The sequence below is a fragment of the Vibrio parahaemolyticus genome (assembly GCF_900460535.1).
Taxonomy (GTDB): domain Bacteria; phylum Pseudomonadota; class Gammaproteobacteria; order Enterobacterales; family Vibrionaceae; genus Vibrio; species Vibrio parahaemolyticus.
On sequence record NZ_UHIL01000002.1, the window covers coordinates 749,730 to 805,538 of the forward strand.

The window sequence follows — 55,809 nt, forward strand, 5'->3', positions numbered from 1 at the left end:
TGATCGTTTTCAGTCAACTAAGTCGCGATTACTCCCTTGGCAGCCAGACCGTACGCGCGTTGCAAGAAGTCTCTGGTGAGGTGTTTGCCGGTGAAATGGTGGCGCTGTGTGGGCCTTCCGGCTCAGGAAAAAGTACCTTACTCAATGTGCTTGGCATGTTGGATTCACAATATCAAGGTCAGGTAACGTTTGCTGGTCAACCTTACCCGAGCTGACAAATGCAGGCTGCGAAAATGCGCCGCGAGAAGCTGGGTTTTATATTCCAAAAATTCAACTTGGTGCCAGTGATGACGGCTTTGGAGAACGTCGCTTATCCGTTGCATCTCAACGGTTTTTCAAAAACAGAACAAACTGAACTTGCCTCACAGATGCTGGAACATGTGGGGCTGGGAGAATTTATCCATCACATGCCCGATAACTTGTCTGGTGGTCAGCAGCAACGGGTAGCGATTGCTCGCGCTTTGGTTCACAAACCTGCATTAGTGATTGCCGACGAGCCAACAGCAAGCCTCGATAGCCAAACCGCAAACAAAGTCATCGATATTATGAAAGGGCTCGGGCACGAGTTTGGTACCACCTTCATTGTCGCCACTCACGACCCTCGTATGGCATCACGCTGCGATCGCACCATCGAGCTGGTGGACGGCAAAATCATCCAAACGCACGCCAGTGTGGAGGAGGTCTCATGGGCAAGTTGATTCCCGTTTCGGTTCGCCTTGCTTGGCTGAACCTACAACGTAATCGCCGACGCAGTTTGTTGTCGATGCTGATCATCGCCATTGCAGTTTTTGCGCTGACCAGCGCAGGTGGTTTCGGCCTTTATACCTACGACAGCTTGAAAGAATCCACAGCGCGAGACACGGGGCATCTGACATTAACCACGCCGGGTTATTTCGCTAAAGAAGAAGAGATGCCATTGAGCAATGGTTTGAGCCATGCCGATGCGATCACCAAACAGTTGATTGGTTTGAGTGAGGTGCGAGGCGTACAGCCACGAGTGGAATTCAGCGGTTTGATCTCTAACGGCAGCAAGTCCTCGATTTTTATTGGTATCGGCGTTAACGAACGCGAGTTCGATATGAAAGGGCCGTTTTTGGACGTGCGTGATGGGCAGACGCTTTCCAACATTCATGCCTCTCGCTACGACGCTTCTGAGCCAGAAGTGATGCTTGGAGTGGATCTTGCCAATAATCTGAGCGTCAACGTGGGAGATTGGATTACCTTACTTGCTACTACGACAGATGGCGCTTTGAACGCTTACGACTTTAAAGTTCGCGGTATCTACTCAACTGGCGTTCCTGAGCTGGATAAACGCCAACTTTACGTACACATCAACAGTGCTCAGTCTCTGCTGGGGTCGGACAAAGTCAGTGCGCTGTCAGTATTTCTGTTCGACACCAGCTTAACCAACAAGGTTGAACAGCAAGTCGCGATGATTCTAAACAAACAACAACCGAGCTTTGGCGATCAAGAGGTTGAAATCACGCCTTGGCAAGAGCGTGCGTTCTTCTATCTAAAAGTGAAAGATTTGTACGACCGTATTTTCGGCATTATGGGCGCCGTGATGGCTCTGGTTGTGTTTGTCGCGTTGTTCAACACCATGACTATGTCTGTGACTGAGCGTACTCGTGAAATCGGCACCTTGTCCGCATTGGGCAGTTATCCCCGAGAAATCATCGCCGGATTTTTACGCGAAGCGGGTTTACTCGCGTTGATTGGCAGTTTAATCGGCGCCTTGTTTACCGCGCTGGAGACCATTTTTTTGATGATGGTGGACGTACAAATGCCGCCACCGCCAGGACGCACAGAAGGCTACCCATTGACGATTTACTTTTCTTGGGAGCTGGTGGCTGCTGCAGGGTTATCAGTATTGCTGATTTGTTTGGTCGCGGCGTTTTTCTCGGCGCGTAAAGGCGTAAACAAGCCAATTACGGAGGCACTGATCTATGTTTAATTTCAAACCATTACTAACCATCACACTATTGGCTGTCAGCAGCGTTGCGAGTGCTGCTGAACAAGCGCTGGATGCACAACAAGTTGCGCAATTGATTGAGAAAGCCAACAGCTACCGCTTGCAAGATAATTCTTCTAAAGTGGTGTCGCTGGTGCGTTTGTATCAAGACCAAGAGTTGGATAAAACGCGTCTCTACCATGTGTACACGCGGCCAAACCGTGAATCGCTGGTGGTGTTCAAATCGGCGGTCGAAGCGGGGCAGAAGATGCTGATGATGGGCGATAACTACTGGCTGCAAATGCCAAAGAGCCGCCGCCCAATTCGTATTACGCCAATGCAAAAGCTGCTTGGTGAAGCCTCAATTGGTGATATTTCAACGTTGACGTGGAGCCAGGATTACCAAGGCGAGTGGAAAGCGACGGAAACCCTCACGATAAATGGACAGAGCATCGCGGCTTATCGCCTTGCCCTAACGGCCAAAACCAAGGGGGCGAGTTATCAGAAGATCGATTTGTGGTTGTCTGAGCAAGACGCGTTCCCGATCAAAGCGGATCTTTATTTGCGTTCAGGCAAGCTTGCTAAGCAAGCGCAATACGGACGAGCGACCAACCTCGGCAAAGATTACGTCAGTGAGATGACCCTGCTCGACAGTATTCAACCGAGCAAAAAGACGGTGATTGAGTATCAAGAAATCGTACCGTGGCAGTTGGATAACAAATTCTACAACCCGAGTTATTTGCCGAAAGCCAATACATCGGAGCTGTAATTTAAGGTTATTAACGCCATCAAGGATGTTTTATGAAAGTGCGATTCTTTAACGCCATCATCAATGTAGACAGCGCAGCGATTAGCTTCAGTGTTTTCATTGCCGCTTCATTATGGATGGTTGCACCTGTTGCGGCCAATGATGAGCTGAGTTTTGAATGGGATTGGGCGGTAAGTTACGAAACCGCCAAGCTGCGAGATAGCGCGTTTATGGAGGCGCAAGGAAGCGCGCGTGACTCGCTCAACGCTTTACTTGATGTGCAAGTGAATTATCAAAACATCAGTGGCTTATTCACCTTGTACAGCCAAGGTTTGTATCTCAATCAGCAAGGTGAGCATGAATGGTGGGGCGAGGCGGATAATCAACTTCTTATCCGAGAACTGGCGTGGCAGGGCGAATGGCAAGTTGGTGATACCACTTTGGATGTCAGCGCAGGCAAGTTGCGCGTTGATTGGGGCGTAGGTTATGGCTGTCGACCCTTAGATCTGTTCAAACCATATCGACAAAATCCGGTCGGCTTGGTGGCAGAGGAGGGAGCGGGTGTGTTTTCACTTTCGTATTACGACATGTCAGGTGTATGGACGGTGATTGCAACAGACTCAAGTTGGGGACAACAGGATCAAAGCGCGCTTGATCAAGCCGCGGAGCAGCGTGGGTTTGGGATTCGCCGTTATGCGTTGGTGGGCGATACGGAGTACCAACTCATAGGCTATTACGATGATGTGCGTCGGGGCTTGTTGGGTGCGAGTGCCATTGCCGTGTTGGATGAATCTTTAGCCATGCACAGCTCGTTGCTGTGGCAAAAGCAGAGCGTTGGCTATCAGTTTAAAAATGAAGTGCAGCCGAGCGGTCGTTATCAACCCGTGACGGTGGAAGAACAAGGCAGCGCTTTCCAAGCGTTGGTGGGATTAAATTGGGCGAACCAAGCCGGACACAATGTGATCGCCGAATATTGGTATGACAGCCGAGCATGGTCGAAAAGCCAATGGGAGCAAGCAATCGCACGTGGAGAATGGCTCTCCCAATCGTCGGATACGACTCTACTTGCTACTAGCTACGCCCAAGGGTTTCAACACGCCAATATTGTTCAGCACAATCTCATGTTGCATTGGCGCTGGGATCTTGAAGCGTGGACAGCGTGGCGCGGAAGAGCGGATTTGGAGTGGCTTAGCGATGTCACTCCAACGTTGGACGTCATGTACTCGCCGCAAGATGGCGGTGTGATTGTGACGCAATGGCTGAATTACCAATGGATTGACACTGGCGATCAAAGTGTAGAAGTGGAAGTTGCCGCACGCTTTTTAACCGGAGAGGACCATTCTGCTTACGCACAAATCAACGATAAGCATATGATTGTATTTAACATCAAAGGGAAATTTTAAATGTGTTCAGCTAAGTCAATGGTAGCAAGTGGATGGCAGCGCAGTGTGGTTGTCACCACGTTGTTTTGTTTGTTTATCTCGGGAATGACGCTCTCAGTTTGGGGCGGTCCGTACTACGTGCATGTGCTGGTGAGCTTTGGTTTTGGCTACTCTGCGCTGTTCTTCTCGTGGTTGATCGACAAGTTGTTTCCGACCATCCCACGCATGCTAGAAATTGCGCTATCACTGACTGCGTGTTTGTTGTTTGGTGTAATTAATGCGCAGTTTTGGCTCGGTGAATACTTCGGTATTTCGGGCATGTTGCCAGTTTTACTGATGGGCCTGCTGTTTAGCGGTATGTGTTATTTTTATTTTCATTCACGCGAAAAAGAAGCCATTGCACAGCGTGAGCTAGAGAGCATCAAACGTGAAAACGCCGAACAAGAACGAGCCCTTTTACTCAGCCAGCTCAAGCAGATGCAAAGCCAAATTGAGCCGCATTTTCTGTTTAATACGCTTGCCAATATCAGCGCGTTGATGTCGCAAGACGTCGATAAAGCCAAACAAATGTTGGATCAACTCACTGCGTTATTGCGTGCAACGCTAAAAAGCTCGCGTGAGGAGCACACCACGGTTGAGAATGAAATCGCCTTGATTGACGCTTATCTGGGTATTCAAAAAATTCGTTTAGGCGAGCGCTTAAGTTACACAATCGAGGTGCAAGAAGGGTTAGGAAATACAGAGTTGCCTCCGATGATGCTGCAACCTTTGGTAGAGAACGCCATTATTCACGGCATCGAGCCAAAACGTGAAGGTGGTGAAGTCCAATTGCTGATAAAGCAAGAGAAACAGCTGTTGCAAATTGAAGTGAAAGACACTGGCGTGGGGTTGAGTCACGTCAGCAATCACTCTGGTTCGGGGATTGGGCTGAGTAACCTTAAACAGCGCATGGATGCCTTATTTGCTGGCAAAGGTCAGGTGTCGATCAGTGAATCTTCCGAAGGTGGTGTAAGTGTGCGTTTGAGTTGGCCAATGATAAGTAAGGAACAGTGAAATGAATACAGGGTTTACTGCCATTATCGCCGATGATGAGCCGTTATTGCGGCATCATCTCGACAAAAGCCTCGCGGAAGTGTGGCCAGAGTTGGACATCGTTGCCAAGGTAGCTGATGGCGAACAAGCCTTGCTCGCCATTGAGCAAAGCCAACCTGATATTGCCTTTCTCGATATTCGTATGCCCGTGTTAGATGGCATGAGTTTGGCGCAAAAACTCAATCGTTTGGCCAACCCGCCTTTGATCGTGTTTGTTACTGCTTATGATGACTATGCCATTAAAGCGTTTGAGCAAAATGCGGCAGATTACCTGCTCAAACCCATTTCCGATGCTCGTTTGCAAACGACCTGTGAACGAGTCAAAGCTCGACTCAGCCAACGAGGAAGCGACAACAGCCATGTTCAGATGAATAGTTTGTTGGAACAACTGCAACAGTTGTCTGCGCCTCAAACACCGCAATACTTACAGTGGATTAAAGCCACGCAAGGTGACGATATTCATCTCATCGCGACGTCTGATGTGCTGTATTTCAAAGCGGAAGAAAAATACGTTTCGGTGTATGCGCAGCAAGGGAAGGGGGAAGTGCAAGAATATTTGATCCGCACATCGCTCAAAGAGTTGATTGGGCAGCTCAACCCAGAGCAGTTTTGGCAAGTGCATCGCTCAAGCGTGGTGCAAGTGTCTAAAATCAGTAAAGTAAACAAAGACTTTGCAGGAAGAATGTTTGTTTATGTTGGTGAAACTAAGTTGCCAGTGAGCCGCGCTTCTCAAAGTTTGTTTAAAGGCATGTAACTTTTCCCTAATCCGTTGCTGCTCACTCTTTACACTGTAAACTCGCCCCACATCATCTAAATTATCAAGGAAGATAAATGAGTTATCGTGTGACTTTATTGAATGCGACGGGAGCGTTGTCTTCTGTTGCTGATTATTTGTATGAACAGCTGAATAGCCTGAGTCTACAACTCGCCGATCATTTTGAGCTGAACAATATTGATGTCACCATCAGTCCATTTGGTCATGGTGATGCGCCGCAAAGTGGCATTGGTGGTTACTGCTTAAGCCCCTATCGAGTCGAAGTCTTGTTAGACACTCAGCGCACGGATATAAAAACCGTCATTGAAAACGAACTGGCTGCAGTGCTCGCGCATGAATTGCATCATCTGTTTCGGATGCGAGCGGGAGAAAATGGGCTCACTCTTGGAGAGGTGTTGATCATGGAAGGCTTGGCTTGCCATTTTGAACGTCAGGTCAACGGCGGCATCATTCCGAGTTTGTTTGAGTTGATAAAAGACCGCGACTGGCGGCCGTTTTACACAGAGATGAAAGATAAGTTAACGAGCTTAGATTACAACTTTGATGCTTACTTTTTGGGAAGCGATGAAAGCCGCTGGCCGAAGTACATGGGGTATTGGGTGGGGTATAACCTAGTCGCGGAATACCTAGCTAATTTTCATGGTTCTGAACTCGCTTTGGTCGGTGCCAAAGCCGAGATTTTCTATCAATAATTCTATCTAATCCAAGAATTCCTACTAATCATCAACACAAAAAAAGCGCCTAAGTCAGAAGAGATTAGGCGCTTTTTCTTATCTTGGAGCGGACAGAGGCGACTATTCGCTGATCGTCACTTTTTCAATAATGATAGGTTCGCATGGCACATCATCGTGACCCTGCTTTGATGTCGTTTTCACTTTCGCGATGCGATTAACCACATCCATGCCCGCTGTCACTTTTCCAAATACCGCGTAGCCCCAACCCAAGTTGGTGGTGGCGGTGTGATCTAAGAAATCATTGTCTTCCAAGTTAATGAAGAACTGCGCAGTTGCTGAGTGCGGCGCGTCGGTACGTGCCATCGCAATTGTGCCGACGGTATTTTTTAGGCCACGGTTCGCTTCGTTTGCGATTGGTGCGCGGGTTGGTTTTTCTGTCATGTCCTCAGTGTGACCGCCACCTTGAATCATAAAACCGTCGATAACGCGGTGGAAAATCGTGCCGTTGTAGAAGCCCTCTTCACAATATTTTTTGAAGTTTTTTGAGCTTACTGGCGCTCGTTCCAAGTTCAGTTCAATGTCGATGTCACCGAAATTGGTGGTCATAATAATCATGTCGATTTGCCCTTGTGGGTGCTAAGTTGGCGGCATTATAGCGAAGTCGTTTCTAGGCCGTAACAAAAACAGCGACGTCATGGCGTCGCTGTTTTTATTTGTCGGTTAGCCTGTTAGATTAAACCGTGAAACGACCAACCAAGTCGTAGAGCTCGTTGGCTTTGTGATTGAGGTTTTGGCTTCCCGAGCGGTTTTGGTTGGCAAGGCTTGCCGATTGACTACTTTGCTGCGAAATGACCTCAACACGTTGAGAGATTTCTTGTCCCACTTGGCTCTGTTCTTCGGTTGCAGTGGCGATCAGCGTGTTCATGTCCATAATGTTGGCAATCGCTGCTTGAATGTCTTGCAACGCAACCGAGGCAGCGCGCGCCTCTTCTACCGTTGCTTCACCGCGCGCTTGGCTTGATTCCATCGCACGTACAGCGGCATCTGAGCCAGATTTTAGTTGCTCAATCATTTTATGGATATCGCCCGTACTGTCTTGAGTGCGGCTTGCCAGCTTGCGGACTTCATCTGCTACTACCGCGAATCCACGTCCTTGATCGCCAGCTCGCGCAGCTTCAATCGCGGCGTTTAGCGCAAGCAAATTAGTTTGCTCGGCAATATCTTGAATCACTTCTAAAGACGATGAGATGTTTTGAACGTCGCTTTCTAAACGGGCAATCACAGTGCTCGCCTCTGAAACTTCGCTTGCCAGCTCTTCGACAGAATTCGCAGCGGAATCGACGATGTGTTTCGCTTGTTGAGCGTTTTCATCGGCGTGTCGCGCTGATTCTGCTGCTTGGTTAGCGTTGTTCGAAATCTCATGCGCGGTGGCTGTCATTTCCGTCATCGCTGCGGCAACTTGCTCGGTTTCTTCACGTTGACCGCCAGCGAGTTCGTCGACTTGAGAGGCGCGTTGCGACATGTTGTTGGTTTCTGCGACGACTTCTTCACCAACTTGAGTCACGCTCTTGATGATGCCCTGTAGGCTTTCAACAAAGATATTGAAGTTGTGCGCTAACTGTTTGAACTCAGGTACGTTGGACTCGTGCATGCGCGCCGTAAGGTCGGCATCGCCTTGCGCGAAGGATTGGATCGAGGCATCAAACTGTTCGATTGGTCGCATGATGCTACGATTCACAAACACGGCGAAGATAGCAACTACGGCAGCGATAGAAACGCAGAACAGCGCGATGGCCACTAGAGTCGTGTTGAGCGCGTCATGGGCTGAAGCTTCCATTTCTGCAATGACGGCATCAATGTCATCGGTGTAGAAGCCGGTACCGATCATTAAATCCCACTCAGGAATGAACATTGAGTAGCTCAATTTCGGTAGCGCCTCTGTTTGTCCTAGTTTCGGGAAGTAATAGGTAGTGAATTCACCCGTTTTGGCGTTTTTCAGCAAATCTTGAATCAGGTAATTACCTTTCTTGTCTTGCAGGTTATAGAAGTTTTCACCGATGCCTTTGTCGTTCTTGCCGACCACAACACGGACGCCTTTGGAGTTGTAACCGAAGATGTAGCCCGTCTCACCAAATTCCAGCTCTCGTAAAACGGGAAGAGCTTCTTCTAATGTCGCATTTTTCTTGAGTAGCGGTTCAATCGCCGAGCGAGCCATCTGAACATAGTTTTTCAGCTCGGCTTTTTTCATCGCCATCATGGTGGTGTGGGTCTGATCAATTTGCTGTTGGTTATAAGCGTTAGTTTGCAGGTAGGTGAACCACATCATACCTAGTGCAATGGTGAGTACTGGAATGATGGAAAGAATATACAGTCGCTTTCTTATGGTTAGATTCATAGAGACTTCCTTACTTCTCGGCGCAGCGTTACGAAAAGGCAAAATTCAATCGATTTGCCGGATAAATATATGGCTATTTATTTTTGTAGTGATTGCAGATTAACCGACTTAGTAGGAGAGAAGTACTGGAAATGTACGATTTATCGCGAGCGTATTAACATTTTCAAGCGTGATCACAATTACCGAGAGCAGCGGCTAGAATTACAACGAGAAGTGCCCGTTAACCAATATGAGATGCGATACCTATTTTGGGCGAAGCGCAGATAAAGCCAGTCCGCAACAGGTCTGATGAGTCGCCAGCGCAGTGGTGCATACAACCAACCTCGTCCAACAAGCTGCCAAGCTCGGTAGGTCACATCCAGCCCGAGGAGTAAATTTCCGTGGTTGTCCAAGGCATGCAGAATGGTGTTGGCACGATCAGGGGCGATTTGCGGATAGGCCGAAAAAGCGTCGCTGTAAATATCAACGGTGTTTATCTCTTGCTCATGATCGTGTTGGCGTAATGCCTTCATCTCTTTGGCGCACAGTGGGCAAGTGCCGTCGTAGAAAATAGTCAGTTTAGTCATATCAATTCGTCATTGCATTGGGGCTGCTTGATGGTTTCTCGCTGCTTTTACGTGGCGATGCTTCTTTGGGTTCATTGTGCTGCAGGTAGTGCTGCCAGTTAGTGCGAATATTTTCGTAATTGTATTGGCAGAAGTCTTTGCGATCTCGAAGGTAGTCTTTTTCAACTTCGTCGAGTAACGATTTGTACTGTTCAGGATCGCTGCCATACACCAAGCACAAAGTGGAGAAGTAACGCTGCAGGTCAAAACTGTGTTCGTCAATGTACTCGCCAAAATCGTAATAGTCGGGTCTGTCATCGGACTCAAACGCAAACATGTCGGCGGCACTGATGGCCATATCGGCGCCATCGTCTAAATAGTCGATCAGTAAAATAGTGGCGAAATTGTCAACGGCATCTTCTTCTTTCCCCAACACAGGGATGCTTTGATCCTCGATGTACGCATGCCCAGCTTCATGCAGCAAAGTGTGTAATAAGGTATCTAATGCACCAGTCTTTGGCGATTTTCCGTAGCGATCTTCATATTGGTTGTTGGAGAAGTAATTGAGCGACTCCAAGTAAAACGTATAAGGAATATGGATTGTGTGCGTGTCGGGATCGTACATAGGGCCATCTTCGCCGCCATAAATCAGAGTGAGCGGTTTACGAAAAGGGAAGTAGGCTTGAGAAAGTCGAACAAAAATCGGGTTCACATCGCTGCTTTGAATGGATTGCTCGGCAAGTTTGTCATGGGTTGTTTCTGCGGGTATGTACTCGATACGAATATTGTTCGCCGCGTTGGCAGAAGCGGCGCAGAGTAATAGCGCAGGGAGAAGCGATTGAATTTTCATGTTGAGCTCTTGTTATTTGAATGACTTGCATAAAAATTATACATGTTTTTGGCGAATGAATAATCGGGATTGGCGTTTGTCACTCTGCGCCAATTCATTTTATAGTTCGCCTAAAGGAGATCACTATGCCTAATCCACTGTTGTTACAACCCCAAATCCAATAGGCGTTGTTGACTGAGAACGCAGCAACAGCGCCACGAGAAATCGTTCCGTGGCAAAATTTTACTCTCTATTGAAGATGCAAATGCCATGACTAAACATTGGTCTAAAGTTCAGTATCTGCACCAAGTGGTGCAAAACGCCAACATCCATATTAAAGGTACTCACAGTTATTACAGCGATTGCTGGGATAATGGTTTTGAGCAATCCGTCGTTCGTTATCTGCTGGGGGATGAAATCAGCAAGCAGTGGCAACCCCGTTGGGAAGTCGACCAACTCTATATTGGTGATTATGTTTGTATCGCCGCCGAAGCGGTGATTTTAATGGGTGGCAATCACAATCATCGAACCGATTGGTTCTGCTTGTATCCGTTTCTTGATGATGTCGAACGTTCCTATCAAAGCAGGGGCGACACGATTATCGGAGATGCTGTTTGGATTGGAATGCGCGCGATGATCATGCCAGGCGTTACGATTGGAGAGGGCGCGGTGATTGCTGCAAACAGTGTCGTAACGAAAAACGTGCCGCCGTACACCGTGGTAGCGGGCGCTCCTGCTAAGCCGATCAAAACTCGTTTTGACCCAGAGACGATTGATAAGTTATTGGCTCTTAAGATGTATTCTTGGGATGAGGCTAAGTTTAACGCGCTTCGCTCTTTTATCTGTGGAAATGATATTGAGCAGTTAATCATTGCGGAAAGTAACTATAAAGGTGGCGAATGTCACTGAAATGAGGAAAATTATCAGCGATATGTTATAATCTCGCTCCGTTGTGACGAAAACTATTGTTGCAGCTTGTGCGTTTCCTTGGCATCGATTCGTTTAAATCACCATGAGTCAGAGTTGAAAAACTACGATAGGAACAAGCAAACTCAATTGTTTGAACGCGATCTCGGCGTTTTGACGGTTACAGCGGGAAGGAACTTTGTTCGATAGTAATCGACGCATTCTGTTTAAGTAAGGGAGCCCATTGCGCGGTTCAGAAAGTGTCACTAGAACTTACTCATAACATTATACCCGGCGCATTGACCACGCGTTTTTGGTTGAGGCAAAGGGCATTTGAAGGAGCTGTAAAGGCTCCTTTCACATTTAAGGGCGGCAAACAGCAAACCATTGGCACAATGCTTAACAAGCGCCCTTAAACTAGCCTAAGGCGCATGACACCATCTAATGAGTATTTTCGGAAATAAAGCGAGAAAATTTGCTATTGAATGAAGGTTAAACTAACACTCAATCATTACGGAGGATGAAGAGAACAATAATAAGAGGCGATATGAATCATTTAATATCTGTAGGTGCACTGGAATCCTTCTTGGTTGCGATCAGTGTGCTTTTCTTGGGGCATTTTATTAATGCTAAGTTACCGATTTTAAAGAAGTTCAATATACCTGAGCCGATTGTAGGTGGCCTTATCGTAGCCTGCATCATTACTGCTCTTCATTTTAACGGTGTCGACTTGGAGTTTGATCTACCGTTACAAAACACCTTTATGCTGATGTTCTTTGCCACGGTTGGTTTAGCGGCAAACTACACTCAGTTGATGAAAGGAGGCGCGAAGGTTTTTATCTTCTTAGCGGTCGCGTCTTTCTATATCATCATTCAAAACGGTGTCGGCGTGTCACTTGCGGCGGCATTGGGTTTAGACCCATTAATGGGGTTAATCGCGGGTTCGATTACTCTGTCTGGTGGTCACGGCACGGGGGCGGCGTGGTCACAAACTTTCCAAGACGTGTACGGATTAAATAACGTTCTGGAAATCGCGATGGCATCGGCCACTTTTGGTTTGATCATCGGCGGTATCATTGGTAGCCCAGTGGCTCAACGCCTAGTGGAAAAACATGGTATCGAATCTGAGTACGGTCGTGGTGGTAGAGATGCCAAAACCCACGAGAAGTTCCCAGAGCTGGTGACGTACAACGAGTACGAAGAAGACAAAGTAACGGCGAAAAAGGTCGTGGAAAAACTCTTCTTCTTACTGATTTGTGTGACGGGTGCGAAGTACGTTGAACAGTGGGTGAGTACCTACGAAATTTCTTGGTTGATGATTCCTGATTTCGTTTACGCGCTGTTCATTGGTGTGATTATTACGAACTTCTTAGAGGTGACTAAGATTCGTAAGCTGGACGCTGAAACCGTCGATATGCTCGGTACGGTGTCGCTGTCTCTGTTCTTGGCGATGGCTCTCATGAGCTTGAAGCTATGGAACATCTTTGATTTGGCGATCCCATTCTTAGTGATTCTGGCGATTCAGTCGGTGATTTTGGCCATCTTCACCTATTACGTGACCTTTAAGGTAATGGGCAGCAACTACGATGCGGCGGTTATCTCGGGTGGTCACTGTGGTTTTGGTTTGGGTGCGACGCCAACAGCGGTGATGAACATGGGTTCTATTGTTAACCGTTTTGGTCCTTCGCCTCAGGCATTTATGGTGGTACCAATTGTTGGCGCGTTCTTTATCGACATCGTCAACTTAATCATCTTGCAAGGTTACATTTCTTTCCTTGGCTAGACGATTGGATAGATGAGCCCCTAAGGGTAAAAATAAAAACGGTCACAACGCAGGTTGTGACCGTTTTTTTATGTCTCGGTTTTTGTTCGAGACGTTGTTTATTGAATGGTACGGCTGAACTTCAAACTTGCCGTCCACGCCAGTATCCCAATAAAGGCGTAGATGCCGACGTTGGCCCAACCCGCTTCAGGAATCGCACTGAATGGGTTAGAGGCGATGATCGCATGCAGAGGCAAATAGAGCACAGCTGAGAAGAACTGATCCAACCCGTAGTAACCAAACATCGCAATTGGCATCCAACGTAGCGCATAAATCGCGATGAAGAGAATCACCAACGGCGAGTTTACCTTCTGAGAAATTGCCATCGCGCAAAGTGCTAGTGGCAGCATCAACACGCCTGCGAGCGCCATTCTTGCTAAGAACTCCACCCAGTGCAGCAGCACGTAGCCAAGCGAAGTTTGACGATAGAGCAAAGCCAGTTGTTGGTCGGTCGAAATATTGAGTAACCACAGCATAAAATCAGCCGCCAAAACGAGGCCAGAACACACCAGCGGGATCACCAACAAACCAAACGTCAGCTTCACGAGGTGCGTTTTTAGATCGCTAACTGGCATACTGCGCCAAAACATAATGCTGCCTTCGGCACGCTCTTTACGCAGCGTTCTAGGGAAGTACTGGATGGCAAGTAACATAGACAGCAAACCAGCGCCACCAGTGATCAGCATGTTGACGTCATCCCCAAGTTCTTTGTGAATATCACTCACATCGCCACCGAGGCTCATTTCGAAAAACATGTTGTGTTGCAACGTGGTGTTACTCATCAAACTAATAAAAAGCAACGCTCCACACGCCAACATAAACAAAGGTAAGCGCAATACTAGTGGGTTTTCTAACCACTCTTTACGCAACATTGCGACGACAGAGCGCATCATGCTGCCTCCTTTTGTAACGCTAAAAACAGATCCGCCAGTTTTACACCATGCACATCGCCAAGCCCTGCCGCTTGATCAGCGTATTGTGAAGACAATAGCCATTTCGTTGTGCCCAATCCTTTTTGAGAAGAGAGTGGGTGCATCGCTTCAATTTGCGCACGGTGTTCGTCATTGGCATCGAGAATAAAGTAGTCTTCACTGATGCTGTCCATTGAGGTTTGCAGCACCGGGCGACCGTGTTTAAGAATCAACACATCGGTTAACAGATGCTCGATCTCGGAAACTTCATGGCTGGTGATGATCAGAACGCGTTCACCATCGTGAAACCATTCCAGTAAATGACGGTAGAAGGTGTCGCGGTAAACCAAATCCAAACCAAGAGTTGGTTCATCCAAAATCAGGATTTGTGTATTGGTTGCGATAACAATGGCAAGGTGCAATTGCACTTTCATCCCTTTCGAAAGGGCTCTGATTTTCGCACGAGGTTTGATGTCGGTTTGACGAAGCAGCGCATCCGCTTTGCTGCGATTGAAACCCGGGTGAACCCCTTCGGTATAACTCAGAAGCTGAGAGACCGTCATCCAATCTGGCAAAACATTTACATCCGAGATGTACGACAAATTCTGCATGATCTTGTCGCGCTGCATCATGGGCTCGAAGCCATTGATGCGAATTGTCCCGTCGTAGTCGTGGGCGCCGAGTAGGGCGTTAATAAGCGTCGATTTACCCGCGCCATTGTGGCCGAGTAAACCAAGCACTTGACCAGCATGTAAGTCAAAACTCACATCATGAAGCGCCTCTCCTTGTTGACGGTACTGCTTGGAGACGTTTTTTACACTGACTAATGCGCTCATTGGTCACCTTTCATATGGGGGTTGAGTTGCTGGACAAGTTCATCAACTGACATGTCCAGACGTTGTAATGTATCGGCTATTTGAGGAATTTGCTGTTCAAGAAAGCGAGCCTTTTCCGCAGAGCGCAATTGTTGAATTGCCCCTTGTGCGACAAACATGCCTTGGCCACGTTTTTTCTCCACTAGTCCTTCATCAACAAGTAACTGATAGCCTTTCATGACGGTAAGGTGGTTAATTTTCATATCGGCAGAGATGCTGCGGACGGAGGGTAAAGCCTCGCCTTCTTTCCAGACGCCCTGCAATATTTGTTGGGTGATCTGATCAGCCAACTGGCGAAAAATCGGTTGGCGATCATGCCAATGCGTCATGATAAACATCCTATGGCTGAATTGGTGTTATATATATGTATAACACTGAGTTTGAGAAATAGAAAGAATTAATCTTTTTGCCATCACACAACAGCGTGTTTATGGCGTCCGTTTTCGACACGTTGCACCGAATATTTGCACGCAATCGGATGCGTTTTTTCTATTTCAAATTGATATAAAAACAACTACTTCTCATAAGTTGAGAATCCGCAATTAGAGGTACTTCAGAGCGTGAGAAACTTACGACAAAACTTGTGTTTATCACTGAGTGAGAATTTATTGAATATTAAAATTAAAACATTCTTATCTAGTGAGAATTATAGTGGAATTCACCCTAGAAAAATAAGGACTCAATAGGCAACCTGATTGGATTCGTTACCTATCTCTCGTTGAAGCATTACTCAGCGGATGAGAAAAAGGAAAAAAGAGGTTTTATGAATCATGTTATTTCAATCGGCCCACAGGAGTCGTTTCTCGTCGCTATTTGTGTGTTGTTCCTAGGGCAATTTATCAACACCAAACTTCCAATTTTAAAAAAATTCAATATCCCAGAACCGATTGTTGGTGGGTTAGTTATCGCCTGTGTGATTACCGCAATGCACTTTAATGGCGTTGATTTATCCTTCGATTTACCACTGCAAAACACCTTTATGTTGATGTTTTTTGCCACCGTTGGATTAGCGGCAAACTACACCCAGCTGATCAAAGGTGGTGCGAAGGTGTTTATCTTTCTCGCGGTGGCATCAGCGTACATTCTTATTCAAAACGCCGTTGGTGTGTCTTTGGCGACCGCATTGGGCTTAGATCCGCTAATGGGGTTAATTGCGGGTTCTATTACGCTTTCTGGTGGTCATGGAACAGGCGCAGCTTGGTCGCAGACTTTCCAAGATATGTACGGGCTACATAACGTACTTGAGGTTGCGATGGCATCTGCGACGTTTGGCTTGGTGATTGGCGGCATCATCGGCAGCCCAGTGGCACAGCGTTTGATAGACAAAAACAACCTAGAATCGGAATACGGCCGTACAAATCAAAGTCACCAACGTTTTCCTGAACTCGTGACTTATAACGAGCACGAAGAAGACCGAGTTACTGCAAAGAAAGTGGTCGAAAGCTTGTCGATTATTTTGTTGTGTGTGACAGGGGCGGGTTATCTAGAAAACTGGGTGAGCAGCTTTGGCATCAAATGGTTGATGATTCCAGACTTTGTCTACGCGTTGTTTATTGGTGTGGTGATCACCAACATCATGGAAGTGACGAAAGTTCGCAAAGTCGACTTAGAAACCGTGGATATTCTCGGTACGGTTTCATTGTCGCTGTTCCTAGCAATGGCGCTAATGAGCCTAAAACTGTGGAACATTTTTGACCTAGCCATTCCGTTCTTGATCATCCTTGCCGTGCAGTCGGCAATTCTCGCGGTGTTCGCTTACTACGTGACATTCCGCGTCATGGGCAGCAACTACGACGCGGCGGTAATTTCTAGTGGACACTGCGGTTTTGGTTTGGGGGCGACCCCAACGGCCGTGATGAACATGGGGTCTATCGTGAACCGTTTCGGCCCGTCACCACAGGCATTTATGGTGGTGCCGATTGTCGGTGCATTCTTCATCGACATCGTTAACTTAGTGATTTTGCAAGGCTGCATCGCCTTTATCAAATAATCGGCGAAAGGCGTAACCACGCCAATTTTAAGATCATTTAAAGCCAAAGCCAGTCGGAAAAGACTGGCTTTTTTGTTTCTTGGTATGAATCTTTCTCATTCTTGCTTCAAGCAATGAAATCAATGCGTTAATATCATTCACCGGATGTTATTTTCCCAGCAGCAGGAGGCTCCACACATGTCAGAAAAAATATCGACATCAGCATTAGCGAAAATGCGCAATATTGACGCCAAGCTGCTGTTTTCAGATCTCAAACGCGCCGGTTACATCACTCGCCAAGAGGACAAATGGATCCTGACGGAAGAGGGCGCTAAGTTCGGCGGTGAATATGTTGACCACCCCAAGTTTGGGCAGTTTATTGTCTGGCCTACGAACTTGCATATTGAGCTGAATCCTACCTCTGGGAAAACGCTGAGTGCCACACTACTTGGCGATAAACTTCGCCTTAATGCCAAGCGAATCAACCAATTGTTGAGTGAGCTAGGCTGGATAAGTAAATCAGAAGACGGATGGCAAGTCACCGAAGCGGGCATTCGAGCAGGTGGTCAACAGCGTGCAGACAAAGAATCACAAAACACCTTTGTGGTTTGGCACGATGTCGTTTTGCGCAACAAGCGCTTGAAGCAATCTGTAGTGGAGTTTTTGGGGCAAGATGCGGAGTCGCACTCCACCGACAAATCCTACTCCAGTTTTCGTCAAAAATTCGAAGCCAAACACCGGACTTTGGATGGGCACTATGTTCGTTCAAAAGGGGAGTTATTAATTGATAACTGGTTGTATTTGGCTGGTATTGTCCATGCTTACGAGCGACAACTCCCGATAGAACAAGAAGTGATGAGCGATTTTTATCTCCCTGCTGGCAAGCTGTACCTTCAGTTTTGGGGAAGTGATAGCGGAGAGACGCCAGAAAAAGAGCGAGAAGTCATTCGCGCGGTGTATCAGCAACACAACTTCAATTTGATCGAAGTAGAGCCAAGTGAACTAGACAAGCTGGATGAAGTTCTGCCAAAGCGTCTGCGCCAATTTGGCATCCAAGCGTACTGAGGTACTTCTCAAATGAATGAAGATGCTTGCGATGTGATGGTATTTGTCATGCCCAGAAACGAAAAAACCCGTGATGATTCACGGGTTTTGTATTTTTAGCGGTTATCTTGGCTTATCGCACGAAGGACTAGAAACCTTTGATGTTTTCCGCTTCTAGCTCAGAGAAGTACTTAACTGTCTTCACTTTAAGCTCTTGTTGTGAAGGCTCGTCACATACGATCACTGCTTTAGGGTGCAGCTGAAGAGCAGAAACTGTCCATAGGTGGTTTACACAACCTTCAACAGCCGCTTCTAGTGCAAGTGCTTTGTTGTGACCAGTCACTAGGATCATCACTTCTTCTGCGTCTAGTAGTGTGCCTACACCGATAGTCAGTGCGTATTTAGGAACTTGGTTGATGTCGCCATCAAAGAAGCGAGAGTTCGCGATACGAGTATCTTCAGTTAGTGTCTTGATGCGAGTGCGAGAAGACAGAGAAGACGCTGGCTCGTTGAATGCGATGTGACCGTCGTTACCTACGCCGCCCATGAATAGGTTGATTTTGCCGTAAGACTTGATTTTGTCTTCGTAGCGTTTGCATTCTGCTTCGTGGTTGTCAGTGTTGCCGTTCAACAGGTTGATATTTTCTTCTTGAATATCAATGTGGTTGAAGAAGTTGTTGTACATGAATGAACGGTATGATTCTGGGTGATCCGCAGGGATACCGATGTATTCATCCATGTTGAAAGTGACAACGTGTTTGAAACTTACTTCACCAGCTTGGTAAAGCTCGATCAGTGCTTTGTAAGTTGCTAGAGGAGTGCCACCAGTTGGTAGACCCAGAACGAATGGACGCTCAGCAGTAGGTTTGAAATCGTTGATACGCTTAGCGATGTGCGCAGCTGCCCACTTACCTACTTGTGCTGCTCGAGTTAACGGGATAAGTCTCATTTTGTGCCCCTAGTTATTGGAATTTAAGATGTACTGAAACATTAATTCGCATTATAAAATAAGTAATGGCGAACTGCTATTGTTTTAGGTCAAAAATTTGCTTTTTCTTTAACCAATGTTGCCTTTTGCAACCAGTTTTACGTTTGCTTTACGCTAAATTGTTAACTTGTGAGCGTTTTTTGGTCACTTGAGTTCATTGATAGATGCGTAAAATTTATGGCTTGAATTAAGTTATAAAGTAAACATCAAGCGTCGATGTTCTGGGTTTATTGGATGGTAAGTGGCGGAAAAAATTCAAATATTTTGATCTCACTCAACCTCGTACATGGCAGGTAAATCATTCCTTAACCATAATTACAGCGTGTGAACAGGTAGGGATATCACTATGAAAAACGAATTGGATCCAAGCAAAGTGCTACAAGCGTACGAAAACGTCATGAACAACGGTTCGCCAACGGAGTTCGGTAAGATCTATGAAGGTGTGGAGGCGTTCTCGGATTACGATGGTTACAACGTCTTTTTAAGAGGCAACGGCGTGGAGCTGAAAGTGGGTTTCCACAACACGTATCACCTAGAGTACGAGCAGGAGCACTTAAAAGAAACGTTTTTGAAAAAGATTGCGATGCTGGCGAAATAGGTCGACATTTCCCATGCACCAAAATCGCAGATATTAAAAAAGCCCTCGGGAGAACGCGCCCTTGGGCTTTAGGAGAAGAAATGGGTCAGAAGCGTTCACTCACACCGAATGATGAACGTTTGTTGAACATCTGACGTTTGGTTATTTCTTATTAATCGTCTTCAGCCAAACTCTCTTCTGCATAGTCGTCAGCCGCATCTGGTTTGTTGCGACCGTTTAGCGTATGGAAGCGCTTACGACCACGAGCCAATTGGGTGTATTTTAACCAAGTGCGCTCGATTTTAGTTTTCGCTTTGCCTGGGTTTTCTAGCACCTTGACGAAGTGTTTCTCTTCGCTATTCTCAGGTGTTAACTCGCCTGACTCTAAGCCAAGCATAGTATCCCCATAAATTGTTAGGATTTCCTCTTCCGAAAGAGTAAAATCGCCAGACTTTGCAAAGCCGCGTGGGAATTTTACGTTGTCGTAAAAACGTTTTTTGCCATGACGGAATTCAGTGTCAGACATGTCAACAGCCTCTGTAACCGTTATTGATGAATGTAGTGAACTACGGCGAAAATTAGGCGCAAAGCTAACAAAAGAAAAACAAAACTTTTTTGTCGTCAAGATTTTAATTAATTGTTAATCTGGTTTGATATTAACCAGGAGTTGGTTTATGGATGTTAAGGTCTTTAGAACATTTTTAGAGCTGGCAAAGGTTCGTCACTTCGGACGCGCAGCTGAGAACCTGTATATTACGCAAGCAGCGGTCAGTGCCCGCATCAAACAATTGGAAAGTTACTTCGATACTCAATTGTTTATTCGTGATCGAAATAACATAAAGCTGACCTCAGCAGGGGAACGCTTAATCAGTTATGCCGAAGTTATGGTCACCACATTGCAGCAAGCAAAACTGGAATTATCACTTGAAGATGGAAAAGCATTACAGCTCACCATGGGCGGTACGCCGAACATTTGGGATGCGTATTTGCAAAACTGTTTGAGTATTGTGACGGATTCTTTCGGCGGTTACGGCTTTATGGCCGAGGTGATGGGCCGTGAAATGCTAAGCCGTAGCTTATTAGAGCGCACGTTAGATATGGCATTTGCGTTTGACCAAATCAAAGCTGATGAGCTTAATTGTAAAAAAGTCGCGGATGTTGTCCTTGTGTTGGTTTCTACCGAGCAAGATTCATTAGATACGGTGTTTGAGCACAAATATGTGTATGTGGATTGGGGAACACGCTTCGCTTCTGAGCACTCTGAGCGTCACCCTAAAATTCCGGCTCCGTACCTGCGCACATCGACTGCGCGTATTGCTTTGGACTTCATTTTAGAGAAAGGCGGCGCGGCGTATCTGCCGGTGTCTCTCGTAGAGCCGTTTATTGCGAATGGGCAGCTCTACAAGGTGTCTGGAGTGGAAGATTGGTACCGACCTATCTACTTAAGCTATCGCAAAGCCAGCACGTCTGTAGAAGCAATTAAACAGGTCGAAGAGATTGTGAAAGAAATCGATCCTCTCACGGCTTACAGCTTGCAACAGATTGGGTCTGCATCATCGGACGCAAACCATTAACGCTTGGCGTCAATGAAAACGGAAAAATGAAAAGCCCCCTTGGCGTTTGCCTTGGGGGCTTTCTTTTTAAGCGAGATTTATCACAGGATAGCGATAGTTCGATATCTATGAACCGATAGTTACGGCAAGTCAAAGATTAGCGCAGTAACTGATTGATTGGTTAGGTTACGAAATGTCACCTTGCTCTGTGCTTCGATTTTAGCGCCATCACCGCCCGTTAGCAGGGTGTTGTCGATATGCAGCTCTCCCGATACCTGATGAACGTAAACATTTCTTCCAGAGTGGATGTCGAAGGCGAGTTCGCGATTCGGCTCCAAAATCAATTGATACAAATACGCATCTTGTTTGATGTGCAGTGTGCCACTCTCTCCCGTTGGGGTTGCAATGGTGGTTAACCCTGCATTACGTCCAAAATCTTTTTGCTGGTAGCCCGGTTTATTCCCAAAGGTGTTAGGTTGAATCCAAATTTGCAAAAAGCGTACAGGGTCTGTTTCTGATGCGTTATATTCGCTGTGGTAAATGCCTTTACCTGCCGACATCAGCTGAAACTCCCCCGCAGGTAACGTTTGTACATTGCCTTCACTGTCTTTGTGCGCAATGACACCTTCTAGCACATAACTGATGATCTCCATGTCGCGGTGACCATGAGTATCAAAGCCTGCGTTGGGTTGAACTAGGTCATCGTTGATGACTCGCAGTTCAGAAAAGCCCATGTGTTTTGGATCGTAATAGCTACCAAAAGAAAACGTATGTTTGCTGTCTAGCCAGCCAAAGTTTGCTCGACCTCGGTCTTCGGCGTGTCTTACGGTGATCATCAGTGCCTCCAGTGTCCGTGGTTAGGAGAATTTTTTGTTTAGGAAGTTATCTAACGCCGCTTTACCTGCGCCAGAAAAGGCCAGTGAAACACTTGCTGCTAGCAGAGCTAGGCCAAATTCGTAGCCGTTGTTTGCCATAAATAAGCCGTTTTCGAAGTGCACTGAGAAAATCGCCACAACCATAGTGAATGAGAGTGCGACTGCCGCAGGGCGTGTCAGCAAACCAAGTAGAATAAACAAGCCGCCGAAAAATTCTGCGCTACCAGCAAGAAATGCCATCAATACGCCAGGGCCAAGTCCAATTGATGCCATCCATTGTCCTGTGCCTTCCAAGCCGTAGCCGCCAAACCAACCAAACAGTTTCTGAGCGCCGTGCGCCATAAAGATGATGCCGATAGGGATACGTAGTGCCAGTGCGCTGTAACCTGATTGTGATGTCGTGATTTTGTGTAAAAGTGTTTTCATGATGCTGTCCTCGATATGTATTTTTCAGTGGGAGTGTGTCTGCTCCTGAGCTGTTGAGAACAGTTTAGGCGTGGTTGATGAGGTTATTAATTGGCTTTATTTGACCTTCTCGTTCAATAAATTCGAATTAGTATATTTTAACGTTTTTTTCTCAGATGCTTATCTGTAATTTATTGGGAGTAAGATTGGCTAATTTAGCGATTTTAACGACAACTAAGTCGTAAATTTCGATGGATTTGGTATGTGAGAGAAAAGATATTGTTGATCAAAACGCAAAAAAAAGAGCACAGGGGGCTGTGCTCATTGCTTTCACGATTACAAGGGAGAAAGGTGTGTCCAAAGTAGAAGATCAAAGGTTCATCAAACTTTCTAACGACTCCTCGACATTGTTGTAGTGATAGGTCCGAATATTCACGCCATCTGTGGCATTGATTTGAATTTCTGAAATTTCGTTACCTGAGTCACGTTCGATGATCCCAATGGAGTGATCAACGGATTTACTGGTAATAACCTTTTGGTTTCTTAGTACAATTACGCAAGTATGTAAGTCCATGCCAATTCCCTTTAGCCGACGTTGTTGTGATGTTCTGGATTTAACTTTAGTGTACAAATTCGCTAATGCCAATAAATCTCAATATTGAGTTCCGAAAATGGCTAATCTTCATTTGTTCTGCGTTCTACAATGAAGTTATATCGAGTTGTTTTCACAGAATGCACGAGCAAGGATCGCTTCATGTTTATCCATCCTCATACATCGTTGACCTTCGAGCAGTGCCAAAAGGCGCGAGTGTCGCGAGACAGCCGTTTTGATGGGCGATTTTACGTCGCGGTAAAAACCACAGGGATTTTCTGCCGACCGATTTGTCCGGCGAACCTACCCAAAGAAGAAAATGTAGAGTACTTCACCGATAAAGCCCAAGCACTTAAAGCGGGTTATCGTCCTTGTTTGCGTTGTCGCCCAGACAGCGCTCCGGGATCGTGGGCATGGAAAGGCGTAGAAACAACATTTCAACGCGCGATTTCATTGATTGATCGAGGAGAGCTGCATCACCACTCGGTGTCTGAACTGGCAGAACGCGTTGGTATTTCTGATCGTTACTTGCGTATGTTGTTCGAGCAGTATCTCGGCATGTCACCAAAACAGTACGCGCAATATCAGCAGTTAATGTTCGCCAAGCAGTTGCTGCATTCCAGTTCGATGTCGGTTACGGAAGTCGGCTTCGCCGCCGGTTTTAACAGCACGCGCCGTTTCAACGATGCGTTCCAAAAGTTTCTGAAGCTCACGCCTTCTCAAGTTCGTCGAAGAGAATTTGATGGCGTGAGCGCGAATCGAATTGCGTTGTCTTATCGTGGTGAGTTGAATTGGCAACACATGCTGGATTTTTACCGACTAAGAGCTATCGAGGGCGTGGAGCGGGTGAGCGGCGAGAGTTACCAGCGCAACGTTTGTCTGGATAACAGCAAAGCGTGGTTTAAGGCGATCAAAGGTGAAGGAAACCTTGAGCTTGAATTCGAAATTGAAGAAGTTGCGAAGCTGCAAAACTTAGTGTCTGGAGTGCGGCGTATGTTCGATCTAGACACCGATATCTGTACTGTCGAGCAGCATTTGGATTATGTGGCACCGGGGCTTGTATCGAACCGAGGAATTCGGATTCCTGGAGTGTGGAATGCTTGGGAAGCCGGGGTTAGAGCCGTTTTGGGTCAACAAGTGTCGGTCAAGGCTGCGATAGGCCAGCTTAACTTATTGGTAAAAACGCTCAGTGGTGATGCTGACAAGCGCTTTTTCCCGACACCAGATGCGATTGCGAATGCCGACGTGAGTTTTTTGCGGATGCCGCAAAGTCGTAAAGAGACGTTGGTGCGTTTCGCTCAGTTTATGCAAAGCAACGCGGAGACGGATCCGCAACAATGGTTAGCGCTGAAAGGCATTGGACCTTGGACGGTCAGTTATGCTCAATTGCGTGGGCAATCCCAACCCGATTGCTTTTTAGATAAAGACTTAGTGGTGAAAAAAGCGATGCAGCGCTACCCATCACTCAATACGCACACCGCAGCCCCTTGGGGAAGCTACGCGACGTTTCACTTATGGAATCAATCATGAACACAGTTTATACCGAGATGCCGAGCCCACTAGGTGCGGTCACTATCCAATCTAACGCTGAGGGCTTACTTGGCATTTGGTTTGAGACTTGTACGACCAAGCCAAGTGAATTGGGGCGAAGAGATGATCAGCATCCGATTTTGCGCCAAGCCGTCACCCAGTTGGACGAATACTTTTCGGGTCTGCGCAACGAATTTGATTTGCCTTTGGCAGCGACAGGTACCGATTTTCAAAATCAAGTGTGGCATGCGTTAACGACCATTCCATACGGCGAGACGTGGAGCTATCAAGATCTCGCCAACGCGATTGGCAACCCGAAAGCCGTGCGTGCGGTTGGGTTAGCAAATGGCAAGAACCCTATTTCCATTGTGGTGCCTTGTCATCGCGTTATTGGTAAAAGTGGCAAACTGACTGGGTATGCTGGTGGGGTAGAACGCAAACAACGTTTGCTCGCATTAGAGCAAGGTACACCACTTTAAGTGAGGCGATTCTCATATTGTTGTTTGGCGTGCAACGCACGGTTGAGAATTGTGTAGAGTGGTTTATTTACGAACAAGATAACAAAGGATAACAAGGGCATGTCTTTCAAAATGGATTTTGATGCATTCATGAGTGAGTGTTGGCAGCTGCACGAGGAAAAGCCAGTACAGGTTTATGCTCAGCTAGAAACGGCGCTGAATGAGGTGGAAGCGCTCAGCCAAGTTGAGCGAATATTTGCACTGATGCTGCACACCGCAATTGGGCACCTTGAGCATCCCGAACGATTTCTTGCCTGTTTAGACAGCTTAGATGATCGCGCCATTACCGAGAGTTTGGCGTTTAAACGTAGCATCGCCGTTGCACGCTTTTTTGTCGATGGCACTGAGAATGTGGCATTGCTAGAGGAGCGAGATCAGCGTCGCGTGTTCTCTCTTATTGCGAACGAACTTTCTGCTCTTACTCAGCTTGAACCAGCAAGTCAATGGTTGGCGAAAGCCGCATTAGGAATGACACCACACGATGCAGAAGAGGTGCTAGCGCGTTCGATCGCAATTACCGCAAACAACTTGGCTTATCAGTATGAAGAGCTCTCAGAGCGTACTGACGAGCAGAAAGCGAGGATGTTAGAGTCTGCAAGGCTAGCACTGGATTATTGGAAAATAGCGGGCGGTTGGATGCAGGAAGAGCGCGCAGAATATCGTTTGGCGATGAGCTTGCTGAAAGCCGATGCACCTAAAGAAGCCAAAGTGCATGCTGAACGATGTGAAGCCATTTGTCTGCAAAACGGCGGCGATGCGTTTGAGCTTTTTTATGCGCATGACTTATTGATGCAAGTGCATTTTCAACTTAGCCAGCAATGCAAAAAACAATTGGATGCGCAGGTGCAGCAATACTGCACAACCAGCGAACTGGCGTAGGTTTGCCGCCACAGCAAAAAGCCCCGAGCTAATGGCTAGGGGCTTTTTGGCTGTCTAAACACTTTCGTATTTCTAGGTGTTGATTATGCCGTTTGCGGTTTTGGCTGGTATCGTCCAGGTTTGTGGTTCATCGCCAAAATCAAGTTGGTCGCAATGGCACCAAGAACGGAGAGAGCGATAAGGTACACATCCACAATAAACAGCGACATCACCACGATGGCACAATCGAGCGCCATCTGAATTTTGCCCGCTCGAATCCCAAAGCGTTCCTGAAGGTACAATGCCAAAATGTTAAAGCCGCCCAAACTCATCTTGTGACGAAATATCACCAGCATACCAATACCGATCAATCCACCGCCCAACAGCGCTGCGTAAAAAGGTTCGATTCGGGAAATTTCGATCACGTGGTGCAGATGGTCGACCGCGAAGGAGACAATAGAAACGGCAATAAAGGTATTAACCGTAAACCTCCAGCCCATGCGCATCACAGACAGAATATAAAAAGGGAGGTTAAGGGCGAAAAATATTTGACCAAAACTGAAGTCACTGACTTTGGTCAGAAAGATGGCCAAGCCAGCGGTGCCGCCAGTCAGTAATCCTACTTTGCTGAAAAATATCACCCCAAGTGACACCAACGCGCTACCGAGCGTCAGAGCCAAGAGGTTTTCTCTTAGGCTATGATCTTTATCCATAAAACAATTTCCTTGGTTTAAAAACCGCGGCGGAGACAATCTGCCTATCGAACGCGGTAAACAGTCACCAAAATAGCGACTAATAAATCGACCGATAAAATGTCGCGAAAAGTGACCAATGTCGAGTTTTTGGACAAGATTATGATGATGTTAAGCTGTTTAACATAATGTACACATGAATAAAAACAACAAGGAAAAGCGATGATTAAGCAAGTTGGCAACACTCAAATTAACCCCCTGCATCGACTGACCTGTCACTGCGGAAAAGTCGAACTGGAACTGACGTTACCCAACGGAATTGAAAAGCCGAGACGCTGTGATTGCTCTATGTGTCGTCGTCGAAGTGCGATTGTGGCTTCAGTACCTTTGAGTGGTATTCGTATCGTTCAAGGTGACGATGTTTTAAAGCTCTACCAATTTAATACGCATACCACGAAGCATTTTTTCTGTAGTGAATGTGGCATTTACACACACCATCAACGCCGATCAGATCCAAGTGAGTACGGTTACAACGTGGGATGTTTAGAGGGCGTTAACCCGTACGAATTGGGTGATATTGAAGTGATGGATGGCGTTAACCATCCATCGGATCGTTAGACTAAGTAGCTAGGCGTGTCATAGGGATTAGGTAAACAAGCCGCCGTTCATCCACAAATGAGCGGCAATACTGGCGGCGTAGCCCAGAGCGATCACGGGCGTCCATTTTAAGTGGCCAAAGAAAGTGTATTGGCCACGCGCTGCGCCCATCAAAGCCACACCCGCGGCTGAACCAATCGACAACAAACTACCCCCTACGCCCGCAGTGAGCGTAACAAGCAACCAGTTACCAGTGGACATACTTGGGTCCATCGTTAGTACCGCAAACATGACCGGAATGTTATCGACAATGGCAGAAAGCACACCGACCATCACGTTCGCCCAAACCGGATTCCATTGGGTGTACATGACGTTTGAAACCAATTCGAGATAACCGAGCAAGCTCAAGCCGCCTACACACATCACGACGCCATAGAAGAACAGCAAGGTATCCCATTCGGCGCGAGAAACACGATGGAATACGTCAAACGGTACGACAGAGCCTAAACGTTTCAGCGCATGATCGTCCCCATTCGCAATCGCCATGGCCGCTTTTTTCGCGAGCGAATGTTTGAGGGTTTTTCTTAAGAAGTACCCGAAGAATTGTAGGTACGCCAAGCCCATCATCATGCCAACCACGGGTGGGAAGTGAAGAACAGCATGGAAGGAGACAGCCGTAGCGATCGTGAGGACAAACAGCAGCACAATGCGCCTTGCACCACGTTTTAATTCGACATGCTCGTGGATGGTATTGGGTTTGGTGTTCGGTACAAAAAGGGACATTAAAAACGCTGGCACGACATAGTTGATTAGAGAAGGGACAAACAATGGCATGAATTCAGAGAACCGCACGTGCCCAGCTTGCCAAACCATCAAGGTTGTAATGTCACCAAATGGGCTGAATGCCCCGCCCGCGTTGGCTGCGATAACGATGTTGATGCAAGCAAGATTGACGAACCTTGGATTGTCGCCAGACACTTTCATTACCACCGCGCACATCAAAAGGGCCGTGGTTAAGTTATCTGCGATTGGAGAGATGACAAACGCCAGAAAGCCTGTCAGCCAAAACAGTTTTTTGAACCCGAACCCTTTCCCAACCATCCACGCTTGTAGAGCATCAAAGAGTTTGCGCTCTTCCATCGCGTTTATGTAGGTCATCGCAACGAGCAAAAACAGCAACAGCTCGGCGTACTCAAGTAGGTTATGTTCCAACGCCGATTTTGCCACGTCTTGCTGGTGGTGCTGGGCGAAGGTGTAACCAATCAAAATCCAAATCAGACCTGCCGCGAGAAGTACAGGTTTGGATTTTCTCATCTTCAAATACTCTTCGAGCATGACCAGAATATAAGCGATCGAGAAAAGAATGAGAGCGATATAGCCTACGGCGGAGTTCACCAGATTAAGATCACTGGATGCCGCTGCAAAGCTGGAACTAGAGAACAACAAACAGCAGAAAGCCACAATAGGATAGATTGGCATAGACATTTCTCCCTTGTCTTGTTGGAGAAATATTAGCCATAAATTAAGGGGTTAGTTGTGAGAGAGCTCGAATTAACAGTAGGAGTTAAGATTTGGGTAGCTTGCGCCACTATTTTCTGAGTGACGCAATGCTCGCCGCGCCAAATAAGATCGCAACAGCGTATAAACCATAAGTTAGCCAATGGCTAATTTCTAGAAAAGGAATGAGTCCCTGACCTGCCCACATACAGCCTCCGTTTAATGAGCAATGTTGTAATAGTCGGGTCAATCTAAAGCAAATGAACAATGTTTTTTGTGAGTGACGGCAAATTCTGAAGGATTAGAAAGTCAAATTTTGGTGAGTGAGAGAGAACTCTCACTTTAAAAATCAATACGCTAACACTTTAGTGTTAGCGTATTGCTGAATCCATTTAGCGGAGTAGGGCTTTTTTCAGTGGAGATGCCTCAATTGCCCTTACCAGCAACAAGGTCACGACGAGAGTGGCAGGAAACAAGAAGGCATCTTTTGCTAAGTCTTGTAATCCTAAAAAGCCCGCTATGTTCATCATGACAATAATGACCAACAGATGGCTCACGTAAACGCCTAAAACACTTGGGGCCCACTTAAATACCCATGACATGTTGCCAAAATTAGGATGAACTAACAGCCACATGAACACGCCGAGCGACCAAATGACGGTACCAAACAAGAAGTCATTAGAGTTGAAGGCCACATCGTACTGCATCAACCAGTAGGCTTCACCAAAGTGCAGAGCCATACCGAGGAGAATCAGGCGAATGGTGTTGTTGCGTGACCAAAGCCACTGTTTTTCTCGAATCAAGTAGCCAAATACCACAAGTAAGGTACTGAAAAATGGCCCATTACGAGTGAAAAACGGAGCAGGTAAATCGGTGAGAGGTGCATAGCTGCCTGCCAAAACACCATAGACGTAAAGCAGCACAGTTGTTGGAAGCAGTAACTGAGCCATGCCAGTTCGAACTAAGCAGGCGATGATAGCGACCGCAATCACCAATGCTGGAATAAACCACAGGTGGACAAGCCCGCCTTCTAGTAATGAATTCAGTGGTGCAGACGCTAAGTATCCCCAGTAGCCTTGTCGTTCGGCAAGGTATCCCGCTTCTGCTACGACTTGCCATTGGAACGGCATGAGTAAGCTGATCACGCTCCAAACCAACCAAATTTTCATTAGAGGTTTCGCATAGTTGACTAAAGTTTCGAGTGGATTGCTGCTCAGCTTAGGTTGGATAAGGTAACCAGAAATAAGGAAAAAAAGCGGAACCGCAAAACGAGCGAGCTGATTAAGAAGATAACCGACCCAAGGTACGCCATCCCACTGCCAATAAGTGAGGGCCATTTGGCAATGCAGCCCGACAATTGCCACCATGGCAATGATGCGTGCAAATTCTAAACTGGCTATTTTTCGGTTTGTCGCCATACGTTACTTACCTAAATGAATAAAAAACTTCAGCGAAAGTAACAGTTCGCGACGCACTTCATGCATGAAAAAATCAACACATTGCAGCTTGAACCTTAGCAATGTCTGAATTTAAGACTCACTTCAAACTTCTTGATTCCGCATCTATTAACCCACTCAATAGGTCGATCTTAGCAAGAAAATAATATGGATAGATGGTTAGACCAGTTAACTCTTCATTGCAAAAAAGAACGACCGTGCTAAAACTACAGTTATGAAAAAAGGAAAAGTAACGAAAGAGTTCATTCTGCAGCGCGCATTTGAAATTGCCAGTGAAGACGGCTTAGAAAGCCTCACCATTGGCGAACTAGCGAAGCAGTGTGGCATGTCCAAAAGTGGTCTGTTTGCTCACTTTAATTCCAAGTTGAATTTGCAGCTTTCCGTGCTTGAGTACGCAAACCAAGTGTTTGCTGAAAGAGTGATTGAACCTGCACGCGGGCTTGGTGATGGCAATATTGAGCGGAAAATCCGAGGGTTGTTGGATTCTTGGATGACGTGGAACCATTCATTTCAAGGCAGCTGTATGTTCCTTGATGCGTGGAATGATGCCGCAGACAAAAATTGTCCGTTACAAGCGGCATTACGTAAAGCGATTGATACTTGGTTAAGTTATCTAGAAATTCAAATTGCGAAAGGCAAAGAAAACCAAGAGTTTATAAGCGACTTAGATACTCGTCAGGCGACGTTCGATTTATACGGGCAGTACCTGAGCGCGCATGTTTTCTATTCGATCAAAGGTGAGGAAGAGAGCTTACGCTTATTTTGGCAAGGCATCGACAACTTGCTTGCTCGATGGAGAGGTTAACACCGTCTACGGGTAACGAAGATTCATTTTAAAGAGCGACAGAGTTCGCTCTTTCTTATCAGCATAAAAAGCACGACCGTTCTATTTTTGCTAAGTGTGCTGATAACTAAGGAAAAGATCATGAGTGAGAAAATCTATTTTAATACCTCGCAGCGTTTTAGTGTGAAGCGCAGTCTCGTCAACATCAGTACCCGCTTGCACCACACATTGGCCCCATCGCATGCGAAGAAAACGGCGCGAAAACTGCTGCTTACTCCAGCGCGTACGCAACCAAAAAATGCGGAGCCACAAGGATTAGTTAAAGCAGAAATCCAAGGGCACACTGGGGCTATCAAAACGTATTCGTTGGGTCAGGGGCCTGTGTGGGTTCTGACTCATGGTTGGTCGGGCACGGCGAGCCAGTTTTATCCGTTGATGGAACATATCGCGGCTTGTGGATTTACTGCGTTGGCTTACGATCATCCAGCACATGGTGAAAGTGATGGTCAATATGGTCATATTCCGGGCTTTGTGCGTGGCTTGGAAGAGGTTCTCGACTCGGTAGAAGAAGGCGTCGCCGGATTGGTTGGACATAGTATGGGAACGGCGTCTGCACTTGAGTGCCGTCATCATAAGTTGGAAAACAAGCCACTGCTATTGATTGCGCCAGTGTTGAATTACGTAGAGAACTTGTTTGGCAGCATTGCGCGTTCTGGCTATTCAATGAAACTGTTCAAAGCGGTGGTATCGGAAGTGGAAGATCAGTATGGCTACCCATTGCAATCGATCGACCCTCTGAAGCGACTCTCGGAGCGAGCTGCACCCACGATCATCGTGCATGATGAGCAAGATAAATTCACTAAACACAGCATTTCCGCTCAAGCCGCTGACGAGATTGAAAATGTTGAGTTGGTGACAACACAAGGTCAAGGCCATGGGCGAGTCATGAAGTGTGAGCAAGTATTTAGCAGCTTCGACCGCTTGATTGAACGCGTGTAGTTATTGGCTTAATGATGTTTAATCACAATGAAAAAAGAAAGGACAGCCGGGGGCTGTCCTTTTTCGTTTTTAGCTTCTGTGAGTGCAAGGTTTACACTCAGAATGTTAGGCTTAGTTACAGTTAGCTACGCCAACTTCTTTCCATACACCCCATTCGCCAGACTTGCTTGGATCGTCACCCTGAGTCCACCATTTCGCTTCCCACGTTTTACCTGCGTGAGTCACTTGGTTGCCACCTGTGTACACTGCGCTCGCATCCCATGCGTTGTCACAAGTACCTGGGTTTGGATCGGTTGTGTGCTGTGCAACAACCACTGTCGCGCTTGCCGATGAAGACGCTTTACCGTCGCTCACACTTACAGTGAAACTTAGGCTTGTGTCTTGCGGGTATTCCGCAGCAGTGAACGTCACTTTAGAGCCGTTTACCGTTGCGTTCAGACCTTGAGGCAGAGTCCAGTTGAAAGTAAGAGTATCGTTGTCTGCATCGCTAGACGCAGATGCATCTACAACCACAACGTCACCAGTATTTGCTGTTGCTGGAGCAACAACTTGCGCTACTGGTGCGTTGTTCACTGGGTCAACCACACCTGCTGGCTTCACAGTTACTACAACAAGGTCAGATGCTGTTGCTCCTTCGTTGTCAGTCACTGTCAGCTTGAAGGTTAATTGCTCTTCAACAGTAACTTCTGCTGCATCAAAGCTTGCTTTCGCTGTGTTTGCGCCTGCTAGTACCACTGCTGTACCAGATACTTGTTCCCACACGTAACTCGCGATAGTGCCGTCAGAGTCTTTCGATAGGCTACCATCTAGAACCACACTTGCAGGGCCAGTTACCGATTGATCTGCGCCAGCTGCTGCGGTTGGTTTACGGTTTGGTTGAGGAACCACACCGCCAGCCATACCTTCGTGCATTGCGTTGAGAATGTCGCCGTTATCCGCGTCGATTTCCCAAGAGAATAGACCCGCAAGACCTAGAGATTTCGCGTAGCTACCTTTTGCTAGCACTGAGCGATGGTCATCAAATGTGATCAACTCACCCGTTGTACGGTTCCATACCCATGGTGCTTCAGCTTGTGCATCGTAGCCGTACTCGAAGCCGTTAATGCCAGTGTTGTTTGCACCTAGCATGAATGACTTAATGCCTTTGTAGTCGATTACGCCATCTTCCCAAACACCTTGTGCAGTGCTGCCTTTTAGTTTACCTGTCGCAGTACCTGTCATTGGGTCATTTGGATCTGTGAGTGTATCTGGTGTTACGCCTTCCCAGCCACGGCCGTACATTGCAGTACCAAGGACTAGCTTGTTCGCAGGAACGCCTTGAGCAAGAAGAAGTTGGATACCGTTATCTGCTGTATACGCAGGGCCTTTGTAAGCTTCGCCGTTTTCATCTACGCCGCTGCCGTCACATTGGCCAGGGCGCATGAACGAACCACAGTAAAGCGCAGTTTGGTGACCAGGAACGTTGTTCCAGCCGCCGTAGAAGTCGTAAGTCATCGCGAAGATGTAGTCCATGTATTGAACGGCATCTGCGTAGTTTACGTCTTCAATCTTGTCATAGCCGACACCGATTGCTGAAGTTAGCTCGTAAGTACGGCCAGTTTCTGCTTCTAGCTCATCTAGCATTGCGCGCAGTTCACGCATCAATGCAACGTAAGCTGGACCATCGTTTACTGGGTCGCCTTTATCTGCTGCAGCACCGCCACCACCAGGGAATTCCCAGTCAATATCTACACCATCGTAGAATTTCCAAGTTTTCAGGAATTTCTTAACCGATGCCACGAATGTGTCGCGGTTCGCTTTATTAACGAAATCGTAGAATGGGTCAGACAGTGTCCAGCCACCGATAGATGGGATGATTTTTAGATCAGGGTTACGTTGTTTCAATGCCATTAGCATTGCGTAGTTACCCTTGATAGGCGTGCTGTACTCGTGGCCAGCTTGCGGGAAGCTCTTCTGGTAAGCAGCCCATGGGTCATGGATTACCACTTCGTAATCAGGCACACCGCGACATGCAGTTTGAAGAGCGTTAAAGCTGTTACCACCAACAGACTTAACAGATTCGTTTGGACCACAGATTGGAATAAAGCCGTAAAGGATGTGAGTTAAGTTGTCGGCTGGCATGTTGTCTACGGTGTAGTTACGACCATAGATGCCCCATTCAACAAAGTACGTACCCATCACGACGCTAGGGTCGGTGTTGTATGTTTTGTTGTTTGGATCAACGTTCATCGTTAGTGGCTTCAAGTGAGAGCCATCTGTATCCGCGATGGTGATTTCTGCAGGAGCACTTTTCGAACAGCCTGTAGCATCACACGCTTCAATTTCCATTTGGTACAAGCCGCCTTGGCCGTAATCAAATGTTGCTGTGGTTTGGCCGCCAGTGATAGCGCCTGTTGCGACTTTTACGCCATCAAAATAGATGTTGTAAGTGTCGCCAGGTGTACCGCTCCACTGGTTGAATTTAACGGTGATTTTAGCTTGGTCATGGTATTTCACCATGTCGTAGTAGCCAGATGTGGTTTCCATAGCCAGTTCAATTTTAGAAAATTGAAGGTTATTAGAACCGTACATATCGACACTTGGTGCGGTCGGAGCTGCGACTGCAGCACCTGATAGCGCTAAAGCAACCCCAGCTGCACATAGGTTAAATCGAATCATAACTTCTCTCTCAATCCTTGGATTCATGTTCTTTCGTGAACATAAGCTGCTCTTGCACCAGATTAGATGATCAGATTTACACCACGTGCAAAAGCATCACACTCAGCATTTCAGAGAGTTTTTTTTCGTCAAAAAAAATTAAAACGGTTTTCGAGTCACATGAGAGAACTTAAATAAAACCCACACTCTGTTACACGGAAAATGTAAGACTGAGTCAATAATTTATAAATATTTGGCAGGAATTAAATTAATTGTTTACTCAATTTTGGTGGGTATAAATGCGACGAATATCTTATTTGATTGTTTATTAAGGTTTTATTTCATCGCGTAGAAGTGCCTTAGGACGGTAAAATAGTGGTAAAAAACGTGCTAGTCGCGACTGAAATGTTCACTCAGTGCGGCTCGTCGTTTTGATGCTGCGCCCACTTCTGAACCTTGAACAGTATGCTCAAATCCCTTTCGAATGAATCGCTGATCTGGGATTCGAGGTTCAATTCGGCGTATTTGTGGTGACAGGTGAGAGCCAGAAAGTTGATACGCGGTTTCACCTAATCCGGTATTTAAGGTGATGACTTTGCCATCAAACGCAAATTCCGTCGTGATCAAACGATGATTTCGATACACCCCATCGGATGTAAAAATAAGGCGTTCGGTTTGATAAGGTGGAGCACCAATTTCGATCCACTCACCATAGACGTGTTCGGGGTTGATGTAATCTTGGTAGGAGACGTGGAGCTGATAAGCGAAAAAAGCCACCAAACTGCAGACAAAAATAACGAACGCACTTTTTACCATCTTAAGCTGGTGTCGAGCCCAAAATGAAAGTTGCGGTTCTTTATCTTGTTTCCTTTTCCTGCGAGCGGGTATGGCCATGAGTACTCTTATCGTCCTTTTTTAATATGGTGGAAACCTTCCGCACTAAAAACAAACAATCTCGCCGTTGCGACCCAGAAACTATGATCTAATGTCCACTTTTACAATCGGATACACTATTACTGATTGATTTGTCGTTAATGATTGACTCCTTAGTGATTAAGAATGGACTGCAAATTTCGAATTATTCTTTCCTGTTGCGTTAGCCAAATTCTGTGCTGATTAACTGAGTTCTCAATTCGGTAGAATCTCTGTGCTTTAAAGGCTTGAGTCGCAGAAAAAAACAGGGTAAAAAAGAGCGGACTTTTGATAAGGAAACCAATAATGAGTATTAAGGAAAATAGCTATTTTGCAGGTGGTGTAAAGTCACTAGGTTTTAACCAGCACGGACAGGATGTTAGTGTCGGTGTGATGCTTCCGGGCGAGTACACATTTGGTACGCAGGCTCCTGAGCGCATGACAGTCGTTAAAGGTGCTCTCGTGGTGAAACGCGTAGGTGAAGCCGATTGGACAACCTACAGCAGCGGTGAGTCGTTTGATGTTGAAGGTAACTCATCTTTTGAGCTGCAAGTGAAAGACGCAACGGCTTACTTGTGCGAATACCTATAATCGGTACAAATGCTGAATTGCTTTAAGCCACCTTCGGGTGGCTTTTTTAGTTGCGTAATTTCCTTGAACTGGCGCACGAGATATCGCTTAGAATTCGGTATCTTGGCGCTATTTATGCGCAACTGTGTATATACTTAGTATAAGTACACCCATCAACCAAGGAGGAAGTGATGGCAGTACAACGTAAGCATTCTGATCTCCCTCCTCGCTACGAAGCGAGCGATTTAACGAATGAACAGCGACACCGCTTTACTGAAGTAGCGAACGCGGCGCACAAAAGACGCAAGTTTTACAAACAGGCGATAGAAAAAAGTTTGGTCGGAAAAATGAAGGAGCGAGCTTTTAAGCCAGTGATTGCACCACAACAAGGAAAACCAAGCCGGGCGCGTCAAGCCTTCTGGTTGATCGTGTTTTTAGCGCTTGGGTTGTGGGCGATGCACTTTTTTGCATAATCGGGCGACTCACAGAGGCTTAGCACGCCTCTGTCATCTCAAGCATTGATTCTTGTTGTTTACGCAGCTCACCAGCATGAGAACAATGTTCGTAAAACGCGTACTGATTTTTACCCGTGTGTTTCGCGGCATACATCGCTTTGTCTGCGCAGCGGGTAAGCTCTGATAAATCGTTGGCGTCTTGTTTATAGATTGCGGCTCCTACGCTCATCGTCAGCTCATTATAGGTATCGTAGTTTTGATATCCCTTTGGGAACAAATTAACGATGCGATCCAAAATGCCATCTAGGTCTTGTTTACTGCGCACATCGTAAAGCATTAACACGAACTCATCGCCTGCGAAGCGCGCAATGGAGTAGTCATGTTTATCGGTTTTTCGGTCGCTGTTACGAATGCTTTTCTTCAATCGAGTTGCAAATGCTTTCAACACTTGGTCGCCAACATCGTGGCCATAGGTGTCGTTGATGTACTTAAAATTGTCGATATCGAGAAAAACTAACGCAGTGACACTGCGTTCGTCTGAGTGGTCAATGTCGTGCAGTTTTGCTCTAGCCCACGTTTCAAAGCTCCAACGATTCGCTAAGCCCGTCAGTTGGTCTAGGTAGGCCAACTCCTCAATCCCTTCTCGGTAAAGGGTTTGAATGTAGCTGACGACTTTTGCGTAGTAGTAGGAGAAGGTATGGCAGACAAAACTGATGGCTATCAAGGTGAACATGAATCGGCGTTCGATCATATCGCCAGTGGCAGGTAAGCCGTCTAAAAACGTAATGCCAAAGAAAACCAAAATCATGTAGGTAGCGCTAAAGAGTAAACCGACTTTGAACTCGTTAATCAAAATGATGGTTGCGACGATGGGGTAGAGCCACAATAATTTTCCGGAGGGCGCATCATTAAAAAGAAGTAGTAATAACCCCTCAAACATGATGACGGCGCTGAGCAGTAAATCGGCATATTTGTGATGCCTTTGCACTTTTATGAGATAGCAAATCCCTAAGCAGGCGATGGCACTGAAGGCATGCAAAACGCTTAACCCCCAATGATTTTCGAGCGATTGGACGATAGCGCCGTACACCAATAGTGTGGCGGCAATGCTAGAACACAGAAAAACGATTTTCTTTTTTCTCGTCGAGCGGATATCCGCCATTTCTTCTAGGCGAGCCCCGGCCAATGTCGACATCTTCTATCCCTACTTAAATTGATATGTACGTCTATTCTAGGCGGTATTTTAGCGATAAATAGAATAACAAAATCGCCAAATGTGAACTTAGTCATGTTGCGAGGTGATTGAATCTTGTAAGGAATTTTCTGGGTGTGACGACGCCAAGGGTTTTGTTTATTACGATATCTATCGATATGTTGTCTGCAATATGGTGATGACGGTTACAAAGTTACCTTGATGTGTGCACGTTGATAAATACAGATAATGCATAAAAACGGCTGTTGGTGAGTCGATTCTCAATTCGCTGAATGGCGTCATTTAACGGCGTTAAGCCAATTATCAACCGCGTACCTATTGAGCTCATTGTTCGTCAGTCGATGATCTCTAAGCTCCGTCAATGAGTCGCGTGGGCTTGAAAAATCATTAGAAATATTTTCCTCAAATGACAGGAATTATTGTTGTCGTTGTGACCAATCTCCGACTAAAATCCGCGCTGAATCTCTGTTTCATCTCAAACGAATCCCGAATTACTTTTTATAGACTGCCTCACAGTTCTCTGCGAGGCAGTTTTAGTTGTTGGAAAGGTTAAAAACATGCCTAAAAGCCAAAACATCAACCAACGAATGTCCATCGTGGCATTGGCTTGGCCGATTCTTGTCGAAATTTTGCTACGGACGGCTTTAGGAACCAGTGATGTGTTCATGCTGAGTGGCTACTCGGACAAAGCCGTATCCGCTGTTGGTGTGATCACGCAGATTACTTTTTTCTTAATCATCGTTTCGACGTTTGTCAGCAGCGGAACGGGGATTTTGATTGCCCAATACAATGGCGCAGGGCGCGAGCAAGAGTCTGTGAATGTCGGCGTAGCAAGTATTGCGCTGTCTGTCATCATCGGTGTGCTATTGAGTGTGATTGCCGTGCTTGGCGCGATATTCCTGCTCCCGTATTACGGTTTGGAGGCACAAGTCGAGCAATACGCACGTGAATATTTGCTGATCAGCGGAGCGATGACGTTCAACGTCACCATAGGCATAGTCTTTACGACCATTCTGCGTAGCCATGGCTATTCGCGCTCTCCAATGGTGGTGAACTTGATCTCGGGTGTGTTCAACATCATTGGTAACTATATTGCGCTTTACCAGCCATTCGGTTTACCTGTGTATGGTGTGCAAGGTGTAGCAATAGCAACCGTCGTCAGCCAAGTCATCGGTACGTTAATGTTATGGTTTATTCTCGCTCGCAGCAGCATTGAACTGCCGATGTCGACCATGAAACAAGTGCCCGCAGAGATTTACAAAAAGATCTTAAAAATCGGCGGTATGAACGCGGGTGAAGTGCTGTCTTACAACGTGGCGCAAATCTGCATTGTGTACTTTGTTGTGCAAATGGGGACGGCATCGTTGGCGGCTTTCACTTATGCACAAAACATTGCCCGTTTCTCGTTTGCTTTCGCGTTGGCAATTGGTCAGGCTGCGCAAATTCAGACTGGTTACTACATCGGCAAAGGTTGGGTGAGCAGCATTTTAAAACGCGTACAAATCTACTTCTTAGTGGGATTTGTGGCATCAACGGCGGCAACCACACTGATTTACCTGTTTAGAGAAGAGATTCTGCGCGTATTTACCGATCAACCAGAGATACTCGCATTGGCAGGTTCGTTAGTCATGGGCTCAATTTTGCTCGAAGCCGGACGTGTGTTTAACCTGATTTTTATCGCGGGGCTCAAAGGCGCGGGTGACATCAAGTTCCCAGTGCAAATGGGGATTTTGAGTATGTGGGGACTAGGCGTGCTTTTCTCTTACATCTTTGGCATCCACTTGGGTTATGGCGTTTTAGGGGCTTGGATGGCAATCGCACTCGATGAATGGGTACGTGGTATCATCATGGCAAGGCGTTGGCGCTCTCAGGTGTGGACCAAGTTTAAGGTGAGCTAACGGTTTTCGGTATCGCGCATCACGCTTATTCTGTTGTTAGAAACCAAAAAAGGCACTGTTAGTCAGTGCCTTTTTGTTATTTAAAATCTGGAAGACGTTAGAATTCGCACTCAGCTTTGAACACCATGCGCTCTTTGCTGTATGGATGATCCAGCTCTAGCATCTCAGCATGCAGGTGTAAGCGATTCGCTTTTTCGCCGTATAAACCATCACCAACCATTGGCATGTTTAATCCCATGTGATGAGCACTGTGTACACGTAGTTGGTGAGTTCGCCCGGTTTTCGGATACATGTATACCTTGCTGCGTCCATCTTTGACTTCAATCAGTTGCCAGTAGGTTTCTGCATGTTTCCCGTGTTCAAAACACACCAGTTGACGTGGGCGGTCGTCAGGGTCACCACGCATTGGCAGTGAAATTTCCCCTTCCGGCTCGTTCAATACGCCTTCGAGCAGTGCCATATAACGTTTTTGTACGCCGCGAGACATAAACTGTTTTTGCAGACTTTTGTTCGCGCGCTTAGTTAAGGCAAACACCAAAATGCCAGAGGTCGCCATGTCGAGGCGATGAATCACAAACGGCCCTTCCACATCAGGGAACATCGCTTGTAGGCGCGTATAAGCAGAGTCCTTGATAGTTTTACCTGGCACTGAAAGTAAGCCCGAGGGCTTGTTGACGACGACCATAGCGTCGTCTTGGTAGATTATCTCTAGCTCTTTGTCTTCTGCCCAATTCTCCGCCAATGGGTTGGGTTCGACGTCCAGCCCTTGCATCATATGGCCTAAAATCGGCTGACATTTGCTGTTGCACGATGGGTAGAATTTTTTGTGTTGGCGAACCTCAGACTTTGGCGACACACCCCACCAAAATTCTGCCAGCGCCAGCGGTTTGAATCCGTATTTAAACGCGTATTGGAGCAGTTTTGGCGCAGCACATTCCCCTGCACCTGCTGGTGGTATTGGGTTTGTGGTGTCCGCAAAAATGTCCACCAAGTCGCGTGCTTCGCCATGGCTGTTTAGAAAGCGGTACTGTTTATGCAGTTTGTGCTGTAAAGCGTTGGAGAGTGTTTTGCGCTGCTCTTTCAGATGAGCAAGTTGCAGCTCTAACTCGGCCAAGCGCGCTTCTTTGATTGCAAGCTTTTCATCCCACGCTTGCTTTAAGTATTTGAGAACGTTTTTCTCGGCGACACTTTGCTTACCCAACTCATCCAACAAGATTTTGAGATCATCGGCATTGAGCGTTTGCTCGCCCTGTTGGCGCTGTCGCTTGCGTGCTGCTCGGCCATCAATCATCACTTGGCGCTGTGTTTGCTCCTCTTGCTGATAAGCGGCTCGGTCGGCTTGGATTTGCGCTTTAAGATCCGCTAATTCCGGATTCGCGGCACAGGTTTTGTACTCCGCATTGGCGGCGTTGATGGCATCCGTTTCTGCGCGGAAGAAACCTTCATCGGTCAGCATGTCGTACACAGGAGGGACAAATCCTGGAATCAAGTTTTGGTCAGCAATTTTGCCAGAAAACGCACTTAAAAAGCCGAGATCGCCTTGAGAGCTTTCTACTAGTAATACGCCAAACATTTTGCCTCGCCCCGTTTCTTCATTAACCAAACCAAAATCGTGTTCGAAGTCGGTTTGCGCTAATAAGTCCTGTTGCAATTGCTTTGCAGCCATAACGCAAAGAGGATGCGGCGTGTAGTAGAACGGAAACGTAAACTGCGTTGGTAATTCATAGTCAGAAGTATCAGCAGTAAAACGAGTAAAACAATGTTCAGGCGAGTGCATGGTGGGTATCCGCGCGAGTAAAAAAATCGAGCGAGGATTGTACCTGTTTGAGTGAGGATTGCCATGTCGGTGTTGGCACTCGCTCTTGGATTAAGAACAAGAGCGAGTGGGGAAGCGCTTATTGCAGTTTTTGTAATGCAAGCTTCCACTGTGCCGGTTTGTCGTAGTAGGCCGAGTGCGGCAAGGTCAGGTACTCGCCATTTACTTCTGCAATCAGGGTTGGATAACCACCAACGTGTAACTGGCGCATCAACTGTCGGCTAGAGCGAATTCTTTCGTTTAGCTCGGCTTCGCTTAACGTCATGTTTTGCTCCCACGCATCGTTTGCTAAACCTAGCGATTCTGCAATGGCTTTGAGCGTCGATGCTTCATTTACTTTTAACCCGAGCTGATAATGCGCGGATTGAATGGCCTTTAGCATGTGCCATGGATTCAGCCCCATTTTCTCCGCACTCAAGATCGCTTGTGTGGGTAGATAAGAATCAAGAACAAACGCATCTTCGCTTTTCACGCGTTGCAGATATGCTTCACCAAACGTTGCTCCGGTTTCGGTTGCGATACGAGCGTCACGGTTGATGATGTGCTGACGAAATTCAGGCTCAATCGCGCGTTTCTCAATCATGCCGCCGGGATGAAGCTCCACCTTAAATTGAGAGGTGTCCATCAAGGCTTCGATGAGTGGTGATGCCCCGTAGCACCAACCACACATGGGATCGAAGAAGTAATGCACGGTTACCATGACATTTCACCAGTATGCACTTTCGCACCGATTTCTAGCGCGATTGGCAATTGAGCTTCTGGGTATTTCGCTGACATGGTGTCAATGAGTTGAACGCTGTTATTGCTGTGTTTTTTTGCTTGCTGAAAATCCTGCAAGTATTGTTGCGAGTAGCGAATGGTGTCTGCGTTCAGCTTTGTACCTGCTTTCATGTGACCAGGAATGACCACTTGAGGTTTAAGCGCAAGCATCTCGCTAAGTTGTTGCTCCCAAGCATTGATGGCGGTTTGGTCAGCGGCATCGGCCATCCACAAATGTACGTTTGAGTACACGGCTACGTTACCTAGAATAGCTTTGTTATCTGGAATCCATAGGTAAGGGCGGTGTGCTGATGTGCCATGGTTACCACGAATTTCAATCTTATGACCTTCTAGCTCCAATGATGCTTTGTCGTACGCGACAGGGATCACTGGTTTTACCGGTGCGTTTGCGCCAAGCTTTGGTCCCCAGTACGCCAGCTTTCCAGCCAATTTCTCTTGAATAATTTTTTGAACCGCAGGCGTTGCGATGATCTGCGCATCAGGGAACTGTTGGTGTAGGGCCTCTGCGCCAAAATAGTAGTCTGGGTCCGCTTGGCTGATAAAAATGGTTTTAAGCGTTTTGCCTGAGTCCAACACTTTAGCGGCAATGCGCATCGCATCAGCTTTGGTGAAGCCAGTGTCGATGACCATGGCGTCAGTCTCACCGTATACCAAGGTTGAGTTAACGTGGAAGCTGTTACCGTCGGCGTTGTAAACCTCAAGAGTAAGGGGAGAGTGGTTTGCCGCTAGGACAGGGCTTGCCATTAAAACGGATGCAGCAATCAAAGTGAATTTTTTCATAATAAGCTCCTAAAGAATTTGGGGCCAAGCGACGATGGCTTGGGAACGGGAGCTATATTAGGAAATTGATACGCTCGGAAAAATACACAATAATGTGCATCACTATTTCTTATTTCGAGCAAATGTATGGACAGAGTAACGGCAGCAAAAGTATTTGTGGATGTGGTGTATTCTGGCAGTTTTACTGCGACCGCAGAGCGGTTAGACATGTCTCGGCCAATGGTGACTCGTTATGTAGAGGCGATGGAGAACTGGCTGCAAACTCGTTTGTTGCACCGCACCACGCGCAAGGTGTCGCTCACCACCGCAGGGGAACGCAGCTTGCCTCAGATTGAGCGCTGGTTAAAACAGGCCGATACGTTGACGTCGAACATTGCCGTTGATGGTGAGCTGTCCGGAAAAATCCGTCTCGCGTCTAGCACTTCATTTGGATTCTCACAGTTGATCCCAGCAGTAAACAGTTTTATGCAAAAGCACCCCAAAGTGCATATCGACATAGATCTGCAAGATTCAGTGAGTGATCTAACCGAGCAACGTATCGATCTGGCAATCCGAATTGCGTCAGATCCCGATCCTTCTTTGATTGGTAAGCCGATTGCGGTGTGTGAATCGGTGCTGGTGGCATCGCCGCAATACTTGCAAACTCACCATGCGATAGCGCATCCGCGAGATTTATCTTCACACGACTGTTTGGGTTACAAAAACTTTGAGCGTCACGTGTGGCATTTGTCTCAGGGCGACCAGTTCGAATCGGTGGGAATTGAGTGTCGCCTAACCAGCAATGAGGCCACGGCGTTATTGCATGGCGCTTTGCAAGGCATGGGTATTTCGATGTTGCCAACCTATTTGAGCAATATCTATCTGCAATCGGGTCAGCTTGAGTCGGTGTTGCCGAATTGGAAGCCAAATGATCTCAACATTTACGCGCTGTATTCATCGCGTAAACACTTGTCTCCTGCGGTGAGAGCCTTCATCGATCACAGTGAAGATTACTTTAAACTGCACCCTTGGTAATCGCGAAAGGCGTCGTTATCCCGACTTGAGATTCATACAAGATCCTGTACCTTACATGGATATATTTTTCGCAGCGTCATTTAGAGTTTTAGTTAATGTCACAAGTTCGCATCAAATTTATTGCTTCCGATATGGATGGCACTTTGCTTGACCAATACGGTCGTTTGGATCCAGAGTTTTTCGACCTGTTTTTGCAACTGGAAGAGCAAGGCATTTTGTTCTCCGCTGCGTCTGGTCGTCAGTATTACAGTCTGCGAGACACGTTCGCGCCAATCAAAGATCGAGTGTTGTATGTGGCCGAAAACGGCACCTTGGTGATGTACCAAGACAAAGAGCTCTACAGTTGCACCATTCCTAAAGCGGAAGTGGCGGAGATTGTGAAAGCGGCTCGTGAAATTGACGGGGCGAACATCGTATTGTGTGGCAAGCGCTCTGCGTACATCGAAACGCATGATCAGCAATCACTGGAAGAGTTTCAAAAGTACTACCATCGCTGTGAAACGGTGGCGGATTTGCTTGAGATCGAAGACGAGTTCATCAAGGTAGCGATTTGTCACTTTGACGGTTCGGAAGAGCTCCTGTTCCCGACCATGAACGCGAAGTTTGGCGCAACGCATAAAGTTGTAGTGAGCGCAAAAATTTGGCTGGATGTGATGAATGCCAAGGCGTCTAAAGGCGCGGCCATTAAGCATCTTCAAGAGACGATGAATTTTACTCCGGCAGAAACCATGACGTTTGGTGATTACCTCAACGACCTCGAAATGCTGCAAGTCAGTGAGCATTCGTACGCGGTTGCCAACGCGCATGAAGAGATTAAGAAAATCGCTCGTTATTCTGCGCCAAGCAACCAAGAGGCTGGGGTACTCAAAGTGATTAAAGAGAAAGTGTTAACGAAGTAACGCCCTCCTTTCGATGTTACTTTCTTCTTAACGTAAAAAGCCCCGCAGTGCATGCGGGGCTTTGTTTTTTTTGTGTGTGGTGGGAGGGGTAGTAGTGTTCCCGTTTTTTAGCGCACGTAGTTGGCAGTTGCGCTGACTAAAAAGTGCTGCAACTTTCCATCCGATTTTGGTACCCACAAGTCGTTGTGGTACTGGTAGATACGGCCATTGACGGTCACAGACAAGGTGTTATCACCCGTTTGTTCCATGCGAATAAACTGATCCGAAGTGACCAAAAACGGCTCTTGCTCTTCAATGCTCTGACCTGTTGCCAATACGAAGTAACCGAATCGGTTACCAGCATCCGGATCGGTTGAGTAGATTCGATGCCCAACGAGGCTGTAGTTGTCGTTGAGCGCCTGCTCAAGCGTTTTTTGCCCGATGGTTTCGTGCGATGGGATAAATACCCAAGCCAACACACCTGCCGCAATGACTGCCAGCAGAAGCAGTACTTGCATGAACTTTCTCATCATAAATACCGTTTAACGTTGAAATTTCATTTTGTACATGCGCTTATCCGCTATGCTGATAAGAAAGTCAACATTATCGCTGTCACTTGGGTAGTGCGCGACGCCAATACTGGTCGACAGTGACGATACGTTGTTTGCGTTCAGAACCGGAGTATCAAACACGGAATGGATGTGTTTTTTCGCCTCCTCTGCATCGACGTCTGAGGACTCAATTACGACAGCAAACTCGTCTCCACCCATCCGATAGGTACTGAAGCTATCAATATTCATGTCTTTCAATCGCTTGGCAATTTCGCACAACACCGTATCACCAGCTTGGTGGCCGTATGTGTCATTCACGTTTTTGAACCCGTTTAGATCCAACAGACACAAAGAAAAAGCCGTTCGGTTGCGGGTGTTATTTCTCAACGTGACAAACAGAGCATTTCGGTTGCCAAGGCCAGTAAGGGGGTCACTCAACGCCAGCTTACGATGGAAGTGCGATTCTCTGTAGAAGAAGTAAGTCAGCGACAAAATCGACAAGACGAAAGTGGCAAACAGCATGTATTGCGCTTTCATCAATCGTTGGCTTTCATCTTTTTGTGTCTCGTACACTTGGCTGGTTAAGCGAAAGTTCTGGTTCACAAACTCCACCAAGTTTAAATACAGCGTTTGAGTGGCGCGATAAAACTGAGCTGCCGCTTGGCTGTCGCCGGTTTTGGCTTCCACCAACAGTGGTTCTAACTCTTTAAACTCATTAAACAGTTGCAAAAAATATTGCTGAATGTGATTGCGAGAAAAAAAGGTGTAGACGTCTTTACTATTTATTAATAAATCAAAACGGCTCCAAGCAAGCTCATACTGAAGTTCTGCACCTTCTATTTTTAAAACATTTTCGTCCAGTCGACGTGCTTCACTGACGAGCTCAGAAAGTTCTTTCGATAACTGGAATAAAAACCATGTCGCTTGTTTTTGCTCATCAGTAAAACTTTGCGCTAAGACCCGAGTTTGTTGGAGCAATATGACATTTGCGAGCAATAAAGAAGTAGCAAAAACCAAAAGGAGCATTTTGCTGGTCGTCGAATAATTTTTTTGTTTAATTGGGTAAGCTTCTGATAACTTCATTATTTTTGTTTTATTTTCATCTCATTAACTTGCCACACCATTTGGGCATGATATTCATTGTGATCCAATTCAGGATATTGACTAAGAGGGTATATCACCCAGTAAGGGCCTTTATTTCTCACTTTGATGTAATGATGATCTTGCTGGTACGCCAAAATTGGCTGATAACGAACAATATCTTTGCGAGATAAGGTCGAGTGATAGTTGTTTAAACTGCCGATATCGACTTGCTCTGGGATGCTTCCATAAACATGAGTTAGCAGCGTGCTGAGCTTTACACCAAGAAACTCTGAAGATTGTTGAATCCAAGGTAAATCAGTGGTGTAGCTGGTGGTTGGGAGAGATTGAAGCTCTTCCAGTTTAAGTGTGACGCTAGGTTGCTGAGGACTACTAAAAGTAATGGAATTGGCAGAAAGGAATGGTGCGAACAGCAGCAAACTGAGTGATACAATTTTTTTCATCATACGCCCTTTTGTTTTTTATTCTTTTTACCGAGCTAGAACAAAAAGTTGCTAGCGATAAATTATTTATGATTTTAATGACAAAGCCAACCGTATGAGATTTTATAATATGTTATGTTTGAAAAGTAACTGTAGGTTTACTTCACGTCAAGGTTCTTTAGTGACTTCTTAATTAAAAGGTCATTAAAAAGAAATTATTATCGAGTTATATGACGATTTAACGTCATTTAGCCGAATTTCAATGAAAATCCATACCATTCTCACTTAATGAACTCTCGCTCAGAATTAACATTGAATTTAAGATTTAAATAATGAGCTCAACATGTTTGGTGTACGTTGGATTTTATTGGAATAATTGCACTTATTTATTAAATACGTCATACAATAAAGCCACCTAATTTGGTGGCTTTATTTTTATATATCATCAAGTTATTTTCATTGTTATTTACGCAAATAAATATTTTGCGTGAAAGTTTAAATGATTGTCTATAAAGCTCGATATAAAGTAATAACTGTGGTCGTAGCCAGATTGCATTCTCAGATTCAATTCTGAACCGTGTTGTTTTGCTGCGGCTAATAAGACTTCCGGTTTGAGTTGCTCACTCAAGAAACCGTCCGCATCGCCTTGATCAACCAAAATTGGTAAGGGTGATTTTTCTTTCTTCAAAAGCTCACTTGCATCGTATTGCTTCCAACTTTCGATATCAGTGCCCAAGTATGCGGTGAATGCTTTTTGTCCCCACGGACACTGCATTGGGTTGCTGATTGGGCTAAATGCTGAAATCGAGCGGTATAGTGTCGGATTCTTAAGGCCAATGGTGAGCGCACCGTGTCCGCCCATGCTGTGGCCAGAGATTGATTTCACATCCGATACTGGGAAGTTGGCTTCGATGATGGCTGGCAGCTCTTGCGTGACGTAGTCGTACATATGGTAATGCAGTGACCACGGTGCTTGAGTGGCGTTGAGGTAAAAGCCTGCGCCTTGGCCTAAGTCGTAACTTGCATCATCGGCAACGCCTTCACCACGCGGGCTGGTGTCCGGAGCAATGATGGCAATCCCAAGTTCTGCCGCCATACGAAATGCGCCGGCTTTCTGCATAAAGTTTTCATCGGTGCAGGTTAAGCCCGACAACCAGTATAAAGCGGGTACTGGGTTGGATTTGGTTGCATTCGGCGGCAAGAAAATCGCAAAACGCATGGTGCAGTTCAACGCTTTAGAATCGTGCGTATATTGTTTGTGCCAACCGCCAAACACTTTGGTTTGGCTTACATTTTCAATGGTCATGGATAAACTCTCTAACAACAGAATGAATTCAGGCTCCCCTTACGGAGAGCCTGAGTCAGCATTACTTATCCATATGGATAACGGTACGGATGCTCTTACCTTCGTGCATCAGATCAAATGCTTTGTTTACGTCTTCCAAGCCCATCGTGTGAGTAATGAACTCTTGTAAGCCAAACTCACCTGCCATGTAGCGGTTTACGATTTCTGGAAGCTCTGAGCGACCTTTCACGCCACCGAACGCACTGCCGCGCCATACACGACCCGTAACCAGCTGGAATGGACGAGTTGAGATCTCTTGACCCGCACCCGCAACACCGATGATCACTGACTCACCCCAACCTTTGTGACAGCACTCAAGCGCTTGACGCATTACGTTGACGTTACCGATACATTCGAATGAGTAATCCACACCACCATCCGTCATTTCAACAATCACTTCTTGAATTGGTTTGTCGAATTTTTGTGGGTTGATGACGTCTGTAGCACCAAGTTGTTTAGCTAGGTCGAATTTGCTTTCGTTGATGTCGATACCGATGATGCGGCTTGCACCTGCCATGCGCGCACCGATGATCGCTGAAAGACCGATGCCGCCCAGACCAAAGATCGCAACCGTGTCGCCTTTTTCAACTTTTGCAGTGTTCAGAACCGCGCCCATACCAGTCGTTACGCCACAACCTAGTAGACACACTTCTTCAAGAGGCGCTTGCTTGTTCACTTTGGCTAATGAAATTTCAGGCAGCACTGTGTACTCAGAGAAAGTAGAACAACCCATGTAGTGGAAGATGGTTTCACCGTTGATAGAAAAACGGCTTGTACCATCTGGCATCAGACCTTTACCTTGTGTTTCACGAACGGCCTGGCAAAGGTTGGTTTTGCCCGATTTACAGAACTTACACTCGCCACATTCTGCGGTGTAAAGAGGAATCACGTGGTCGCCAACCTCAACGCTGGTAACACCTTCGCCAACCATTTCAACAATACCGCCGCCTTCGTGACCAAGAATTGAAGGGAAGATGCCTTCTGGATCGTCGCCTGATAGAGTGAACGCATCAGTATGACAAACACCTGTCGCGACGATGCGCACTAGCACTTCACCCGCTTTAGGAAGCTGTACATCCACTTCTTCCATTTTCAGTGGCTCGCCAGCCGCCCACGCAACCATTGCCTTGGATTTGATGTGAGTTTGACCAGGTTTGATTTCAAGAGTCATTGGATTTTCCTTTATATTCTCAGTATATGGAGTGACGTAATAAGCGTAGTTAAGGTTTGCTTCTTGCGCTGCGTCGTTTTGTTGGTGTCCATTCTAGGTGTTTCAATAAAAATGATAATCCGTCCATTTTGAAAATGATTTTTACATATACGTAATAATGTTAAGGTGAGTGGACAACAAGAGTGTGATGCCTCCTCAAAACAGAAGGGAAAACGGAAAAGGCGATTGACCTGAGGCTAGGTAGAGGGACTAGAGTAGAAAACAATCAACCCATCAGATAAGTAAGAGTGATTATGAATAAGACGGATCTGAACGCCTATTTAACCAAGCTCGGTTTGCCGAGTGAGTTACCCGCCGATTTGGAGTCATTGCACAAGATTCACGTAGCGCAGCACCGTTGCCTGCCGTTTGAGAACTTTGATATTTCGTTGCAGCGTGGCATCTCTGTTGAGATTGAAGACATCATTCAAAAAACCGTGTATCACTCCCGTGGTGGCTACTGCTTTGAACTGAATGGCTTAATGCTCGATGTGCTCAAGACCCTCGGGTTTGAAGCGCGCAGCTTACTTGGGCGTGTTCACGTGATGGGGACGCCGACAGGTCGCAGCCATCAAATCACGTTGGTGACGCTGGATGAACAAGCATGGATTGTCGATGTAGGCTTTGGCTCCAATACGCCGCGCGCGCCATTGCCGTTTATCCTCAACCAAGTGATTCAGACGGATTTACAAACCTTCCGCTTTGTTGAAGATGCCCAGTTTGGTTACTTCCTTCAAGTGTTGTCAACGGACGGAACGGACACGTGGAACAACCTTTATAGCTTCGATTTAGAGTTTGTGTTTGCAGGTGACATCGCGTGTGGCAACTTTTTTACCTCCACTTCTCCCAACTCGCGTTTTACCAGCGCAAGAGTCGCGGCGAAAGCAACAGAAAGTGGGTTGGTGACATTGCTTAACTACACACTCAAATACACCAGCCAAGGTGAGCAGACAGAATTAGAGTTAGAGCCGGGCCAAGCCTATCTGGATGCATTGAAAGAATATTTCGGCATTGAGCTTGATGCGCAGTACGGCGATCTTCGTCCGTTGCCTGACGCGTAAAATTCTCCCGTTTTCAAAGCGTAGCGCGACGAGAACATTTTCATCACTATTTGTCTAAAAGAGGTCGACAGGAATACAGCATGGCGAATTGGGAAGGGGTCAGCGAATTTGTTGCTGTGGCGGAAACCAACAGTTTTACCGGAGCAGCAGCTAAGCTGAAAACATCGGTGGCACAAATCAGTCGTCGGGTATCGGCACTTGAAGAACGACTGGCGGTGAAATTGCTGCATCGCACGACGCGAAAAGTCTCCCTGTCTGAAGCCGGACAACTCTATTACCAGCAGTGTAAACATTTGGTGGAAGGGTTAGAACTGGCCGAGCTTGCCGTAACGCAAATGCAAACCGAACCGCGCGGTTTGCTGCGCGTGACGGCTCCTGTGACGTATGGGGAAATGAACCTCGCGCCGCTTTTGCATCAGTTTTTGGAAAAGTACCCGCGTGTGGATCTTGATTTAGTGCTGACCAACCAAAAGCTGGATTTGATTGAGCAAGGTGTGGACGTGGCGATTCGTCTTGGCCGCTTGCAAGATTCCAGCATGATCGCCAAGCGTCTTTCCTCACGTCAAACCTACGTGTGTGCCAGTCCGATGTACTTGGAGCGTTTTGGTGAGCCACATACGTTGTCGGAATTGGGACGGCATCAGTGCTTGGTTGGCTCGGTCGACTATTGGCACTTTAAGGAAAATAAACGCGATAAATCTTTACGCGTGTCGGGACGGATTAAATGCAACAGCGGTTTTGCTTTGGTGGACGCAGCGAAACGCGGGCTTGGTTTAGTGCAGCTGCCGGATTACTACGTTCAAGAAGCGTTAGACAGTGGTGAGTTAGTCGAAGTTCTGACCGATTACCGCGACGAGCGCGAAGGCATTTGGGCGCTGTATCCGCAAAGTCGCAATTTGTCGCCAAAAGTGAGGTTATTGATCGACTTTTTGGCGCAAGAGTTGGCGTGATCAGCGCATCAACTGACGCAACGTGACATCCGGAAGCGCGGTCAGTTTTTTACTTTGCACCAAGAACAATTCCGCGCACGCCAAGGCATCACTGGCGGCAGAGTGCGATAAGTACCCCGGCAGGTGATAATAGCGGCGCAAATCGTCCAACTGATAACTGCTGTGCGCGCCGCTTTTCCCTGCATAGCTAAACTGCTTTTCGATTTGCAGAGTGTCGATAAAATACGCGGGGAAATCCTCTACTTGGTAGCGAGAGGAAAAATAAGCGTGAATGAAGGCTTTTTCAATGCAGCATCCGTGGGCGAGCACCACTTTTCCTGTGATGCGTTCCAACAACCGATTCATACCTTCATCCAATGGCAGTCCTTTGGCGAGATCTTGCGGAGTTAAGCCATTAATTTGCGCTGTTTCTGGTTTGATGAATTGTCCATGACAAATGTACCACTCTTTGGAGCTGGCGATATCAATGCCGTCCAGCGTTAGGTCAACCACGCCAATCGATAAGATTTTATCACCTTGCGCGTCCACGCCTGTGGTTTCAAAGTCCAACGCAACAAAACTCAAATCCTTCAAGGTCGTTGAGTCATCCACCAAAGGCCGTTGAAGATAGTCTTTCAGCACCATTGGCCAATCGTCAATAACGTGAATGGCTTGGCGTTTTTGCTCAGGAGAGAGCGGCGTTTCCCACCGCTTAAACCAACGTTTAATCATGGTTACGCCCCTTTCACAAACTTCAGTTTCGCGACATCTTGCAGCTCACTGATGATCTTAAATGCATCCTTTAAGTGCTTGCGCTCAAAGCTACTGAAATCATCGGGTGCGATGTGGTTGTCAGGTGTGGTGCCTGCCAGAATCGCATTGAGTTGATGACGGAAACGTACCTGAGTAATAAAGCGATACGCGCCAATGATGTTTTCAACACTGTCTTTCGACAATGTGCCGTGCTGGGCTGCGTAGCGAAAACGCTCTTCTGTGCCAGTTAACGAGCCGCCAGCGGCAAGACTGAAAATACGCGCCAGATCGATGATCAGATTCAAGGCGTACTTTTTGATGTTTAACGTGTTGCTGTTTTCCCCACCTTTTTCCAACACCAAATTGTTGAAAATGCCAAGTGGCGGCTGAGTGTCAATCGCATCGCGCACCAAAGCCGGAATAAAGCTCGGGCTCTTTTGAATACAATCATGCAAGTGTTGTTGGATTTGGTCGACAAACTCGCGGTTGCCGTGAATGGCACGCACTTCAAGGAATACGCTAATGCTCAATAATTTGTTGTATTCTGGGCTAGCCACCCATTTCTGATAGTACTCTTTCCAACGACGAATTGGCTGACACCACTTTGGTGATGCTGCCATGTACTTGCCGTCACAAAGCGGATAGCCGCACGCCGCCAAACCATTACACACCCGCATGGCAAGGTGAGTGAAGTACAGTTTATGTTCTTCGGTGGCGTCATCGGAAAGCACAATCGCACTGTCTTGGTCCGACAGCATGTGCACTTCGTTACGGGCGTGAGAGCCTGCAACCAACCACGCGTAATCACACGGCGGTGGGCCCAACAGTTCTTCATTGAGCTGGATGATGCGGCGCGTGAAAGCGTCCATGATCATCGACATCACTCGACCCTGAATTTCCGCACTCACACCGCTTTCCACCAACGCTTGGAAAATGGTTTGACGTTCTTCTTTCAACGCCGCCAGCGCGTTGAGTGAACTCGCGTATTTGATTTTCTCAATTAAGAACAAAGACTGCGTGCGGTGGTTATGCACTAAATGTGTTGTCGTTAGAAGTCCTTTCACTTGCTTGCCATGTACCACGGGCAAACAGCGAATGTTGTATTGCAGCATCAAGGAAATGGCTTGAATCACTTTAGCATCGTCCTCGATCAACACGGGGTTTGGCGTCATCACGTCGGCAATGGGTTGATTGGTATCCATGTCTTGCGCGACGACCGATTTCGTCATATCTCGGTCGGTGACTAAGCCAATAATTTCGCCTTCTTTCATCACAACGGCACAGGAGCTGCGTTGTTTGCCGCACATGGTTTGCGCCACACTGCGGATAGAGTCGTTCACATCGACAATCGCAATGTTTTCGCTGGCGATCTCGCCAACAGTACGAAAGAACAGCCCTTTTTCTTCTTTCCGACAAACGTACTTCACCGCAGAACTCAAGCGCACATTGGCTTGGGCGGCAAAATAGTCGGCAAATTCTGGGTGTTCTTCGCTGACCAGTTTTAGCTCAGAATGGGGGATCAAATAGAGCAATGAATCTTCAATCGCTTCCGCTTGGTAACCATCTTCGGCATTTTCGAGTGGGTCGAGGAAAGTAAAACCAAATTGGTCATCTTGCCCAAGGCGAGCACGCAGTTCGCCATTAGGCGTGCGCTGTTCAATGGCGCCGGTTCGGATAATGTAGAGGTAACGTTGATCGCACAAGGCGCAAAAACCGATGGTTTCGCCCCTCACGAGGTACTTGACCTTGACGGAGTTCGCGATGCTTTCAACCACAGGTTCTGGCAGTTTATCAAAGGGGTCAATTTTGATTAAAAAGTCGAAGATGTTTGGAGTGACGGATGTGCCCATGGTTTACCTCTAAAATGAACCGGTGTTTCAACATTGTTCTAAGTGGCAAAAAAAGCAGCCTCGCGGCTGCCTCTTGTTTCTGATTATGCCGGGTAATCGTGGTAACCCAATTGCTCAGAAATGTTTTTACCTGCTTGATGCAGTAAGCCGACGTAATATTCCATTCTCTCTTCATCGAAACGGATGGTTGGGAATGAGATAGACAAGCCAGCAATGATTTGACCAAAGCGGTCATAAATCGGCGCAGCGATACAACGAAGACCTGGTTCTTGCTCTTCGTTATCTTCTGCATAGTGGAAATCGCGCACTTTCGCCAATTCTTCTAGCACTTGATCGGTGTTTTCCAATGTTTTTTCTGTGTGCTTAATGAACTCGACATCGCTCAATACGTCACGAACGAAGCTTTCATCGCGCTCAGAAAGTAGCACTTTACCAATCGCAGTACTGTAGAGCGGATTGCGACGACCGATGCGCGATTGCATGCGTAGGTTGTAGCCAGAGTCGATTTTGTGGATGTAAATGATGGCATTTTCATCCAGCGCACCAAGGTGTAAGGCTTCGTTGGTTTGTTCTGAAATGTGGCGCATTTCTTTGTCGGCCAGTTCGATCAGATCGACGTACTCAAGCGATTTTGCGCCTAACTCGAACAGCTTAAGTGTTAGAGAGTACTTATCCGCTTCGCCTTCTTGAGACACGTAACCGAGCGATTTCATGGTTTGCAGAAAACGGTAAGTAGTCGCTTTCGACATCATTAGACGTTGTGAAAGCTCTGAAACGCCGATGGCTTTCTGTTCACCAAGTGCTTGAAGAATATGAAAAACCTTAAGTACTGACGAAACCGCTTCAGGCTGAGTCGACTTTTCCATTGTTGCCCCTTTCATTCTTAGTTTTCTGCATTATATCGCTGAAAAATTTAAGAACCAGTATTTTTAAAATGCCTTTTCAAAAATTTGAAACCGCGCAATTAAAGAATCCAGAAAAATAAGATCGCAATCAATATTTTTAAAACGCCTTTTCAAAAAAAATTGCAAACAGTTTCTTTTTGGGTCAGGATGAATGCATACAAAGTGACATGGCCAAGACGCCAAATCACGACATTACCTACTATTGAGGAAAACGACATGATTCTTGATTCATTTAACCTTGAGGGAAAAGTGGCCATTGTTACTGGTTGTGACACTGGTCTTGGTCAAGGTATGGCGCTTGGTCTAGCAAAAGCGGGCTGTGACATTGTTGGCGTAAACATCAGCGAACCAACAGAAACGATTGAGAAAGTAGAGGCTGAAGGCCGTAAGTTCGTCGATATCCGCGCTAACTTAATGAAACTAGACGACATCCCAACTATCGTTGACCGCGCAGTAACCGAACTTGGTCGCATTGATATCCTAGTGAACAACGCGGGCATCATTCGTCGTAACGACGCCATCGAGTTTTCTGAGCAAGATTGGGATGACGTAATGAACATCAACGTGAAGTCTGTGTTCTTTATGTCTCAAGCGGTTGCAAAACAGTTCATCGCGCAAGGTGAAGGCGGCAAGATCATCAACATCGCATCAATGCTTTCTTTCCAAGGCGGTATTCGCGTGCCTTCTTACACTGCGTCTAAAAGTGGCGTAATGGGTGTGACTCGCCTAATGGCAAACGAATGGGCAAGCCACGGCATCAACGTAAACGCGATTGCTCCGGGTTACATGGCAACCAACAACACGGCGGCATTGCGTGCCGATGAACAGCGCAACAAAGAAATCGTAGACCGTATTCCTGCTGCTCGTTGGGGTACGCCAGAAGATCTAG

55 protein-coding genes and 1 pseudogene (2 of these 56 running past the window's edge) are annotated in these 55,809 nt (G+C 46.7%); 27 read left to right on the forward strand and 29 right to left on the reverse strand.

Annotation, left to right across the window (positions count from 1 at the left end):
• The 7 genes and pseudogenes from DYB02_RS20270 to DYB02_RS20300 all read left to right on the forward strand — a co-directional run.
• Nucleotides 1-698: pseudogene (locus tag DYB02_RS20270) on the forward strand (ABC transporter ATP-binding protein); it begins 1 nt to the left of the window's first position.
• Complete coding sequence (locus DYB02_RS20275; RefSeq protein ID WP_029806306.1) at nucleotides 686-1,954, forward strand: ABC transporter permease; 1,269 nt, start codon at nucleotides 686-688, stop codon at nucleotides 1,952-1,954. The pseudogene DYB02_RS20270 and the gene DYB02_RS20275 overlap by 13 nt, the downstream one beginning before the upstream one ends.
• Complete coding sequence (locus DYB02_RS20280; RefSeq protein WP_029806308.1) at nucleotides 1,947-2,720, forward strand: outer membrane lipoprotein-sorting protein; 774 nt, start codon at nucleotides 1,947-1,949, stop codon at nucleotides 2,718-2,720. The genes DYB02_RS20275 and DYB02_RS20280 overlap by 8 nt, the downstream gene beginning before the upstream one ends.
• Nucleotides 2,721-2,752: 32 nt before the next feature.
• The gene (locus DYB02_RS20285) at nucleotides 2,753-4,102 is read left to right on the forward strand and encodes a hypothetical protein (protein WP_041954285.1); all 1,350 of its coding nucleotides are present in this window, start codon (nucleotides 2,753-2,755) and stop codon (nucleotides 4,100-4,102) included.
• Nucleotides 4,103-5,134 (forward strand): sensor histidine kinase, encoded by a 1,032-nt coding sequence (locus tag DYB02_RS20290; RefSeq protein ID WP_025552679.1) that lies wholly within the window; start codon nucleotides 4,103-4,105, stop codon nucleotides 5,132-5,134. It abuts the gene before it with no gap.
• Nucleotide 5,135: 1 nt separating this feature from the next.
• The gene (locus DYB02_RS20295) at nucleotides 5,136-5,927 is read left to right on the forward strand and encodes a LytR/AlgR family response regulator transcription factor (protein WP_005481713.1); all 792 of its coding nucleotides are present in this window, start codon (nucleotides 5,136-5,138) and stop codon (nucleotides 5,925-5,927) included.
• A 77-nt stretch (nucleotides 5,928-6,004) separates the two neighbouring features.
• Nucleotides 6,005-6,640, forward strand: coding sequence for a DUF2268 domain-containing putative Zn-dependent protease (locus DYB02_RS20300; protein ID WP_029795294.1), 636 nt, complete (start codon nucleotides 6,005-6,007; stop codon nucleotides 6,638-6,640).
• A 102-nt stretch (nucleotides 6,641-6,742) separates the two neighbouring features.
• On the opposite strand, the gene DYB02_RS20305 is transcribed toward DYB02_RS20300, so the two are convergent.
• From DYB02_RS20305 to DYB02_RS20320, 4 genes are all read right to left on the reverse strand, one after another.
• Entirely contained in the window at nucleotides 6,743-7,237 is a 495-nt protein-coding gene (locus DYB02_RS20305; protein WP_029805716.1) for a peptidylprolyl isomerase, read from the reverse strand.
• A gap of 118 nt (nucleotides 7,238-7,355) precedes the next feature.
• Entirely contained in the window at nucleotides 7,356-9,017 is a 1,662-nt protein-coding gene (locus DYB02_RS20310; RefSeq protein WP_015312741.1) for a methyl-accepting chemotaxis protein, read from the reverse strand.
• A 179-nt stretch (nucleotides 9,018-9,196) separates the two neighbouring features.
• Nucleotides 9,197-9,583: a thiol-disulfide oxidoreductase DCC family protein gene (locus DYB02_RS20315; RefSeq protein WP_020838350.1), complete on the reverse strand. Its 387-nt coding sequence runs from the start codon at nucleotides 9,581-9,583 to the stop codon at nucleotides 9,197-9,199.
• Nucleotide 9,584: 1 nt separating this feature from the next.
• A complete protein-coding gene (locus DYB02_RS20320) occupies nucleotides 9,585-10,412 on the reverse strand; it encodes a DUF4344 domain-containing metallopeptidase (RefSeq protein WP_029805718.1) in 828 nt (275 codons plus the stop codon).
• A gap of 249 nt (nucleotides 10,413-10,661) precedes the next feature.
• On the opposite strand from DYB02_RS20320, the gene DYB02_RS20325 reads away from it, so the two are divergent.
• The gene (locus DYB02_RS20325; protein ID WP_025503802.1) at nucleotides 10,662-11,300 is read left to right on the forward strand and encodes a CatB-related O-acetyltransferase; all 639 of its coding nucleotides are present in this window, start codon (nucleotides 10,662-10,664) and stop codon (nucleotides 11,298-11,300) included.
• A 544-nt stretch (nucleotides 11,301-11,844) separates the two neighbouring features.
• On the forward strand, nucleotides 11,845-13,080 hold the full coding sequence (gene gltS / locus DYB02_RS20340; protein WP_005464899.1) for a sodium/glutamate symporter: 1,236 nt from the start codon (nucleotides 11,845-11,847) through the stop codon (nucleotides 13,078-13,080).
• A gap of 98 nt (nucleotides 13,081-13,178) precedes the next feature.
• On the opposite strand, the gene DYB02_RS20345 is transcribed toward gltS (DYB02_RS20340), so the two are convergent.
• The 3 genes from DYB02_RS20345 to DYB02_RS20355 are packed head-to-tail and all read right to left on the reverse strand — an operon-like array spanning nucleotide 13,179 to nucleotide 15,234.
• On the reverse strand, nucleotides 13,179-14,009 hold the full coding sequence (locus DYB02_RS20345; protein WP_005497655.1) for a hypothetical protein: 831 nt from the start codon (nucleotides 14,007-14,009) through the stop codon (nucleotides 13,179-13,181).
• Complete coding sequence (locus tag DYB02_RS20350; RefSeq protein ID WP_025535733.1) at nucleotides 14,009-14,866, reverse strand: ABC transporter ATP-binding protein; 858 nt, start codon at nucleotides 14,864-14,866, stop codon at nucleotides 14,009-14,011. Before DYB02_RS20350 ends, DYB02_RS20345 begins: the two co-directional genes overlap by 1 nt.
• Nucleotides 14,863-15,234, reverse strand: coding sequence for a GntR family transcriptional regulator (locus DYB02_RS20355; protein ID WP_005464887.1), 372 nt, complete (start codon nucleotides 15,232-15,234; stop codon nucleotides 14,863-14,865). The genes DYB02_RS20350 and DYB02_RS20355 overlap by 4 nt, the downstream gene beginning before the upstream one ends.
• 434 nt (nucleotides 15,235-15,668) lie before the next feature.
• Here DYB02_RS20355 and gltS (DYB02_RS20360) point away from each other — a divergent pair, with 434 nt between their 5' ends.
• Entirely contained in the window at nucleotides 15,669-16,895 is a 1,227-nt protein-coding gene (gene gltS, locus DYB02_RS20360; protein WP_005497660.1) for a sodium/glutamate symporter, read from the forward strand.
• Nucleotides 16,896-17,072: 177 nt separating this feature from the next.
• Nucleotides 17,073-17,939, forward strand: coding sequence for a hypothetical protein (locus DYB02_RS20365; protein WP_029804679.1), 867 nt, complete (start codon nucleotides 17,073-17,075; stop codon nucleotides 17,937-17,939).
• Nucleotides 17,940-18,066: 127 nt separating this feature from the next.
• Here the strand turns inward: DYB02_RS20365 and nagB are convergent, their stop codons facing one another.
• Entirely contained in the window at nucleotides 18,067-18,867 is an 801-nt protein-coding gene (nagB, locus tag DYB02_RS20375) for a glucosamine-6-phosphate deaminase (RefSeq protein WP_005464933.1), read from the reverse strand.
• 385 nt (nucleotides 18,868-19,252) lie between these two features.
• On the opposite strand from nagB, the gene DYB02_RS20380 reads away from it, so the two are divergent.
• Nucleotides 19,253-19,504 carry a DUF3081 domain-containing protein gene (locus DYB02_RS20380; RefSeq protein WP_005464900.1) on the forward strand — a complete coding sequence of 84 codons (252 nt, stop codon included), beginning with the start codon at nucleotides 19,253-19,255 and terminating at the stop codon, nucleotides 19,502-19,504.
• Between the two features lie 151 nt (nucleotides 19,505-19,655).
• On the opposite strand, the gene DYB02_RS20385 is transcribed toward DYB02_RS20380, so the two are convergent.
• Nucleotides 19,656-20,009 carry a MaoP family protein gene (locus DYB02_RS20385; RefSeq protein WP_005464927.1) on the reverse strand — a complete coding sequence of 118 codons (354 nt, stop codon included), beginning with the start codon at nucleotides 20,007-20,009 and terminating at the stop codon, nucleotides 19,656-19,658.
• Between the two features lie 148 nt (nucleotides 20,010-20,157).
• On the opposite strand from DYB02_RS20385, the gene DYB02_RS20390 reads away from it, so the two are divergent.
• On the forward strand, nucleotides 20,158-21,057 hold the full coding sequence (locus DYB02_RS20390; protein WP_005464903.1) for a LysR family transcriptional regulator: 900 nt from the start codon (nucleotides 20,158-20,160) through the stop codon (nucleotides 21,055-21,057).
• Between the two features lie 119 nt (nucleotides 21,058-21,176).
• On the opposite strand, the gene DYB02_RS20395 is transcribed toward DYB02_RS20390, so the two are convergent.
• The 3 genes from DYB02_RS20395 to DYB02_RS20410 all read right to left on the reverse strand — a co-directional run bounded on the left by DYB02_RS20395 (nucleotide 21,177) and on the right by DYB02_RS20410 (nucleotide 22,890).
• Nucleotides 21,177-21,872, reverse strand: a complete 696-nt coding sequence (locus tag DYB02_RS20395) for a pirin family protein (RefSeq protein ID WP_029804678.1) — start codon at nucleotides 21,870-21,872, stop codon at nucleotides 21,177-21,179.
• Between the two features lie 21 nt (nucleotides 21,873-21,893).
• Nucleotides 21,894-22,337 carry a DoxX family protein gene (locus DYB02_RS20400; protein ID WP_015312747.1) on the reverse strand — a complete coding sequence of 148 codons (444 nt, stop codon included), beginning with the start codon at nucleotides 22,335-22,337 and terminating at the stop codon, nucleotides 21,894-21,896.
• Nucleotides 22,338-22,686: 349 nt separating this feature from the next.
• Nucleotides 22,687-22,890: a hypothetical protein gene (locus DYB02_RS20410; RefSeq protein WP_005464930.1), complete on the reverse strand. Its 204-nt coding sequence runs from the start codon at nucleotides 22,888-22,890 to the stop codon at nucleotides 22,687-22,689.
• 180 nt (nucleotides 22,891-23,070) lie between these two features.
• On the opposite strand from DYB02_RS20410, the gene DYB02_RS20415 reads away from it, so the two are divergent.
• The 3 genes from DYB02_RS20415 to DYB02_RS20425 all read left to right on the forward strand — a co-directional run bounded on the left by DYB02_RS20415 (nucleotide 23,071) and on the right by DYB02_RS20425 (nucleotide 25,835).
• On the forward strand, nucleotides 23,071-24,438 hold the full coding sequence (locus DYB02_RS20415; RefSeq protein ID WP_029804677.1) for a DNA-3-methyladenine glycosylase 2 family protein: 1,368 nt from the start codon (nucleotides 23,071-23,073) through the stop codon (nucleotides 24,436-24,438).
• Nucleotides 24,435-24,917 carry a methylated-DNA--[protein]-cysteine S-methyltransferase gene (locus tag DYB02_RS20420; RefSeq protein WP_005464913.1) on the forward strand — a complete coding sequence of 161 codons (483 nt, stop codon included), beginning with the start codon at nucleotides 24,435-24,437 and terminating at the stop codon, nucleotides 24,915-24,917. Before DYB02_RS20415 ends, DYB02_RS20420 begins: the two co-directional genes overlap by 4 nt.
• A gap of 99 nt (nucleotides 24,918-25,016) precedes the next feature.
• Nucleotides 25,017-25,835 carry a hypothetical protein gene (locus DYB02_RS20425; protein WP_029804676.1) on the forward strand — a complete coding sequence of 273 codons (819 nt, stop codon included), beginning with the start codon at nucleotides 25,017-25,019 and terminating at the stop codon, nucleotides 25,833-25,835.
• Between the two features lie 83 nt (nucleotides 25,836-25,918).
• On the opposite strand, the gene DYB02_RS20430 is transcribed toward DYB02_RS20425, so the two are convergent.
• Nucleotides 25,919-26,527: a DUF6198 family protein gene (locus tag DYB02_RS20430; protein WP_021452814.1), complete on the reverse strand. Its 609-nt coding sequence runs from the start codon at nucleotides 26,525-26,527 to the stop codon at nucleotides 25,919-25,921.
• Between the two features lie 201 nt (nucleotides 26,528-26,728).
• Here DYB02_RS20430 and DYB02_RS20435 point away from each other — a divergent pair, with 201 nt between their 5' ends.
• The gene (locus tag DYB02_RS20435; protein ID WP_029804675.1) at nucleotides 26,729-27,124 is read left to right on the forward strand and encodes a GFA family protein; all 396 of its coding nucleotides are present in this window, start codon (nucleotides 26,729-26,731) and stop codon (nucleotides 27,122-27,124) included.
• A gap of 27 nt (nucleotides 27,125-27,151) precedes the next feature.
• Here the strand turns inward: DYB02_RS20435 and nhaD are convergent, their stop codons facing one another.
• Entirely contained in the window at nucleotides 27,152-28,582 is a 1,431-nt protein-coding gene (gene nhaD, locus DYB02_RS20440) for a sodium:proton antiporter NhaD (protein ID WP_029804674.1), read from the reverse strand.
• Nucleotides 28,583-28,992: 410 nt separating this feature from the next.
• Nucleotides 28,993-30,018, reverse strand: a complete 1,026-nt coding sequence (locus DYB02_RS20445; protein WP_029804673.1) for an acyltransferase — start codon at nucleotides 30,016-30,018, stop codon at nucleotides 28,993-28,995.
• Nucleotides 30,019-30,271: 253 nt separating this feature from the next.
• Between DYB02_RS20445 and DYB02_RS20450 the strand changes: the two genes are divergently transcribed.
• Together DYB02_RS20450 and DYB02_RS20455 are read left to right on the forward strand one after the other, a co-directional pair.
• On the forward strand, nucleotides 30,272-30,862 hold the full coding sequence (locus DYB02_RS20450; RefSeq protein ID WP_005468576.1) for a TetR/AcrR family transcriptional regulator: 591 nt from the start codon (nucleotides 30,272-30,274) through the stop codon (nucleotides 30,860-30,862).
• A gap of 120 nt (nucleotides 30,863-30,982) precedes the next feature.
• Nucleotides 30,983-31,840, forward strand: a complete 858-nt coding sequence (locus DYB02_RS20455) for an alpha/beta fold hydrolase (RefSeq protein ID WP_005497675.1) — start codon at nucleotides 30,983-30,985, stop codon at nucleotides 31,838-31,840.
• A gap of 111 nt (nucleotides 31,841-31,951) precedes the next feature.
• On the opposite strand, the gene DYB02_RS20460 is transcribed toward DYB02_RS20455, so the two are convergent.
• Nucleotides 31,952-34,498: a glycosyl hydrolase family 18 protein gene (locus tag DYB02_RS20460; RefSeq protein WP_029804033.1), complete on the reverse strand. Its 2,547-nt coding sequence runs from the start codon at nucleotides 34,496-34,498 to the stop codon at nucleotides 31,952-31,954.
• 369 nt (nucleotides 34,499-34,867) lie between these two features.
• Nucleotides 34,868-35,371 (reverse strand): DUF2850 domain-containing protein, encoded by a 504-nt coding sequence (locus DYB02_RS20465; RefSeq protein WP_020841634.1) that lies wholly within the window; start codon nucleotides 35,369-35,371, stop codon nucleotides 34,868-34,870.
• A gap of 324 nt (nucleotides 35,372-35,695) precedes the next feature.
• On the opposite strand from DYB02_RS20465, the gene ppnP reads away from it, so the two are divergent.
• Together ppnP and DYB02_RS20475 are read left to right on the forward strand one after the other, a co-directional pair.
• Nucleotides 35,696-35,980: a pyrimidine/purine nucleoside phosphorylase gene (gene ppnP / locus DYB02_RS20470; protein ID WP_005464991.1), complete on the forward strand. Its 285-nt coding sequence runs from the start codon at nucleotides 35,696-35,698 to the stop codon at nucleotides 35,978-35,980.
• A 170-nt stretch (nucleotides 35,981-36,150) separates the two neighbouring features.
• Entirely contained in the window at nucleotides 36,151-36,432 is a 282-nt protein-coding gene (locus DYB02_RS20475) for a hypothetical protein (protein ID WP_005464981.1), read from the forward strand.
• A 19-nt stretch (nucleotides 36,433-36,451) separates the two neighbouring features.
• Here DYB02_RS20475 and DYB02_RS20480 read toward each other — a convergent pair whose 3' ends face one another.
• A complete protein-coding gene (locus DYB02_RS20480) occupies nucleotides 36,452-37,609 on the reverse strand; it encodes a GGDEF domain-containing protein (protein ID WP_005464995.1) in 1,158 nt (385 codons plus the stop codon).
• A gap of 575 nt (nucleotides 37,610-38,184) precedes the next feature.
• Between DYB02_RS20480 and DYB02_RS20490 the strand changes: the two genes are divergently transcribed.
• Nucleotides 38,185-39,525: an MATE family efflux transporter gene (locus tag DYB02_RS20490; RefSeq protein ID WP_015312755.1), complete on the forward strand. Its 1,341-nt coding sequence runs from the start codon at nucleotides 38,185-38,187 to the stop codon at nucleotides 39,523-39,525.
• Between the two features lie 97 nt (nucleotides 39,526-39,622).
• Here the strand turns inward: DYB02_RS20490 and DYB02_RS20495 are convergent, their stop codons facing one another.
• From DYB02_RS20495 to DYB02_RS20505, 3 genes are all read right to left on the reverse strand, one after another.
• Complete coding sequence (locus DYB02_RS20495; protein ID WP_029804031.1) at nucleotides 39,623-41,302, reverse strand: RluA family pseudouridine synthase; 1,680 nt, start codon at nucleotides 41,300-41,302, stop codon at nucleotides 39,623-39,625.
• Nucleotides 41,303-41,420: 118 nt separating this feature from the next.
• Nucleotides 41,421-42,041 (reverse strand): DsbA family protein, encoded by a 621-nt coding sequence (locus DYB02_RS20500; protein ID WP_029804029.1) that lies wholly within the window; start codon nucleotides 42,039-42,041, stop codon nucleotides 41,421-41,423.
• A complete protein-coding gene (locus DYB02_RS20505; RefSeq protein WP_021450395.1) occupies nucleotides 42,035-42,901 on the reverse strand; it encodes an MBL fold metallo-hydrolase in 867 nt (288 codons plus the stop codon). The genes DYB02_RS20500 and DYB02_RS20505 overlap by 7 nt, the downstream gene beginning before the upstream one ends.
• Before the next feature lie 126 nt (nucleotides 42,902-43,027).
• Here DYB02_RS20505 and DYB02_RS20510 point away from each other — a divergent pair, with 126 nt between their 5' ends.
• Both DYB02_RS20510 and DYB02_RS20515 read left to right on the forward strand, forming a co-directional pair.
• Nucleotides 43,028-43,915, forward strand: a complete 888-nt coding sequence (locus tag DYB02_RS20510) for a LysR family transcriptional regulator (RefSeq protein ID WP_020841638.1) — start codon at nucleotides 43,028-43,030, stop codon at nucleotides 43,913-43,915.
• A 95-nt stretch (nucleotides 43,916-44,010) separates the two neighbouring features.
• On the forward strand, nucleotides 44,011-44,814 hold the full coding sequence (locus DYB02_RS20515; protein ID WP_025634365.1) for a Cof-type HAD-IIB family hydrolase: 804 nt from the start codon (nucleotides 44,011-44,013) through the stop codon (nucleotides 44,812-44,814).
• A 107-nt stretch (nucleotides 44,815-44,921) separates the two neighbouring features.
• Here the strand turns inward: DYB02_RS20515 and DYB02_RS20520 are convergent, their stop codons facing one another.
• The 5 genes from DYB02_RS20520 to DYB02_RS20540 form a co-directional block, all read right to left on the reverse strand.
• On the reverse strand, nucleotides 44,922-45,326 hold the full coding sequence (locus DYB02_RS20520; RefSeq protein ID WP_031817187.1) for a hypothetical protein: 405 nt from the start codon (nucleotides 45,324-45,326) through the stop codon (nucleotides 44,922-44,924).
• 9 nt (nucleotides 45,327-45,335) lie between these two features.
• Entirely contained in the window at nucleotides 45,336-46,427 is a 1,092-nt protein-coding gene (locus DYB02_RS20525; RefSeq protein ID WP_005464959.1) for a GGDEF domain-containing protein, read from the reverse strand.
• Nucleotides 46,427-46,888: a putative pterin-binding protein gene (locus DYB02_RS20530; protein WP_005482833.1), complete on the reverse strand. Its 462-nt coding sequence runs from the start codon at nucleotides 46,886-46,888 to the stop codon at nucleotides 46,427-46,429. Before DYB02_RS20530 ends, DYB02_RS20525 begins: the two co-directional genes overlap by 1 nt.
• A 445-nt stretch (nucleotides 46,889-47,333) precedes the next feature.
• Entirely contained in the window at nucleotides 47,334-48,173 is an 840-nt protein-coding gene (gene fghA / locus DYB02_RS20535) for an S-formylglutathione hydrolase (protein ID WP_005464966.1), read from the reverse strand.
• A 61-nt stretch (nucleotides 48,174-48,234) separates the two neighbouring features.
• The gene (locus DYB02_RS20540) at nucleotides 48,235-49,383 is read right to left on the reverse strand and encodes an S-(hydroxymethyl)glutathione dehydrogenase/class III alcohol dehydrogenase (RefSeq protein WP_005464962.1); all 1,149 of its coding nucleotides are present in this window, start codon (nucleotides 49,381-49,383) and stop codon (nucleotides 48,235-48,237) included.
• Nucleotides 49,384-49,676: 293 nt separating this feature from the next.
• On the opposite strand from DYB02_RS20540, the gene DYB02_RS20545 reads away from it, so the two are divergent.
• Together DYB02_RS20545 and DYB02_RS20550 are read left to right on the forward strand one after the other, a co-directional pair.
• Entirely contained in the window at nucleotides 49,677-50,483 is an 807-nt protein-coding gene (locus tag DYB02_RS20545) for an arylamine N-acetyltransferase family protein (protein WP_005464979.1), read from the forward strand.
• Between the two features lie 80 nt (nucleotides 50,484-50,563).
• On the forward strand, nucleotides 50,564-51,433 hold the full coding sequence (locus tag DYB02_RS20550) for a LysR family transcriptional regulator (protein WP_029804025.1): 870 nt from the start codon (nucleotides 50,564-50,566) through the stop codon (nucleotides 51,431-51,433).
• On the opposite strand, the gene DYB02_RS20555 is transcribed toward DYB02_RS20550, so the two are convergent.
• The 3 genes from DYB02_RS20555 to kdgR form a co-directional block, all read right to left on the reverse strand.
• Nucleotides 51,434-52,144 (reverse strand): 3'-5' exonuclease, encoded by a 711-nt coding sequence (locus DYB02_RS20555; protein ID WP_005487087.1) that lies wholly within the window; start codon nucleotides 52,142-52,144, stop codon nucleotides 51,434-51,436.
• Between the two features lie 2 nt (nucleotides 52,145-52,146).
• The gene (locus DYB02_RS20560) at nucleotides 52,147-54,015 is read right to left on the reverse strand and encodes a DUF294 nucleotidyltransferase-like domain-containing protein (RefSeq protein WP_029845775.1); all 1,869 of its coding nucleotides are present in this window, start codon (nucleotides 54,013-54,015) and stop codon (nucleotides 52,147-52,149) included.
• 83 nt (nucleotides 54,016-54,098) lie between these two features.
• Nucleotides 54,099-54,881 (reverse strand): DNA-binding transcriptional regulator KdgR, encoded by a 783-nt coding sequence (kdgR, locus tag DYB02_RS20565; RefSeq protein ID WP_005460804.1) that lies wholly within the window; start codon nucleotides 54,879-54,881, stop codon nucleotides 54,099-54,101.
• Nucleotides 54,882-55,136: 255 nt separating this feature from the next.
• Here kdgR and kduD point away from each other — a divergent pair, with 255 nt between their 5' ends.
• Nucleotides 55,137-55,809, forward strand: the 5' portion of a protein-coding gene (gene kduD, locus DYB02_RS20570) for a 2-dehydro-3-deoxy-D-gluconate 5-dehydrogenase KduD (RefSeq protein WP_005482916.1). 89 nt of this gene lie beyond the right edge of the window; only the first 673 of its 762 coding nucleotides appear in the window; the start codon lies at nucleotides 55,137-55,139; its stop codon lies beyond the right edge, outside the window.

Excerpts from the sequence above, each read along its gene's own strand:
- DYB02_RS20305 (WP_029805716.1), bottom strand. The coding sequence starts at position 7,237 with ATGATTATTATGACCACCAATTTCGGTGACATCGACATTGAACTGAAC.
- DYB02_RS20525 (WP_005464959.1), bottom strand. The coding sequence starts at position 46,427 with ATGAAGTTATCAGAAGCTTACCCAATTAAACAAAAAAATTATTCGACG.
- DYB02_RS20395 (WP_029804678.1), bottom strand. The coding sequence starts at position 21,872 with ATGATCACCGTAAGACACGCCGAAGACCGAGGTCGAGCAAACTTTGGC.
- DYB02_RS20315 (WP_020838350.1), bottom strand. The coding sequence starts at position 9,583 with ATGACTAAACTGACTATTTTCTACGACGGCACTTGCCCACTGTGCGCC.
- DYB02_RS20415 (WP_029804677.1), top strand. The coding sequence starts at position 23,071 with ATGTTTATCCATCCTCATACATCGTTGACCTTCGAGCAGTGCCAAAAG.
- DYB02_RS20300 (WP_029795294.1), top strand. The coding sequence starts at position 6,005 with ATGAGTTATCGTGTGACTTTATTGAATGCGACGGGAGCGTTGTCTTCT.
- DYB02_RS20290 (WP_025552679.1), top strand. The coding sequence starts at position 4,103 with ATGTGTTCAGCTAAGTCAATGGTAGCAAGTGGATGGCAGCGCAGTGTG.
- nagB (WP_005464933.1), bottom strand. The coding sequence starts at position 18,867 with ATGAGACTTATCCCGTTAACTCGAGCAGCACAAGTAGGTAAGTGGGCA.
- DYB02_RS20465 (WP_020841634.1), bottom strand. The coding sequence starts at position 35,371 with ATGGCCATACCCGCTCGCAGGAAAAGGAAACAAGATAAAGAACCGCAA.
- DYB02_RS20355 (WP_005464887.1), bottom strand. The coding sequence starts at position 15,234 with ATGACGCATTGGCATGATCGCCAACCGATTTTTCGCCAGTTGGCTGAT.
- DYB02_RS20280 (WP_029806308.1), top strand. The coding sequence starts at position 1,947 with ATGTTTAATTTCAAACCATTACTAACCATCACACTATTGGCTGTCAGC.
- DYB02_RS20555 (WP_005487087.1), bottom strand. The coding sequence starts at position 52,144 with ATGATTAAACGTTGGTTTAAGCGGTGGGAAACGCCGCTCTCTCCTGAG.
- DYB02_RS20390 (WP_005464903.1), top strand. The coding sequence starts at position 20,158 with ATGGATGTTAAGGTCTTTAGAACATTTTTAGAGCTGGCAAAGGTTCGT.
- DYB02_RS20445 (WP_029804673.1), bottom strand. The coding sequence starts at position 30,018 with ATGGCGACAAACCGAAAAATAGCCAGTTTAGAATTTGCACGCATCATT.
- DYB02_RS20350 (WP_025535733.1), bottom strand. The coding sequence starts at position 14,866 with ATGAGCGCATTAGTCAGTGTAAAAAACGTCTCCAAGCAGTACCGTCAA.
- DYB02_RS20435 (WP_029804675.1), top strand. The coding sequence starts at position 26,729 with ATGATTAAGCAAGTTGGCAACACTCAAATTAACCCCCTGCATCGACTG.
- DYB02_RS20420 (WP_005464913.1), top strand. The coding sequence starts at position 24,435 with ATGAACACAGTTTATACCGAGATGCCGAGCCCACTAGGTGCGGTCACT.
- DYB02_RS20425 (WP_029804676.1), top strand. The coding sequence starts at position 25,017 with ATGTCTTTCAAAATGGATTTTGATGCATTCATGAGTGAGTGTTGGCAG.
- DYB02_RS20400 (WP_015312747.1), bottom strand. The coding sequence starts at position 22,337 with ATGAAAACACTTTTACACAAAATCACGACATCACAATCAGGTTACAGC.
- kdgR (WP_005460804.1), bottom strand. The coding sequence starts at position 54,881 with ATGGAAAAGTCGACTCAGCCTGAAGCGGTTTCGTCAGTACTTAAGGTT.
- DYB02_RS20295 (WP_005481713.1), top strand. The coding sequence starts at position 5,136 with ATGAATACAGGGTTTACTGCCATTATCGCCGATGATGAGCCGTTATTG.
- DYB02_RS20475 (WP_005464981.1), top strand. The coding sequence starts at position 36,151 with ATGGCAGTACAACGTAAGCATTCTGATCTCCCTCCTCGCTACGAAGCG.
- DYB02_RS20325 (WP_025503802.1), top strand. The coding sequence starts at position 10,662 with ATGACTAAACATTGGTCTAAAGTTCAGTATCTGCACCAAGTGGTGCAA.
- DYB02_RS20455 (WP_005497675.1), top strand. The coding sequence starts at position 30,983 with ATGAGTGAGAAAATCTATTTTAATACCTCGCAGCGTTTTAGTGTGAAG.
- DYB02_RS20345 (WP_005497655.1), bottom strand. The coding sequence starts at position 14,009 with ATGCGCTCTGTCGTCGCAATGTTGCGTAAAGAGTGGTTAGAAAACCCA.
- DYB02_RS20285 (WP_041954285.1), top strand. The coding sequence starts at position 2,753 with ATGAAAGTGCGATTCTTTAACGCCATCATCAATGTAGACAGCGCAGCG.
- DYB02_RS20275 (WP_029806306.1), top strand. The coding sequence starts at position 686 with ATGGGCAAGTTGATTCCCGTTTCGGTTCGCCTTGCTTGGCTGAACCTA.
- DYB02_RS20365 (WP_029804679.1), top strand. The coding sequence starts at position 17,073 with ATGTCAGAAAAAATATCGACATCAGCATTAGCGAAAATGCGCAATATT.
- DYB02_RS20490 (WP_015312755.1), top strand. The coding sequence starts at position 38,185 with ATGCCTAAAAGCCAAAACATCAACCAACGAATGTCCATCGTGGCATTG.
- DYB02_RS20520 (WP_031817187.1), bottom strand. The coding sequence starts at position 45,326 with ATGATGAGAAAGTTCATGCAAGTACTGCTTCTGCTGGCAGTCATTGCG.
- DYB02_RS20410 (WP_005464930.1), bottom strand. The coding sequence starts at position 22,890 with ATGGACTTACATACTTGCGTAATTGTACTAAGAAACCAAAAGGTTATT.
- DYB02_RS20550 (WP_029804025.1), top strand. The coding sequence starts at position 50,564 with ATGGCGAATTGGGAAGGGGTCAGCGAATTTGTTGCTGTGGCGGAAACC.
- DYB02_RS20495 (WP_029804031.1), bottom strand. The coding sequence starts at position 41,302 with ATGCACTCGCCTGAACATTGTTTTACTCGTTTTACTGCTGATACTTCT.
- DYB02_RS20460 (WP_029804033.1), bottom strand. The coding sequence starts at position 34,498 with ATGATTCGATTTAACCTATGTGCAGCTGGGGTTGCTTTAGCGCTATCA.
- DYB02_RS20530 (WP_005482833.1), bottom strand. The coding sequence starts at position 46,888 with ATGAAAAAAATTGTATCACTCAGTTTGCTGCTGTTCGCACCATTCCTT.
- DYB02_RS20480 (WP_005464995.1), bottom strand. The coding sequence starts at position 37,609 with ATGTCGACATTGGCCGGGGCTCGCCTAGAAGAAATGGCGGATATCCGC.
- ppnP (WP_005464991.1), top strand. The coding sequence starts at position 35,696 with ATGAGTATTAAGGAAAATAGCTATTTTGCAGGTGGTGTAAAGTCACTA.
- DYB02_RS20310 (WP_015312741.1), bottom strand. The coding sequence starts at position 9,017 with ATGAATCTAACCATAAGAAAGCGACTGTATATTCTTTCCATCATTCCA.
- fghA (WP_005464966.1), bottom strand. The coding sequence starts at position 48,173 with ATGACCATTGAAAATGTAAGCCAAACCAAAGTGTTTGGCGGTTGGCAC.
- DYB02_RS20385 (WP_005464927.1), bottom strand. The coding sequence starts at position 20,009 with ATGTCTGACACTGAATTCCGTCATGGCAAAAAACGTTTTTACGACAAC.
- DYB02_RS20505 (WP_021450395.1), bottom strand. The coding sequence starts at position 42,901 with ATGAAAAAATTCACTTTGATTGCTGCATCCGTTTTAATGGCAAGCCCT.
- nhaD (WP_029804674.1), bottom strand. The coding sequence starts at position 28,582 with ATGCCAATCTATCCTATTGTGGCTTTCTGCTGTTTGTTGTTCTCTAGT.
- DYB02_RS20540 (WP_005464962.1), bottom strand. The coding sequence starts at position 49,383 with ATGACTCTTGAAATCAAACCTGGTCAAACTCACATCAAATCCAAGGCA.
- DYB02_RS20560 (WP_029845775.1), bottom strand. The coding sequence starts at position 54,015 with ATGGGCACATCCGTCACTCCAAACATCTTCGACTTTTTAATCAAAATT.
- DYB02_RS20450 (WP_005468576.1), top strand. The coding sequence starts at position 30,272 with ATGAAAAAAGGAAAAGTAACGAAAGAGTTCATTCTGCAGCGCGCATTT.
- DYB02_RS20320 (WP_029805718.1), bottom strand. The coding sequence starts at position 10,412 with ATGAAAATTCAATCGCTTCTCCCTGCGCTATTACTCTGCGCCGCTTCT.
- DYB02_RS20500 (WP_029804029.1), bottom strand. The coding sequence starts at position 42,041 with ATGGTAACCGTGCATTACTTCTTCGATCCCATGTGTGGTTGGTGCTAC.
- gltS (WP_005464899.1), top strand. The coding sequence starts at position 11,845 with ATGAATCATTTAATATCTGTAGGTGCACTGGAATCCTTCTTGGTTGCG.
- DYB02_RS20380 (WP_005464900.1), top strand. The coding sequence starts at position 19,253 with ATGAAAAACGAATTGGATCCAAGCAAAGTGCTACAAGCGTACGAAAAC.
- gltS (WP_005497660.1), top strand. The coding sequence starts at position 15,669 with ATGAATCATGTTATTTCAATCGGCCCACAGGAGTCGTTTCTCGTCGCT.
- DYB02_RS20515 (WP_025634365.1), top strand. The coding sequence starts at position 44,011 with ATGTCACAAGTTCGCATCAAATTTATTGCTTCCGATATGGATGGCACT.
- DYB02_RS20545 (WP_005464979.1), top strand. The coding sequence starts at position 49,677 with ATGAATAAGACGGATCTGAACGCCTATTTAACCAAGCTCGGTTTGCCG.
- DYB02_RS20510 (WP_020841638.1), top strand. The coding sequence starts at position 43,028 with ATGGACAGAGTAACGGCAGCAAAAGTATTTGTGGATGTGGTGTATTCT.
- DYB02_RS20430 (WP_021452814.1), bottom strand. The coding sequence starts at position 26,527 with ATGGATAAAGATCATAGCCTAAGAGAAAACCTCTTGGCTCTGACGCTC.